Annotated in this window: 47 protein-coding genes; 24 read left to right on the forward strand and 23 right to left on the reverse strand. The window is 71.4% G+C overall.

From position 1 onward, the window contains the following. Positions 1-194 precede the first annotated feature (194 nt). Positions 195-1502, forward strand: a complete 1308-nt coding sequence (locus AB0M54_RS43140; RefSeq protein ID WP_364478321.1) for an IS110 family transposase — start codon at positions 195-197, stop codon at positions 1500-1502. A gap of 349 nt (positions 1503-1851) precedes the next feature. On the opposite strand, the gene AB0M54_RS43145 is transcribed toward AB0M54_RS43140, so the two are convergent. Together AB0M54_RS43145 and AB0M54_RS43150 are read right to left on the reverse strand one after the other, a co-directional pair. Next, positions 1852-2565 carry a carbon-nitrogen hydrolase family protein gene (locus AB0M54_RS43145; protein WP_364318671.1) on the reverse strand — a complete coding sequence of 238 codons (714 nt, stop codon included), beginning with the start codon at positions 2563-2565 and terminating at the stop codon, positions 1852-1854. A gap of 8 nt (positions 2566-2573) precedes the next feature. Further along, the gene (locus AB0M54_RS43150; protein WP_364478324.1) at positions 2574-3173 is read right to left on the reverse strand and encodes a TetR/AcrR family transcriptional regulator; all 600 of its coding nucleotides are present in this window, start codon (positions 3171-3173) and stop codon (positions 2574-2576) included. 81 nt (positions 3174-3254) lie between these two features. On the opposite strand from AB0M54_RS43150, the gene AB0M54_RS43155 reads away from it, so the two are divergent. Together AB0M54_RS43155 and AB0M54_RS43160 are read left to right on the forward strand one after the other, a co-directional pair. Then, complete coding sequence (locus tag AB0M54_RS43155; protein ID WP_364318675.1) at positions 3255-3998, forward strand: SDR family oxidoreductase; 744 nt, start codon at positions 3255-3257, stop codon at positions 3996-3998. A gap of 669 nt (positions 3999-4667) precedes the next feature. After that, positions 4668-5042: a VOC family protein gene (locus tag AB0M54_RS43160; RefSeq protein ID WP_364478327.1), complete on the forward strand. Its 375-nt coding sequence runs from the start codon at positions 4668-4670 to the stop codon at positions 5040-5042. A gap of 85 nt (positions 5043-5127) precedes the next feature. On the opposite strand, the gene galT is transcribed toward AB0M54_RS43160, so the two are convergent. From galT to AB0M54_RS43180, 4 genes are all read right to left on the reverse strand, one after another. Next, positions 5128-6216, reverse strand: a complete 1089-nt coding sequence (galT, locus tag AB0M54_RS43165) for a galactose-1-phosphate uridylyltransferase (RefSeq protein ID WP_364478330.1) — start codon at positions 6214-6216, stop codon at positions 5128-5130. Next, a complete protein-coding gene (locus tag AB0M54_RS43170) occupies positions 6213-6989 on the reverse strand; it encodes a DeoR/GlpR family DNA-binding transcription regulator (RefSeq protein ID WP_364319042.1) in 777 nt (258 codons plus the stop codon). The genes galT and AB0M54_RS43170 overlap by 4 nt, the downstream gene beginning before the upstream one ends. A gap of 91 nt (positions 6990-7080) precedes the next feature. Beyond that, entirely contained in the window at positions 7081-7995 is a 915-nt protein-coding gene (locus AB0M54_RS43175; RefSeq protein WP_364318681.1) for a glycosyltransferase family A protein, read from the reverse strand. Next, positions 7995-8924, reverse strand: a complete 930-nt coding sequence (locus AB0M54_RS43180) for a sulfotransferase (protein ID WP_364318683.1) — start codon at positions 8922-8924, stop codon at positions 7995-7997. The genes AB0M54_RS43175 and AB0M54_RS43180 overlap by 1 nt, the downstream gene beginning before the upstream one ends. A gap of 62 nt (positions 8925-8986) precedes the next feature. On the opposite strand from AB0M54_RS43180, the gene AB0M54_RS43185 reads away from it, so the two are divergent. Beyond that, positions 8987-9769: a WecB/TagA/CpsF family glycosyltransferase gene (locus AB0M54_RS43185; protein ID WP_364478333.1), complete on the forward strand. Its 783-nt coding sequence runs from the start codon at positions 8987-8989 to the stop codon at positions 9767-9769. Here AB0M54_RS43185 and AB0M54_RS43190 read toward each other — a convergent pair. The 8 genes from AB0M54_RS43190 to cysC form a co-directional block, all read right to left on the reverse strand. Then, positions 9740-10771, reverse strand: coding sequence for a glycosyl hydrolase (locus AB0M54_RS43190; protein ID WP_364478336.1), 1032 nt, complete (start codon positions 10769-10771; stop codon positions 9740-9742). The genes AB0M54_RS43185 and AB0M54_RS43190 overlap by 30 nt on opposite strands. After that, positions 10768-11496: a methyltransferase domain-containing protein gene (locus AB0M54_RS43195; protein ID WP_364478339.1), complete on the reverse strand. Its 729-nt coding sequence runs from the start codon at positions 11494-11496 to the stop codon at positions 10768-10770. Before AB0M54_RS43195 ends, AB0M54_RS43190 begins: the two co-directional genes overlap by 4 nt. Before the next feature lie 9 nt (positions 11497-11505). Next, positions 11506-13071, reverse strand: coding sequence for a polysaccharide biosynthesis C-terminal domain-containing protein (locus tag AB0M54_RS43200; RefSeq protein WP_364478342.1), 1566 nt, complete (start codon positions 13069-13071; stop codon positions 11506-11508). Next, a complete protein-coding gene (locus tag AB0M54_RS43205; RefSeq protein WP_364319044.1) occupies positions 13035-13913 on the reverse strand; it encodes a sulfotransferase domain-containing protein in 879 nt (292 codons plus the stop codon). Before AB0M54_RS43205 ends, AB0M54_RS43200 begins: the two co-directional genes overlap by 37 nt. Positions 13914-13916: 3 nt before the next feature. Next, positions 13917-15125, reverse strand: a complete 1209-nt coding sequence (locus tag AB0M54_RS43210; RefSeq protein ID WP_364318693.1) for a hypothetical protein — start codon at positions 15123-15125, stop codon at positions 13917-13919. Further along, positions 15122-16471, reverse strand: a complete 1350-nt coding sequence (locus AB0M54_RS43215; RefSeq protein WP_364478344.1) for a hypothetical protein — start codon at positions 16469-16471, stop codon at positions 15122-15124. The genes AB0M54_RS43210 and AB0M54_RS43215 overlap by 4 nt, the downstream gene beginning before the upstream one ends. Beyond that, positions 16468-18186, reverse strand: a complete 1719-nt coding sequence (locus tag AB0M54_RS43220; RefSeq protein ID WP_364318697.1) for a Wzz/FepE/Etk N-terminal domain-containing protein — start codon at positions 18184-18186, stop codon at positions 16468-16470. Before AB0M54_RS43220 ends, AB0M54_RS43215 begins: the two co-directional genes overlap by 4 nt. A gap of 282 nt (positions 18187-18468) precedes the next feature. Further along, the gene (cysC, locus tag AB0M54_RS43225; protein ID WP_364478404.1) at positions 18469-19977 is read right to left on the reverse strand and encodes an adenylyl-sulfate kinase; all 1509 of its coding nucleotides are present in this window, start codon (positions 19975-19977) and stop codon (positions 18469-18471) included. A 144-nt stretch (positions 19978-20121) separates the two neighbouring features. On the opposite strand from cysC, the gene AB0M54_RS43230 reads away from it, so the two are divergent. Next, the gene (locus tag AB0M54_RS43230) at positions 20122-21399 is read left to right on the forward strand and encodes a glycosyl hydrolase (protein ID WP_364478347.1); all 1278 of its coding nucleotides are present in this window, start codon (positions 20122-20124) and stop codon (positions 21397-21399) included. Here AB0M54_RS43230 and AB0M54_RS43235 read toward each other — a convergent pair. Then, entirely contained in the window at positions 21380-23128 is a 1749-nt protein-coding gene (locus tag AB0M54_RS43235; RefSeq protein ID WP_364478350.1) for an ATP-binding protein, read from the reverse strand. The genes AB0M54_RS43230 and AB0M54_RS43235 overlap by 20 nt on opposite strands. A 201-nt stretch (positions 23129-23329) precedes the next feature. On the opposite strand from AB0M54_RS43235, the gene AB0M54_RS43240 reads away from it, so the two are divergent. The 4 genes from AB0M54_RS43240 to AB0M54_RS43255 are packed head-to-tail and all read left to right on the forward strand — an operon-like array spanning position 23330 to position 26718. Next, positions 23330-24244 (forward strand): ABC transporter ATP-binding protein, encoded by a 915-nt coding sequence (locus tag AB0M54_RS43240; protein ID WP_364318703.1) that lies wholly within the window; start codon positions 23330-23332, stop codon positions 24242-24244. Then, positions 24237-25100: an ABC transporter permease gene (locus tag AB0M54_RS43245; RefSeq protein WP_364318705.1), complete on the forward strand. Its 864-nt coding sequence runs from the start codon at positions 24237-24239 to the stop codon at positions 25098-25100. Before AB0M54_RS43240 ends, AB0M54_RS43245 begins: the two co-directional genes overlap by 8 nt. Beyond that, the gene (locus tag AB0M54_RS43250) at positions 25097-26008 is read left to right on the forward strand and encodes an ABC transporter ATP-binding protein (RefSeq protein ID WP_364318707.1); all 912 of its coding nucleotides are present in this window, start codon (positions 25097-25099) and stop codon (positions 26006-26008) included. The genes AB0M54_RS43245 and AB0M54_RS43250 overlap by 4 nt, the downstream gene beginning before the upstream one ends. After that, a complete protein-coding gene (locus tag AB0M54_RS43255; protein ID WP_364318709.1) occupies positions 26008-26718 on the forward strand; it encodes an ABC transporter permease subunit in 711 nt (236 codons plus the stop codon). The genes AB0M54_RS43250 and AB0M54_RS43255 overlap by 1 nt, the downstream gene beginning before the upstream one ends. A gap of 159 nt (positions 26719-26877) precedes the next feature. Here AB0M54_RS43255 and AB0M54_RS43260 read toward each other — a convergent pair whose 3' ends face one another. Next, positions 26878-27288: a universal stress protein gene (locus AB0M54_RS43260; protein WP_364478353.1), complete on the reverse strand. Its 411-nt coding sequence runs from the start codon at positions 27286-27288 to the stop codon at positions 26878-26880. An 81-nt stretch (positions 27289-27369) separates the two neighbouring features. On the opposite strand from AB0M54_RS43260, the gene AB0M54_RS43265 reads away from it, so the two are divergent. The 3 genes from AB0M54_RS43265 to AB0M54_RS43275 all read left to right on the forward strand — a co-directional run bounded on the left by AB0M54_RS43265 (position 27370) and on the right by AB0M54_RS43275 (position 31791). Beyond that, positions 27370-28725, forward strand: coding sequence for an APC family permease (locus tag AB0M54_RS43265; RefSeq protein ID WP_364318713.1), 1356 nt, complete (start codon positions 27370-27372; stop codon positions 28723-28725). Positions 28726-28774: 49 nt separating this feature from the next. Beyond that, positions 28775-31399, forward strand: coding sequence for an EAL domain-containing protein (locus AB0M54_RS43270; protein WP_364478356.1), 2625 nt, complete (start codon positions 28775-28777; stop codon positions 31397-31399). 65 nt (positions 31400-31464) lie between these two features. Then, entirely contained in the window at positions 31465-31791 is a 327-nt protein-coding gene (locus AB0M54_RS43275) for a PspC domain-containing protein (protein WP_364478359.1), read from the forward strand. Positions 31792-31815: 24 nt separating this feature from the next. Here the strand turns inward: AB0M54_RS43275 and ppc are convergent, their stop codons facing one another. Then, positions 31816-34611, reverse strand: coding sequence for a phosphoenolpyruvate carboxylase (gene ppc, locus AB0M54_RS43280; RefSeq protein WP_364318719.1), 2796 nt, complete (start codon positions 34609-34611; stop codon positions 31816-31818). 185 nt (positions 34612-34796) lie between these two features. Here ppc and AB0M54_RS43285 point away from each other — a divergent pair, with 185 nt between their 5' ends. The 3 genes from AB0M54_RS43285 to AB0M54_RS43295 all read left to right on the forward strand — a co-directional run bounded on the left by AB0M54_RS43285 (position 34797) and on the right by AB0M54_RS43295 (position 38565). Continuing rightward, entirely contained in the window at positions 34797-36425 is a 1629-nt protein-coding gene (locus AB0M54_RS43285; RefSeq protein ID WP_364318721.1) for a lysyl oxidase family protein, read from the forward strand. Between the two features lie 100 nt (positions 36426-36525). Beyond that, positions 36526-38025, forward strand: a complete 1500-nt coding sequence (locus AB0M54_RS43290) for a lysyl oxidase family protein (protein WP_364478362.1) — start codon at positions 36526-36528, stop codon at positions 38023-38025. Positions 38026-38076: 51 nt separating this feature from the next. Continuing rightward, positions 38077-38565 carry a permease-like cell division protein FtsX gene (locus tag AB0M54_RS43295; protein ID WP_364478365.1) on the forward strand — a complete coding sequence of 163 codons (489 nt, stop codon included), beginning with the start codon at positions 38077-38079 and terminating at the stop codon, positions 38563-38565. A gap of 37 nt (positions 38566-38602) precedes the next feature. On the opposite strand, the gene AB0M54_RS43300 is transcribed toward AB0M54_RS43295, so the two are convergent. From AB0M54_RS43300 to AB0M54_RS43315, 4 genes are read right to left on the reverse strand one after another with little or no spacing between them, the layout of a single operon-like run. Further along, a complete protein-coding gene (locus AB0M54_RS43300; RefSeq protein WP_364318727.1) occupies positions 38603-39637 on the reverse strand; it encodes a glycoside hydrolase family 6 protein in 1035 nt (344 codons plus the stop codon). Beyond that, positions 39637-41574, reverse strand: coding sequence for a galactose oxidase-like domain-containing protein (locus tag AB0M54_RS43305; protein WP_364478368.1), 1938 nt, complete (start codon positions 41572-41574; stop codon positions 39637-39639). The genes AB0M54_RS43300 and AB0M54_RS43305 overlap by 1 nt, the downstream gene beginning before the upstream one ends. Beyond that, positions 41571-43295 carry a glycosyltransferase family 2 protein gene (locus AB0M54_RS43310; protein ID WP_364318731.1) on the reverse strand — a complete coding sequence of 575 codons (1725 nt, stop codon included), beginning with the start codon at positions 43293-43295 and terminating at the stop codon, positions 41571-41573. Before AB0M54_RS43310 ends, AB0M54_RS43305 begins: the two co-directional genes overlap by 4 nt. Continuing rightward, positions 43292-45061 (reverse strand): enoyl-CoA hydratase-related protein, encoded by a 1770-nt coding sequence (locus tag AB0M54_RS43315; RefSeq protein ID WP_364478371.1) that lies wholly within the window; start codon positions 45059-45061, stop codon positions 43292-43294. The genes AB0M54_RS43310 and AB0M54_RS43315 overlap by 4 nt, the downstream gene beginning before the upstream one ends. Before the next feature lie 208 nt (positions 45062-45269). Here AB0M54_RS43315 and mfd point away from each other — a divergent pair, with 208 nt between their 5' ends. Genes mfd through AB0M54_RS43335 form a run of 4 tightly spaced genes read left to right on the forward strand, consistent with a single transcriptional unit; the run spans position 45270 to position 52184 of the window. Continuing rightward, positions 45270-48899 (forward strand): transcription-repair coupling factor, encoded by a 3630-nt coding sequence (gene mfd / locus AB0M54_RS43320; protein ID WP_364478374.1) that lies wholly within the window; start codon positions 45270-45272, stop codon positions 48897-48899. A 22-nt stretch (positions 48900-48921) separates the two neighbouring features. Then, on the forward strand, positions 48922-49656 hold the full coding sequence (locus AB0M54_RS43325; RefSeq protein ID WP_364318737.1) for a hypothetical protein: 735 nt from the start codon (positions 48922-48924) through the stop codon (positions 49654-49656). Continuing rightward, a complete protein-coding gene (locus AB0M54_RS43330) occupies positions 49656-50588 on the forward strand; it encodes a MazG family protein (RefSeq protein ID WP_364318739.1) in 933 nt (310 codons plus the stop codon). The genes AB0M54_RS43325 and AB0M54_RS43330 overlap by 1 nt, the downstream gene beginning before the upstream one ends. Before the next feature lie 9 nt (positions 50589-50597). Beyond that, positions 50598-52184, forward strand: a complete 1587-nt coding sequence (locus AB0M54_RS43335; protein WP_364478380.1) for a DUF885 domain-containing protein — start codon at positions 50598-50600, stop codon at positions 52182-52184. Between the two features lie 73 nt (positions 52185-52257). Here the strand turns inward: AB0M54_RS43335 and AB0M54_RS43340 are convergent, their stop codons facing one another. After that, entirely contained in the window at positions 52258-52926 is a 669-nt protein-coding gene (locus AB0M54_RS43340; RefSeq protein ID WP_364318743.1) for a hypothetical protein, read from the reverse strand. Positions 52927-52966: 40 nt separating this feature from the next. After that, complete coding sequence (locus AB0M54_RS43345; protein WP_364318744.1) at positions 52967-53626, reverse strand: hypothetical protein; 660 nt, start codon at positions 53624-53626, stop codon at positions 52967-52969. A 168-nt stretch (positions 53627-53794) separates the two neighbouring features. Here AB0M54_RS43345 and eno point away from each other — a divergent pair, with 168 nt between their 5' ends. The 5 genes from eno (at position 53795) to AB0M54_RS43370 (ending at position 57638) form a co-directional block, all read left to right on the forward strand. Beyond that, positions 53795-55078, forward strand: coding sequence for a phosphopyruvate hydratase (gene eno / locus AB0M54_RS43350; protein ID WP_364318746.1), 1284 nt, complete (start codon positions 53795-53797; stop codon positions 55076-55078). A 96-nt stretch (positions 55079-55174) separates the two neighbouring features. After that, positions 55175-55756, forward strand: coding sequence for a septum formation initiator family protein (locus AB0M54_RS43355; RefSeq protein ID WP_364318748.1), 582 nt, complete (start codon positions 55175-55177; stop codon positions 55754-55756). After that, positions 55757-56242, forward strand: a complete 486-nt coding sequence (locus AB0M54_RS43360; RefSeq protein WP_364318749.1) for a DUF501 domain-containing protein — start codon at positions 55757-55759, stop codon at positions 56240-56242. Continuing rightward, positions 56239-56736, forward strand: coding sequence for an amino-acid N-acetyltransferase (locus AB0M54_RS43365; RefSeq protein WP_364318751.1), 498 nt, complete (start codon positions 56239-56241; stop codon positions 56734-56736). The genes AB0M54_RS43360 and AB0M54_RS43365 overlap by 4 nt, the downstream gene beginning before the upstream one ends. Continuing rightward, positions 56733-57638, forward strand: coding sequence for a Ppx/GppA phosphatase family protein (locus AB0M54_RS43370; protein WP_364478383.1), 906 nt, complete (start codon positions 56733-56735; stop codon positions 57636-57638). The genes AB0M54_RS43365 and AB0M54_RS43370 overlap by 4 nt, the downstream gene beginning before the upstream one ends. Positions 57639-57671: the final 33 nt, after the last annotated feature.

The following is a 57671-nucleotide window of genomic DNA, read 5'->3' on the forward strand; positions in this document are numbered from 1 at the left end:
CCGGTCCGGCGGCCGCACGCTTCGCTTCCGCGGCCGCCTCCCTGCGACGTGCGTAGGAAGACCTCGAAGGATTTGGGGGTTGAGATCAGGAACGTCCTCCCTGGTGGGATGTGCGGGCTTGGTGTCCCAGTACCCATCGAGGAGGACGTTCGTGGTTCAGCGTAGTGGGTTGACCCGGGGAGATCGTCGGCGTAATGCCCGGGATTGAGGGGTTGCGGCGGGTGGTGACCGCGGATCGGGCGGTCCTGGCGATCGATTTGGGTGAGGACAAGCAGGTCGCGGTGGTACTTGATCATGATGGGCGGGTTTTGGGCCGGCGGACGGTGCTGGTGAAAGCGCATGGGTTGGGCCGGTTGCTGGAGTGGGCGGCCGGTCGGGCCGCCCGTAGCGGGTTCGCCGGGGTGGTGCTCGGGTGTGAGCCGACTGGGCATCGGTGGCGGGCGGTGATGCAGCTCGCGGACGACGCGGGGATGGGGTTCGTGTGTGTGCAGTCGTTGCGGGTCCATCTGGCTCGGGAGGCCGATGACTACACCCGCGACAAGACTGATCACAAAGACGCGGTGCTGATCGGGAAACTCGTGGCCAGGCTGGAGTGTTATCTGCCGGAACGGGCTGAGGCCGAGTGGGCCCGGCTGCGGCATCTGGGGGTGCGGCGGCAGCGGCTGGTCACCGAGATCGGCGCGATCAAGCAGCAGATCACCGATCTGTTGTCATGTTGCTGGCCGGCGGTGCTGGGCTGCGCGGCGCAGCCGTTACGGTCGACGACCTGGCTGGCCTGTCTGGCCGCGGCCATCGCTGACTGCGACGGTGATCCGGCCCGGCTGGCAGGGCGCAGCCGCGACGAGTTCACCGCCGCTGTCCGTGTGCGGCTGGCCGGGATCGGGGTGCGGCGGCTGTCGCACCCGATCGTCGCGAAGGTGATGCAGGCGTTCACCGATCCGGCCGGGGTCCATGCGCAGCGGCCCGGCGGTCTGGAACGAGTCGGGTTCCTCTTGCGGGACTGGCAGGATCTGGCGCGGTCGCTGGCCGATACCGAACAGCGGATGACCGGCGTGCTCGACGCGGCCGGCTTGACCGCTCTGGTGTCCTCGATCCCCGGAGTGTCGGCGGTCGGCGTCGCGGTGATCCTGGCCGAGACCGGTGACCTGGCCCGGTTCGCCTCGGCGCGGAGCGTGGTCAAACACGCCGGGCTCAGCCCGGCCGAGAACACCTCGGCCGCCTTCCGCGGCCAGACCCGGATCAGTCGGCGTGGCCGGCCCGGACTACGGCTGGCCGCCTGGCGCGCCGTCTGGGGTGCCCTGCCCCACAACCCTGTCCTGCACGCCAAATACACCCACCTGACCCGCCGCGACCACGATCAGCTCGTCCCTAACCAGGCCCGCGCCGCGTGCGCCGCGGCCCTGCTGCGCTGGCTGCACGCCATCATCACCCGCCGGCAGCCGTTCCAGCCCACCCTCGCCGCCCCCGACACCCGCCGCGAACGGTCCGCTATCGCCGCCTGAGCAGCACCGACAACCGAACAGAGCATCACCCCGGGCGCGGGCCAGCCCGACTTTGCGTTGAGCCACCAAGCTCGCCATTCACCAAGGGCCGCCCCGCCACCCGCACAAGCTCGATTGCACACTGCCGGGACCCACCCACACGTGGACCAGCCCGTTTACCGACCTACGTAGAGACACCGGGCACACAGCGGGGCACCCACACCCCAGGGCGGACTCACCCCAGCCGACCAGCACCCCGGCCGGCTACCTCCCCATGCCCAACCACACCAAACCCACCACCAACAGGCCATTTGACCAAAACCACTTACGCTGGTGAGTGGTCCCGCCCGCCGCTGACGCGGCCCCGACCTCACGCCGCGGGAATGTCCGCGGTCACCATGCCGATCGTTCCCGCGGGGACCAGGGCGATCACGTTGCCGGTGGGGGTCATCACGGAGGTGGGGCCGAGTCCGATGTGGCTGTCGCCACGTTCGCCGGTGACGTCGGCCGACACCAACCACATGCCGGTCTCGCGGGCCCGTTCGGCGCGGATCTCGTGGTGCCGGTGCTGCCACCGGAACGCGTTCTCGCGGCGCATCATGTTCTGCGCCGGCACGAGTAGCACCTGGGCGCCCTGGCCGGCCACCGCGGCCGCCGCTTCCGGGAACTGGGTGTCGTAACAGATGTTGACCCCGAAGCGGGTGCCCGCACAGTCGAAGACCGGATACTCGCGGCCGGCCGTGAACACCTGTTCGCCGGCGGTCAGGAAGTTCTTGCGGTACCGCCCGATCACGCGCCCACCGGCCACGACCACCGCGGTGTTGTGGAAGCGGTCGCCGTCGCGCTCGATCATCCCGAGCACCAGCGTCGGCCCGGTCACGCCCAGCCGCTCGACGAACGCCGGCTCCACGGCGTGGCCACGGACATGATCGTCGGTGACGAGGTATCCCGGCAGGAAACACTCGGGGAACAGCAGCAGGTCGACGCCCTCGGCGTCGGCCCGTCCGGCGAAGTCCCGGACGACCCGGAGCGCGGCGTCCACGTCACCCAGGATCTCCGGCGTCTGACACGCACCGATCCGCATCGAGCCGGCTATTCGGCGGTGAAGGAGCGGACGTAGGCCAGAGCGGCCTTCATCGACGCCCGCATCGGCTCGGCGCTTCGCAGGGTCTGGCTCAGCAGGCTGCCGCCCTGAAGCGCCGTGAGCAGGGCCATCGCCAGTTCGTCGAGGTTGGCCTCGGGTCGTAGCTCGCCTCGGTCGCGCATCGCCCGCAGGCCGTCGTGCAGCATGGACTGCCAGCGCTGGAAGGCGTTGCACAGGTCTTCGCGGGTCTGGTCGTCGGCGGGGTTCAGCTCGCCGGCCAGCGAGGTCAGCGTGCATTCGCCGCGGCCGCTGTTGTGCTCCTGGTTCTCGACCGCGGCGTCGGCCCAGGCGCGGAGCGCGTCGAAGCTGTCCAGGGCGCCCATGATCGGCCGGCCGGGTATCAGCGGCGCCTCGGCCTGGCGGGTGATGACCGCCCTGATCAGGGCCTGCTTGCTGACGAAGTAGTGGTAGAGCTGCGACCCGCTGACGCCGGCCGCCTTGCGTACGTCTTCGGTGCTGGTGCCGGTCACGCCGCGCTGGGCGATCAGGTCGGTCGCCGCCTCGAGGATGCGTTCCCTGGTCGCCTGACCTTTGCGGGTCAATGTCACGCCCTCAGCCTAACGGACTGGGTTGCGCAATCCAAAAATTGCCGGTAGAAATTGGGTTCACCAACCCAGAAAGGGATCGACGTGACTGATCTAGCAGGAAAGACCGCCTTGGTGACCGGGGCCACGGCAGGCATCGGCCGGGCTGTGGCGATGCGGCTCGCGGAGAACGGGGCGGATGTTGTGGTGCACGGCCGCGACGAGCGCCGCGGCGCCGAGCTGGTGTCCGCGATCGCCGAGCGGGGCGGCCGGGCCCGCTTCGTCGCCGCCGACCTCACCGACGCCGCGGACGTCGAACGGCTGGCCGCCGACGCCGGCGAGGTGGACATCCTGGTCAACAACGCCGGCGTGTACGAGTTCACCGCGACCCCCGGCACCAGCGCCGACAGCTTCGACCGGCACCTCGCCATCAACACCCGGGCGCCGTTCCAGCTGGTCGGGGCCCTGGCCCCCGGCATGGCCGAACGCGGCCACGGCGCCATCGTCAACGTCAGCTCCACCGCGGCCACCTCGGTCGCACCGGTCGGGGCGGCCTACGGCGCGTCAAAGGCGGCCCTGGAAATCCTGACCCGCTACTGGGCCACCGAGTTCGGCGGCGCCGGCGTCCGCGTCAACGGCGTCGCCTCCGGTCCCGTGCGCACCCCCGGGACCGCACCCATGCTGGCCGCCTTCCCCGACGCCATGGACCAGGTGACCGCCCGGGGCCGGATCGGCGACCCCGACGAGATCGCCGACGTCGTCCTGTTCCTGGTCGGCGACCGCAGCAGCTACGTCAACGGCACCGTGGTAGCCGTCCACGGTGGAGAGCGCAGCCTCCTGCCCGGCTGAGACCTCCACGAACACGGCGGCCTGCCCCAGCACCCGCCGTGGGTCCACATCCTCCGAACGGAGCCGCGACCTCGAACCGCAGGACCCTTGATCTGACCGCCCAGCGCGAATCTGTGGTGGGACGGTTCCGGGGCCCCTTACCCCGGCCAGGTCGAGCCCCAGATTCCGTTCTTCGTCGCAACCCCGACGGCCCCGTGGACTTCCTCGGAACCCAGCGATCACCAGAAAGTCGCGTCCCGCCGTTGCGCCGGCTCGTCCTGGGCCGGCCGCTCCTGCGGTTGACCCCGACCCGATACCCGTGCGCCCGAAGGTCGCAAAATTTCGGGCGACGCGGGCGCCGCCACCTCCCCCACCCAGCCACTGGGTGGGCGTCAAGGTAGCCGGTTGGCTCAACGTTTTTCGGGTTCCGTCCACAGGGCCGCCGGAGCGTGGATAAGTCGGTCGGTAATCCCGCGGCAGAAGACCATGCGTCGTCGAGGCCACCGGGACGGCGAAGTTACCGCCCACCTCGGCCATGATCTGGGTTGCGCCCGGCCGAGGCCGATGGCGCAACTGTGTCGAGGTGGACCATCTCCACGGTCACCGGCCCGGTCCTCGACGCCGTGCAGGTGAGAATCCGCGACGGCAAACCGAGTTGCCTGGGCGGAGGTTGTGGGTAGGCAGGGGCGCATGACTAGTCGGATCGCGGTAGTGGCGATTGATGCGGTGGATGTCGGTCGGGTGGTGGAGTTCTGGGTGGCCGCGCTGGGCTGGCGGGTGGTCGAGGAGGACGACGACGGCGTGGTCAGCATCGGGCCGGGTGCGGGTGGCGGGCCGAGCATTGATGTGTGTCCGGTGCCGGAGCGGAAGGCCGGGAAGAACCGGCTGCATCTTGATCTTCGGGCGGACGGCAGCACGCAGCGGGAAGAGGTCGACCGGCTGGTGGCGCTGGGTGCGACGCCGGCTGATGTGGGTCAGCCGGCGGACGCCTCGTGGGTGGTGCTCGCTGACCCGGAAGGCAACGAGTTCTGTGTGCTGTCGCGGTCGGTGCAGGAAGTGGGGTGAGGCGCCGGTCACGCGAAAGGCGCGTTCACGGCCTTTCGCGTGACCGGGTCGCGGAGGGGGCGGGTGCTGTCGGAAACCCGTACCGCTAAAGGTTTTTGAGCAGTTGGGCGGCCTTCTCGGGGACGATGTCGTTGATGAAGGCGCCCATCGCCGACTCCGAGCCGGCCAGGTATTTGAGCTTGTCGGCGGCCCGGCGGATGCTGAACAGCTGCAGGTGCAGGTAGCCGAGGTCGCGGCCCTCGCCGGTGACGGCCTGGTGCCAGGCGCTGATGTACGGCATGGGCTTGTCGAACAGCGCGTCGAAGCGGCGCAGCACGTCGAGGTAGAGCGGGGCGAAGGCGTCGCGTTCGGGGCCGGACAACGCGGGGATGTCGGGCCGGCGGCGGTGGGGCGCCACGTGGACCTCGAAGGGCCAGCGGGCCGCGGCGGGGACGTAGGCCGTCCAGTGCTCGTTCGAGGCGATCACCCGGTCGCCGGACGCGCGCTCCGCGGCCAGGACGTCGGCGTAGAGGGAGTTGCCGGTCGCCCGGTGGTGCTTGGCCGCCGCGTTCAGCATCAGGCGGGTGCGGGGGGTGACCATGGGGTACGCGTAGATCTGGCCGTGCGGGTGGCTGAGCGTGACGCCGATCTCGATGCCGCGGTTCTCGAAGGGGAAGACCTGCTCGACGCCGGGCAGCTCGGACAACGATGCGGTGCGGTCGGCCAGGACGTCGACCACGGTGCGGACGCGGGCCGGCGTGAGGGCGCCGAAGCTGCTGTTGTGGTCGCTGGTGAAGCAGACCACCTCGCAGCGGCCGGTGCCGGGGCGCACGGGCACCAGGTCGGTCACCGACGCGATCTCGTCGGGGTGGACCCGGGCGCTGAACGACGGGAACTGGTTCTCGAAGGTCACCACGTCGTAGTCGGGGGCGGGGATCTCGGTGGAGAACTCCGGCGTCGACGGGCACAGCGGGCACTTGTCGCTGGGCGGCAGGAATGTGCGGGTCTGCCGGTGGGCGGCCACCGCCACCCATTCGTCGACCAGCGGGTCGTGGCGCAGCTGGGACGCGGCCGGCGGGGTGGGCAGGTCGCGCTTGTCCGGCCAGGCGTTGCGGTCGTGCCCGTCGGTCTCGTCGAAGTAGATCAGTTCGCGGCCGTCGGACAACCGGATCGTGGTGCGCTGGGCGATGGTCACGGCGCGCCCACCACCACGAGTTCGCCGACCTGCTCGACCAGGATGGCGCGGGCCTGGTCGTCCAGGCCCTCGTCGGTGATGACGATGTCGGCGCGGTCGAGGGAGACGATCGACGAGATGCCGACCGTGCCCCATTTGGTGTGATCGGCGAGGACGACCAGGCGTTCGGCCGCCTCGACCAGGGCCCTGTTGACGTCGGCCTCCATCAGGTTGGGAGTGGTGTAGCCGGCGCGCTCGCTCATGCCGTGCACGCCGAGGAAGAGCATGTCCAGGTGGAGCGTGCCGATCGCGGCGACGGCCACCGGGCCGACCAGCGCGTCGGACGGGGTGCGGGTGCCGCCGGTCAGCACGACCGTCTGGTCGGGGCGGCCGGCGCGGTAGAAGACGTCGGCGACCGGGATCGAGTTGGTCACCACGGTCAGCGACGGGACGTCGACCAGGCGCTGGGCCAGGCCGGCGGTGGTGGTGCCGGCCGACAGCGCGATCGCGTCGCCGGGGGAGACCAGGGCGGCCGCGCGCAGCGCCATCGCGGCCTTCTCGGCCTGTTGCCGCACCGATTTCGCGGCGAAGCCCGGCTCGTGCGCCGAACCGGGACTGACCGTGGTGGCTCCACCGTGCACTTTGGCCAGCAGCCCGCGGTCGGCGAGCGCTTCGAGGTCGCGGCGGATGGTCATGTCGGAGACGCCGTACTCGGAGGCGAGCTCACTGACCCGCACACCGCCGGCGGCGCGGACCCGATCGAGGATGGCAGCCTGTCGCTGCTGGGCCAGCATCAGCGACACACCGCGTTACGATACGGGAACCGAACTATTTCGCACACACCTGAACACTACCTGGCTGTCGGCTGTGTGGAAAAGAGTGACCTCAGATACCTCGTCCGCGCTTGTGCAGAGCCGACAGCACATTCTCCACCTTGACCGCGCCGGTCATCGCGGCCAGCGCGATCGCGGTGCGAGGTTCCTTCCAGTTGGCGCGGACCGCCTCCTTGCTGAACTGCCAGGCCGCGCTGCGGTTGCCGGAGGCGGCCGACCAGCAGGCCAGCTGGCCGTACACCCGGGCGGCGCCGGGGCGGCAGCCGCTGATCTCCGGGTGGCGTCGCATCATCCAGCGCAGCGAGGAGATCTTGGTGGCGTACTCGTAGGCGTAGTGGCTGGTCCGGCCCCACAGCACCCGGACCAGCGGCTCGTCCAGGTGCACGATCGGCCGCCGGCGGGCCGCCCGCAGCAGCAGGTCCCAGTCCTCGTTCTGGCTGCCCGGCGCGTCCTCGGCGACCATGCCGATGGCGTCCTCGGCCAGGGCCTCGCGGCGCATCAGGAACGACGACGAGTGCAGCATGGCCATCCGCGAGCGGGCCAGCTCGTCGACCGTGACCCGGCTGCGGCCGGCCAGGCGGGGTGTCACCCGGTCCTCGTACTCGACCTCGATCGCGCAGGTGGCGAACTCGGCCTCCGGCTCGGCCACCAGCGCGGCGACCTGCCGGCGCAGCTTGTCGGGGGCCCACCGGTCGTCGTCGTCACAGAACGCCACCAGCTCGGTGTCGAGCGACAGCAGCCCGGTGTTGCGGGCGCCGGCCAGGCCGGGTGTGCGCCAGTTGGTCAGCACCAGGACCTGGGTGTCCTCGGTGCGGGCGAGCAGGTAGTCGGGTTCGGTCTGGTCGTACACCACGACCACCTTGATCTCGCCCGGGTAGCGCTGTTCGCACACCCCGGCGATGGCCTTGCGGACCAGCTCGGGACGGTTCCGGGTGGGGATCACGACCCCGACGGACGGCCAGTTCATCACGCCTCCTCAGCGAAAACGGGGTAGCCGTAGGCCCGCAGCATCGGCCCGCACACCGCGCTGACCATCCGGCGTTGCGCGGGCGGCAGCGCGGACTGCCAGGCGTCGTCCCGGCGCAGCGACAGCCGGCCCACGGTGAACCGCATCGGGTTGCCGGCCGCGCTGTGCCCGACCCCCAGGTCGGCGTGGCCGGGACGAAGAAATTCCAGGTCATCGGGCACGAGCGTGAGCCCGGCGAAGTCGGCCAGCCGGATCAGGGCCGCCCGCGGGTCGGTGAGGAACTCCTCGTAGCGGACCCGGCGAACGGCCACCCCGCGCTTGGCCAGCAGGCCGAACGCGGCGTTGTGGGCGTTCCAGAGCAGCGCCGAGCGGCCGGGCGAGTAGCGGGTCATCTCCTCCTCGCCGTCGGTCTCGGGCCGGGCGACGGTCTTCGTCCACGAGTACGCCACCCCGCGCGCGTCCCGCACCACGTGCACGACCCGCAGGTCGAGCCCCTCGGCGTGCCGCAGCACGTGGGCCAGGGCGCTGTGCTTGGACGAGTCCACCACCACGGCGGCGCCGGACACCTCGGCCGCGGCGGCGTACACCTTGGCGTAGTACCCGGCGTACTCGCGCACCTCGGCCTTCGGCATCTGCCCGGCGGCCAGCCGCGGGATGTGCCGGGTGCGCTCGACCAGGTCGCGCAGGGCGTGCACGCGGGGCACGTCCACATTGCCCCAGCCGTTGAAGGCCTTCTCGCCGACCCGCTTCCAGAACGTGCAGGCGGCGAACCGGGCGCCGCATCCGCAGCGCTCGTTGTCGAGGATGTCGCGCTGCCACAGGTGGACGATCTCGCCGAGCGCGCAGACCGACGGAAGTTCGCCGAGCAGCCGTTCGACGAGCGTGGTCCCACTGCGACCCAACCCGCCGAGGTAGAGCACTCGTGCCACTTTGTCCGTCCTTCGCTCGTTTCGCTCATATAACGAGCGAAGGACACTGAAGGAGGCGTTGCGTGAGCGTTGAGGCTTTTGATCGAGTGCACCTCGACGGAACCGGGTTCGACCGGATCACCGAGGCCGAGGTGGTGGCCGTGGTGCGCGAGGCGATCGCGTCCGGCCGAGGTGGACGAATCATCACCCCGAACATCGACATCCTGCGGCAGGCGCAGGCGAACAAGCGGGTGCGTGGCTTCCTGGACGACGCCGACCTGATCGTCGCCGACGGCATGCCGCTGATCTGGGCCAGCCGGCTGAGCGGGATGCCGCTGCCCGAACGGGTGGCCGGCAGCAGCCTGATCTGGTCGCTGTCCGAAGGGCTGGGCCGGGACGGCCGGTCGGTCTTCGTGATCGGCGGCAACCCGGCCACGCCGGCCGCCGCGGACGGCGCGACCCGGGCCGCGCGGCGGCTCGCCGAGCGGTGCCCGGGACTGGAGATCGCCGGGACGCTGTGCCCGGAGCTCGGCTTCGAACGGGACCGCGCGGTCTACGCCGAGTTCCGCAACGCGGTCGCCGAGGCCAAGCCGGACCTGGTCTTCGTCGGTCTCGGCTTCCCCAAGCAGGAGAAGGTGATCACCCGGCTGCGCGAGGACCTGCCGGACGCCTGGTTCATCGGCTGCGGCGCGGCGGTCAACTTCGTCGCGGGCGACGTCGACCGCGCGCCGCGCTGGATGCAGCGCACCGGCCTGGAGTGGGCGCATCGGCTCACCACCGAGCCCCGCCGCCTGGCCGGTCGCTACCTCAAGCGCGACGCGCCCTACGCGCTGCGGCTACTCACCGCGGCGGCCGCCCGCCGCTGACCTCTTCCGCAGCGGCTTCGGGTTGAAGTAGCTGTCCTTGGTCATCCGCTTGAAGGCCCGGAACGCGGCCTTGTCGCCGGTGAGCTGGAACTGCTGCTTCGGCCCGTTGCCCTCGGGGTCGGACTCGAAGTAGGCGACGCCCTTGATCTGCGGGTTCGCCTTGAACGTCCGGGCGGCGTCGGCCAGCCACGCGGCCCGGGCCGACGAGCCCCACGCCTTGGCCACCCCGAACTCGCCGATGATGATCGGCTTGGGGCGTTGCGCGGCCCACTCGAGGAACGGGCCCATCAGCCGGCCGATCGGCTGGAACACCGAACCGGCGTAGACGTCCACGCAGGTCCAGTCCACCTGGTCGTCGCCGGGGTAGTACTCCGGCGCGTTGCCCCGGATGAACCCCTCGGCGGTCGGGCACCACACCCAGGACACGTTGGTCACGCGTTCCTCGGCGAAGATCTTCCGGACGTACCGCCAGGCCGCGATGTAGTCGGCGCCGGACCACATGGTGGCCCGCAGGTTGGGGCGGTCCATCTCCCAGCGCATCCGCAGCAGCACCGGCCGGTCCACCTTGCGGATCGCCTGGGCCTGCTGCCGGATCAGCCGGTCGTGCTCACCGGCCACGATGGACCGGTTGTCGCCGGTGGCCCAGCTGATCATCAGGTCGGCCCCGCCGGCCAGGAGCTCCTGGTCGCTCTCGGTGCCGACCATCTGCTCGAACCGGCGGTAGGTGTTCAGGATGTCCAGCCGCCGGCCGAGGTCGCCCTCGAGCCCGTCCACCGCCTCGACCCGGCCCGAGTGGGTGAGTTCGGCCGGTTTGATCCAGGCCCCGAGGTACGCGCCGTCGGCCGGCGCCCGGAACGGCCCGGCCTGGAACGGGCCGGGGTTCACGGCGACGCCGGACGGCGGGCGGGTGAGGTCGGGGGAGGGTGTCGGTTCGGGCGCCTCGCGATCCGGGGCCGTGCACCCGGCGAGCAGCAGCACCCCGGCCAGCAGGAGCTTTTTCATCCGACCCGCCGGGCGACGTAGAGCACGTTCACCGCGTACCGGTCGGAGCCGGGGAACCGCCGCGCCGCCGCGTCCGCCGCCCGGGCCAGCGAGAGCTCGTACAGCGACGGGGTGAGCATCGAGAAGCCGCGCCGCTCGACCACCTCGAAGCCGTGCCGGCCGAGCAACTCGCCGACCTGCTGGTGGGAGAGCTCGGCGAACCAGCGCTGCCCGCTGTGCCGCCGCGCCCGCAGGTGCCGCAGCGACCGGGCGTTGCCGTGGTTCTCCACCACCAGCATCCCGGCCCGCGGGGTGGGCAGCGCCTTGGCCGCGAAGGCGAGCGCCCGCTCCCGGACCGCCTCGTCCACATTGAGCAGCAGCCGGAACATGGTCACGATCGACGGCAGCCCGGCCGGCACCGGCTCGGGCACCGGCCCGTCCGGGGCGATCCGGTGGAACTCGGCCTGCGAGCCGACCTCGGCCGCCTTGGCCATCATCTCGGCCGAGGTGTCGTAGCCGTGCGCGGCGCGGACCAGCCCGTGCAGCGTCCGGATGGCCCGCCCGGTCCCGCAGGCGAAATCGTGCTGGACCGGCGGGCGGTCGAACTCGCGGGACACCAGCCCTCGCAGGTACGCACGCTGCCGCTCGTTGATGCGGGACGCGTACGTGTCCGGAGCGTAGGTCACGCTCTCGTACTTCTCGACGGCCTCAGTGTCCTGGAACACCTTGGTGTAGTCGGTGGTCACGGCTCCTCCTCAGGGACTACTCCGGCGGAATCGGAAGGCGTCCAGCGCCAGCCGCTCGCGGAGCAGCCAGGCGCCGAAGCAGAACGTGGGCACGGCGATCGCCAGCGCCAGGGAGAGGCCGGCCGGCCCGGTGCCGAGCACCGCGGTGACCAGCCGGGGCAGCACGCCGAAGCAGACGACCGAGAGGCCGCCGGCGGCCAGCGTGCCGACGCCGAACGGGTGCAGGCGGGCGTGCCGGGCCACCTGCGCCAGCGGCAGCAGGTTGTTGGCCAGCATCGCGCCGGCCAGGCCGAGCGCCGCGCCCATCGCGCCCAGGCGCGGGATCAGCAGCAGGTCGAGCCCGATGGTCAGGGCCAGGGCGACCAGCACGTTGGCGAGGTTCCACGAGGTACGCCCGGCCATCGCGAGCACCATGTCGACCATGCCGCACCCGGTCGCCACCAGCATCGCGCACGCCAGCACCACGACCACCGGCGCGCCGGCCCGGTACTGCTCGCCGAACAGGCCCAGGTAGACCGGCGCGAACAGGATGACCAGCAGGTTGATCGGCCAGGTGACCAGGACCAGCCAGCCGGTGGCGGTGCGGTAGAGGTGGTTGGCGGTGTCGGTGTCGCCGGTGGCCAGCGCCTCGGCCAGCCGCGGCTGCACCGACTGGGAGATGCCCTGGTTGGCGAACTGGATCAGCACCACGAAGCGGCCGGCCACCGCGTAGACGGCGGCCGGGGCGAGACCGCCGAGCGCGGCCACCAGCAGCACGTCCACCCGCTGCACGGCCAGCTGGGCGACGCTGGCCAGCGCGCGCGGCGCGGTGAAGCGCCAGAAGTCCCGGCGCAGGGCCCGGCGTTCGACCCGGCGGCTGGACGGCCCGGCCGGCTTGCCGGCCCGGTAGGTGTTGCGGAGCGCGTACGCGGCCAGGATCACCACCGGCAGGTACGGCGCGGCCCAGGCGAACGCGAACACCGGCAGCTCGACCGTCATCCGCAGGCTCGCGATCCCGGCCGCGCCCACCAGCAGCAACTGCAGCGTGCTGCGGAGGACCCGGTCGAGCATCACGGTCGGCTTCATCGCCCGGTAGCCGCGGGTGGCGGTGAGCAGGACGTCGGACAGCGCCCCGAGCGGCAGCAGCAGGGCCAGCACGCGCAGGCCGGTGACGTGCTCGGCGAAGACGTGCGGCGACTCGTCCGCGGTCAGCCGGGCCACCGCCGGCGCGCCCAGCCACAGCCCGGCGGCGAGCAGGCCGGCCAGCAGGATCACCGGGGTCAGGCCGGTACGCAGGCAGGAGCCGAGCAGATGCGTCCGGTCGGTGGCCCGCAGCCGGCTGAGCCAGAACACCAGGCCGGTCTGCGTACCCAGCTTGGCCAGGCCGCCGACCAGCGCGAAGGCGGCCGTGGCGGCGAAGAACGCGCCGGCCTGCTCGGCCCCGAGCGACCGGGCGACGATCCAGGTGACCACCACGCCGGTGCCGCCGGCCAGCGCCATGCCGGCCATGTTGGCCAGCCCGCCGCGGGCCGCGGCCCGGGTCCCGTCGAGCAGGCTGGTCACGAGTCGCGCCAGACCGGCATCCGGCCCAGCCACCTCGACAGGGCCTCGTCCTGCGGCGCGTAGTGGGCGGTCAGCTCGGCGCGGATGCCCGGCTCCATGTCGGACTGCCGCGGGCGGGCGTTGTGCCGTTCGAACTCCGGCCGGTCGAGGTGGGTGGGCAGGCCGAGGAAGGTCAGCACCTCGTCGTACACCTCGTCGGGGTGGGTGAAGAAGCGCTCGCTCTCGACCACGTGGATGCGGTCGCGGCCGACGTGCTGGGCCATCCCGCCGAGGTAGCGCGCGTACTCGCCGCGGGCGCGGTAGGCGTGGTGCTGGTGGGCGAAGCTGTAGTACCCCGGGTCCTGGGCCAGCCGCTCCTCCTGGCGGTGCAGCCGGGCCGGTTCCAGGGCCAGCGCGTTGCCGAAGTCGCGTTCCCGCTCGAACCCGCGCGCCACCTCGTGATGGTGCTGCGAGTACGCACGCTCCACCGGGTCCCGGACCAGCACCACCAGCTTGGTCCCGGGCAGGTCGTGGGCGATCCGGGCGGCCGCCTGCGGGTGGTACATGTAGTACGGGCTGGACTCGAAGGTCTGCGCCGGCACCCCGTACCGCTGAAGGATCTTCTCGGCGCTGCGCTGCATCGGGAAGTGCCCGCGGTACCAGGCCATGCCCCGGTGGTACGAGGTGTCGAAGTAGTGCACGCCCTTGTGCAGCACCGCTTTGAGGATCGCGGGGTGCGCGGCGAGGGCCCGGTACAACGACGTGGTGCCGCAGCGCTGGCCGCCGCAGATCAGGAAGGCCGGGGTCATCCGGCTCGGCGAGGTGAGCCGGCCGTACGACCGGGAACCCAGGTGGACCACGCGCTTGACCGGCATGGGCATCTTGCGGACGTCGATCATCTACAGTTCCTCCACCCGGCGGATCAGCACCGGAAGCAGCCAGGTGCCGAGCACGCCCAGGCGGGCGCCCGCCTCGGCCTGGCGATCGGTCAGATAACGGGCGGCCAGGTCGACCAGGTAGAGCAGCGCGGTCAGCTCGCGGGCCTCCGGCGCCACGTTGAACGGGGCGAGCAGCTCGGCGGCCTGGCGTACGGTCGCCTCCACCGCGCCCTTGGCGTCGCCGGTGGACTGGATGCGCCGCTGCAGCTCGTGGTGCACCGCGTCGAAGCCGACCGGCACGCCCTGGGCGAACCGTTCCCAGTCCCAGACCAGCAGCGCGTCGGTCAGGTTGGCCATGTTCCACGGGGCCCAGTCGCCGTGCCACGCCCCGTACCGGAAGGTCGTCGCCCCGGCTTGCCGCACCAGCAGCTCGGCCGCCGCGCTCAGCGCGACCCCCTCGGGCCGGTCCTGCACCGAGCCCAGCCGGGCCCGCAGTTCGGTCCAGTACGGGCTGCCGACCAGCTGCCCGGCCGTGTAGCCGCAGCAGCCGGCGATGTCGACCATGGCCGCGGCCAGCCGGCGCGGGGTCAGCGGGCTGCGCGGCAGCCACACCGGCAGCGCCGACTGCACCAGCACCTGCAGGCCGCGCCACTGCCCGGCGTGCAGCACGGTCGGCACGGTCAGCTTGGTCAGGCCGGAGCGCTGCAACGCGATCAGCGCGTTGGTCTCGGCCCGGACCAGGCGCTGGGTGAGCGGCCCGGTGCCCAGCTTGCCGAAGCCGAACGTCTCGCCCTCCGGGCTGATCAGCTGGAGCACCGGCTTGCGGTTGGCCCGGGCCGGTCCGATGTGGATGCTCACCGCCAGCTCGCGGCCGAGCGCCTCACTCAGGTGCCGGTCGATGCTCTCCGGGCCGGTCACCTTGATGCGGTCGCGGAGCAGCACCCCGGAGGCGCCGGTGCGCAGCGCGGCCACCACGGCGTCCCGCTTGAGCTTGGCCGCGCGGGACTGCGGTTCGGCATACCGGCGGACGGCCGCCGCGGCCACCTTGCGGGAGCCGGACGGCACGAGCAGCCGCGGGCGGCGGGCGTCCGGCACGACGTAGTACTCCGCGACCTGATCACCCTGGCCGTCGGTCGGGTAGAGGAGGCCGATGACCTCGGCCAGGTACTGCGCGCGGAGCGCGGCGTCGCCGGCGGTCAGCGCGGCCGGTGCGGTCTTGACTGGACTCATGCATCCCCCTCGAGATCGTTGCGCCAGAGCAGCGCGAAGGCCAGAACCATGAAGGCCAGGGGGGTGGCCAGCGAGTTGTACCAGAGCATGGCGGAGAACGAGGTGACGATCGCGGCGCTCGCGGCGATGCCGATCGGGCTGCGGTCGCGGCGGAACCGCCACAGGCCGTACGCGAAGAAACCCAGGTAGCCGAGCGTCCCGGCGGCGCCGTGCGCGAACATCAGCTGCCACAGCTGCCCGGTGCCGCCGACGGTGAAGTTGCCGCACCGCTCGCAGCCGGCGCTCTCCCCGACGGCGATCGAGTTGCGGCCGCCGATCGTGGTGCGGGTCGAGCCGTAGCCGATCACCGGCGACTCGAGGAAGCCGTCGATCGCCCGTTCCATCAGGAACGACCGCACGCCGTTGGACTTGCCGTTGTCCATCCGCGCGTTCACGGTGTCGCCCAGCGGGCTGGCCATCAGGGCCACCACCAGCGCGGTGCCGGCCACCACGACCGCGCCGATGATCCACAGCTTGCCCAGCAGCACATAGCGGAACGCGACGTAGAGGATGAGCACGCCGATCCCGATCCACAGGCCGCGGTTCAGCGAGACGACGGCCGGCGCGATCGAGATGCCGAGCACGACGATGCTCAAAAGACGCGCGCCGCGGCGGCGGGAAGCCCATGCGGCCACCACCAGCCAGCCGGCCAGCAGGCAGAAGTTGTTGCCCCAGGTGTTGGTGTAGCCCCACGGCGCGGCCGGGCGGGGTTTCTCGCCGCCGACGAGGTCCATGATCTGCGCCGCGTACGGGTGGACCATCGACTGCACAAAACCCTTGTCGCGTACGCCGGGCGGCAGCAGCATCTCCACCGGCGAGGTGAACTCGAACGTCCCCGCCACCATGCCGAGCAGCCCGCCGGCCACGGTCACCACGAACAGCCAGCCGAGCAGCTTCACCAGCCGGCGCCGGGGCAGTTCCAGCTCGGTCAGGTTGCCGGCGTAGAGCAGCAGCACGGTCATCGTCAGGTAGAGCCCGAGCCGGTAGCCGTACGAGATCAGCCGGTCCGAGGCGTGCTCGGCGACCGTGCCGGCCGGGTCGGCCCCCAGCGCCGCCGAGCTCACCACGACCGCCGCCAGGAACAGCCCCCACCAGGCGAACCCGGGCGGCAGCACCAGCGGTCGCCCGGCCGCGCGCCGCCGGAGCATCAGCACCAGCATCGGCGCGGCCATGATCGGGAAGATCAGCACGCCCAGCCCGAGCGCCCACCACAGTGGATACAGGGCCAGCAGGGCGGTGATCGGCCAGGCCGGGAGGGTCAGGTTCTTCTGCGCGGTATGGGCGGGGGGTGCGGCGAGGGCCGTCACTCGTCGTCTTTCTTGGCCGGCGGCGTCAGCTCGATGACCGCGGTCGGCGGGTCCTCGTGGGCGTCCTTGCCCTGCCGGGGCACCGTGGTGGTCGGGAAGCGCATGGTCCGCTCGGCGTCGAGGACCGCGGTCACCTCGGGCGACTGCCGTTCCATGGCCTTCTCCAGCGGTGTCAGGGCGACGGCCGGCGGCTGGATCTCATCGGCCCGCAGGCCCACCAGCCGCGGCAGCACCACCGCGCCCAGCAGCGGGGTGCCGACCCGGCGCAGCTGCTCGGCCGCGTCGGTGAGCATCGGCCGGCGCGACTTGCGCAGCTCGACCGCCAGGATCGCCGCGTCGGCCAGGCTGGCCAGGCTCTGCGCGTCGGCGCTGCTGCTGGTGGACGGCGCCTCGATGACCACGTACCCGGTCTGCCGGCGCAGCGCCTCCAGGGTGTCCCGTAGCCGCTGCGACTGCATCAGGCCGGCCGCGGTCGCCGCGCCGCCGGTGGTGATCACCCGCAGCGAGGGGATGCGCGGCATCCGCTGCATCGCCCGGCTCAACGTCACCCGGCCGGCCAGCAGGTCGGACAGGCCGGGCACCGCGTTGACGCCGAGCATCCGGGCCAGCGGGGCCGCGTCCACCACACTGTCCGGCAGGTGCGCGCCGATCAGCACGACGTCGCTGCCGGTCCGGGCCAGGGCCGCGGCCAGGTTCGCCGCGACCAGCGTGCTCGCCGACCCGCGGCTGGCCCCGGTGACCACGATGATCTTGTCGTCCGGGTCCAGGCTGGCCAGCACCTCGTTGCGCAGCCGGTTGAACACCCGCCCGCCCGGCCCGTACGGCTGGAGCACGTCGTCGAAGTGCGGCGTGGTGCGCTCGTCCAGCGCCGCCAGCACCGGCATCCGGGCCCGGTCGCGCACGTCGGCCGCGGTCCGCAGGCGACGGTCCAGCCGCTCCCGGGCGAAGGCCAGCATCAGCCCGGCGAGCAGGCCCAGCATCGCGCCGGCGGCGATGTTCAGCATCGTGTTCGGGCTGGTCGGCTCGGTCGGCACCCGGGCGTCGCTGATGATGCTGCCGGCCGCCACGGTCGTGGTGGTCAGCTCGTTCAGCCGCCCGGTCATCGAGTTGAGCTGGTTCTGCGAGTTGCTGCGCAGGCTCTCCAGGTTGCTGCGCTCGGAACTGCCCGCCTTGGCTTTGGCCAGCCGCGCGTTGATCGAGGTCAGGTTGGTGGTGAGCTGCCGGATCTTCAGCGACAGCGACTTGATCTGCGAGTCCAGGCCGCTGCGGGCGGTCTGCTCCCGGTTCCGCAGGTACGCCTCGGCGAACGCGTGCGATCCGGCCTGGGCCTTCTGTGGTGTGTCCGCCTCGAAGGTGATCACCAGCACCGTGGTGTTGGCGGGCACCTCGACCGAGACGGCGTGGGCCAGCTCGAGCGGGTTGCCGGTGCTCCGCAGCAGCGCCGCCGCCTTGACCGCCACCGCGCCGGAGCCGACCAGCTGCGCCTCGGTGTCCAGGTTGATCGAGCCCTTGGTGCGGCCGCCGGACTGGTTGGTGTCCTGCTCGACGGCGCTGACCAGCACCGACGTGCTCGACTCGTACACCCGGGGGAGCGTGCTGGTGAGCGCGGCGCCCAGGCCCAGGCCCGCTCCGGTCGCGGCGAGCACGACCCACCAGTGGCGGCGGAACATGCCGACGTAGTGCGAGAGGTCGGCGGATCCCGGGCGAGCTTCCATCTGTTCGGCGACCCTTTCAAGGGGTGAGGGTGAGCATTCGGGCGTTTCGCCCACGAGGGGTAAACGGCCGTCCTGCGTTCACGTAACTCACTGAGCCGAACTCGTCTTTGAAGAGCAGATCGAAAGCAGATCGATGTCGTAGCCGGGTGGGTGGTGCCGACCGTCGCTCCCGCCGAGGGTCGCTCCGCTCCACGTGCGTAAGTGGTCACCCTCGGCGCTGCGCGCCCAAAACGCCCGTGGCGGCATCCGCGCTGCGGATGCCGCCACGAACCAACACTTTGCCTACGGCAGTTTTGGCTCGACCCAGCCGTTCTCGACGAGGTAGGCCAGGACGGTGTCGATGGCCTCGGGGACGGTGATCGTGGTGGTGTCGATCGTCAGCTCGGCGTCGGCCGGGTCCTCGTACGGGTCGTCGACGCCGGTCAGGCCGCGGAGCTGGCCGGCCCGGGCGCGGGCGTACAGGCCCTTGCGGTCGCGTTGTTCGCACACCTCGAGCGGGGTGTTGACGTGCACCAGGACGAAGCCGGCGCCGGCGTCCAGGGCCAGCCGGCGCGACTCGGCCCGGGCCGACTCGTACGGCGCGATCGGGCAGGCGATGGCCATCCCGTGATGGCGGCCCACCTCGGCCGCCACCCAGCCGATCCGGCGTACGTTGCGGTCTCGGTCGGCCTTGCTGAAGCCCAGGCCGGCCGAGAGCTCGCGGCGCACCACGTCGCCGTCCAGCAGCGTGATGGTCCGCTCACCGGCCTCGCGCAGCCGGTCGGCCAGACCCCGGGCGATCGTCGACTTGCCCGATCCGGAGAAGCCGGTGAAGAACACCACCAGGCCGCGGAAGCGCCGGGCCGGGCGGACCCGGGCCAGCTCCTTGGCCACCGCGGGCGGGGTGTGCCACTCGGGCAGCGGGAAGCCGCGGTCGAGGGTGTCGTTGATCTCGCCGATGGTCATGGCCAGCCGGCGGTTGCGCGGCGGGATGTCGTCGCGCCAGCGCCACTGGCCGTCGCGGTTGTCGTAGGCCAGTTCCCGTGGCACCAGCACCCGCAGCCCGCCGCCGGACAGCATCTCGCCGGTGGAGAGCACGTGGGTCACGCCGTACGACTGGGCCACCCGGGCCCGCAGCAGGGCGTCGCGCATCTCGTCGCCGCGCGGCATCAGCGGCACCGCGACGATCGTCGCCGGGGGCATCCGGTCGCGGGCCGCGAAGATCGCCCGGACCAGTGACTCGGGCGGCAACCCGTCCGGGCCCGGGCCGGTGACCGGGATGAAGATCAGGAGATGGGCCGCCAGGGTACGCGCGGCGTGCGCGATCTGGGCCAGCTGCGGCCGGTGCAGCGGCCGGTCGGCGATCACCCCGAGCACCCGCCCCGGTGGCAGCAGCGCCTTGACCTCCTCGGGGGTGCGCCGGAGCCGCTGGAACGGGCCGTGCCCGCCGTCACCCATCCGGCGGGCCGAACCGCCGATCGCGGAGAGGCCGTCGGTGGTGGGCCACGCGTCGGTCACCTCGACCGCGGCCACCGGCGCGCCCTCGGGGTCGGTGAGCACCACCGTGCGGCGTTGCGGGTCGGCCAGGTCGAGCCCGGCGGCCATCTCGGCCGGGATCTCGCAGGTGACCGCGACCGGCCACTTCGTACCGTCGGCGAGCCGGCCGGTGCGGCGCAGCGCGGTCAGATCGGACCGGCCCAGAAAGCCGGTGAGCGGCGCATACGCGCCAGAGAGCAACAGCTCGAGATCCGCCAGCTCGTGAGGCCGTGGCGTGTACGCCGGAGCGTCGCGCACGACATCCTCGGGCAGCATCGAACCGTTCACCGTGACATCCCCCTGCAGCCGACTGGAGGACAGTTTCGCAGCACCTGCGCAACGGGTCGAGCCGGGCTCGATCGTCACCTTACCGGGTCACATATTAGACAAAACAGACAATAGGTCGAATACTGGGCGATCGTGCGACGTCTCAGGCTTGTGCATCTGGCTGCGGTGACCACCGCGTTCACGCTTTCCGTGGTCGCCACCCTCTCCTGGGCGTGGACCGGCGGCGTCGATCAACTCGGCCTGCCGTTCCCCGCCGACAACTCCTCCCAGGCCGGCAACCCGACCGTGCACGTGGCCCCGAGCAACGGCTGGGTCGATCCCGCTGTGCCCGAGCCCGGTGTGCCCGTCGTACCCGATCAGGGTCTTCCGGGCCCGCCGACGGCGTCGCCGCCGGTCACGGCCGCACCCCTCGCCGGGCCCGGTTCGCTGCCGAAGCACCGCCCCCAGCCGGCCCGCTGCCGCACCGGCGAGAAACTGGTGCCCACCTGCGGCATCCTCTGGGGCGTGGCGCCCGGCGCCTTCACCGATCAGCCCGGCGCGGTGGCGCTCGCCGCGTTCGAGCGCAAGACCGAGCGCCACCAGGACATCTACCACGCCTACCACCGCGGCGAACGGCAGCTCTTCCCGACCAGGGAGGAGATCGGGATCGCCCGCGAGCGGGGCCGGAAGCGCCTGCTGTTCCTGAACTGGAAGCCGGCCGGCGCGTCCTGGGCCGAGATCGCCGAGGGAGACAAGGCGACCGACGCGTTCCTCGACCGGCTCGCCGTACACATCAGGAAGAACTTCCCCGAGCAGTTCTTCTTCACCGTGCACCACGAGGCCGAGGACAACGTCCGCGAGAAGGCCGGTTCCGGCTACACCGCCGAGGACTACTCGAAGATGTACCGCCACGTGGTGAAGCGGCTGCGCGCGCACGGCGTCGACAACCTGGTCACCGTGCTGGTGCACATGGCCTACGTCCCGCACACCACGCAGAGCTGGTTCGAGCGCATGTACCCCGGCGACGACGTGGTCGACTGGATCGGCTTCGACACCTACGCCTACAGCGACCCCGGCTACGGCCACGGCGACCTGACCGAGCTGCTGAACCGCAAAATGACCAGCAAGCCGTCCTGGCCCGGCTTCTACGACTGGGCGGTCACCCGGCACCGCTCCAAGCCGCTGATGGTGGCCGAGTGGGGGGTGTGGAGCTCGACGAAGAACCCCGGCCACAAGGCCGACTTCTACCGCGAGATGGCCCGCCAGATCCCCCACTTCACCAACATCCGCGCCATGGTGCACTTCGACACCCCGCACAACCAGAAGGGCCAGGACTCCCGCGTCGACGCCACCCGGGAGTCCCTCGCCGCCTACCGCCGCCTGGGCCGCCTCCCGGTCTTCCAGGTCGAGGTCACCAACGGCCTTTCCTGACGGTCCAGCGAACGTTCGGCGACCGCGGCTTACCGATCGTCTCGATGTATCCCTTCTGGCGGAGCGTGTTCAAGGCGTGGAGCACCTGATGCATCGCCAGTCCGGCGCGCTTCTCGATCTCGGCTCGTGACAGGGAACCGTCAGCGAGCAGCTCGAGAATCCGAGCCTCGTTGTCGCGCAGCGAGCCCTCGGATTCCCGATCAGACCTGTCCTCGATGGTGAGTTGCTCAGCACGGTCGGAGGTCAGTCGATAGGTGGTCCCGCCCCTGCTCCCGAACTGTTCGACGATGCCGCGGTCGACAAGATCCTTGAGCTCGCGGCTGGCCGTGCGGCTGTCCTGAACGCCCGTCGATGAGCGATAGCTGCTGTTGGTCAGTTCCATACCGCTGCGCATCAGCGCGAGCGCGGTGGTCTGAGAGCGTGTGAACGGGCCGGCCCCGAGTTCCGTGAGCCAAGCAATCGTCTCCTCGGTCAGCAGCGCGTGGTTCGGGAACTCGACCGAGAAGACGGAGATGTCGTCGGAGAACCTCGGGGGTTCCATGCCGGCCTCGGACAGCACCAATGCCATCCGAGCGATGCCCGTGCCTCTGTTCTCGCACACCATGTGTCCATCACCCAGGGGCATGTCCTCGAGGATCTTGAGGAGCGTCCGATTGCGCGACGACGTCACGGTGTTGGTCCCGAGCGTGCCGACGTCCACGGGTCCATACAATCCTCCCGCGTTGCGCACGAGCAGACGGTCGGGATACATCTCCACCTGAACCTGCATGCCGCGCGCGAACTCGGAATAGTCGCGATGAACGAGTGCGTTGACCAGCGCCTCGCGGAGAACCTCCTCGGGGTACTCCCACTCGTCGATGCGATAGATGCCCGAGACGATGCTGCGTCTCCGCATGTTCCGTTTCAGGACTCGGATGCACTCGGACACGACCATCGGGATCGGTCCGTCGATGGACCGGTTCTCGATGAACCGCTCACCGACTTTTCCGAGGACTCCGGGTTCCGTGCCCGGATAGGCCACGAATGTCACATTGAGTTGAGGCTCGAAGCTCTGTGGATAGATTCCGAAGGTAAGCAGGCCGGCCAAGGTCGGGACGAGACTGCCGTCGTGCTCGGTCAGCACCTTCAACATGCGCAGAGCTTGCTGGTCGTCCAGGCGGCGGAAGATCTGCCCCTTGATGTCGCGAATCCGTTCCAGAAAGTCCCTGATCAGAATGGGATCGAGATCCTCGATCGAGGCCGATGCGATCGGTCGCAGGTCGTGTCGCTGTTCCTCCCGGTTGGACAGCAGCACCGTGACCTCGTAGTCGGTGAGCTTCCGGTCGCCGTCCGCGACGCGGAGGCGGGAACCCGCCCAGGGGCCGAGCGAGCGTTTGTGGCAAGGTCGGCGATCCCGCGCGAGGGGTGGCACGGCGCAGACCACCACGCTCTTGCCGTTGAGGCGAACCGTCGTGATCTCCGGCCGGACCGGTGGCTCGAGGACGTCTGAGCAGAGTGAGGCGAGATGGGCCTCGGTCGCGCCCGCATCGTCGACGCCGGTGATCGCGAAGTCGCTCGCTTCGTCCACGCCGAGGATCAGGCAGCCGCCATCCGCGTTGGCGAAGGCGCTGACCGTCTCCCAGGTGGTGGCCGGTAGCCCGCCTTTTGCGCGCTTCGCCTCGCACGTCAAGTCGTCGCTGCCCATGGCGCGCAGCCGGGCAATCATGTCGCGGAGCTCGTTTGCTTCCATCGATCCTCCTTGCGGGGTCGAGCGAGTTTTCCACGAGCTCATGCTTTCGTACAAAAGTTTCCCTCTTCAGGGTGAAAGCTAGTTGATCTTGTATAAGCTGAGTCATCAACAGGTGAACCTGAGAGCGTCCTGAGAAACCTGAGAGGGTTCTCGGGGTTCCACCTGATCCCCTGGTGTGACGAGGGTTTCTAGGCTGTCGCCGTGAGCCTCATCGCAACGGAAGCGTTGACCAAGACATATGGGGGGCGGGTGACCGCGCTCTCCGACCTCACCGTCGACGTCGAGCCCGGCGTCATCGGCCTGGTCGGGGCGAACGGCGCCGGCAAGTCCACCTTCATCAAGATTCTGCTCGGGCTGCTGGCGCCGACCAGTGGCACCGCGCGGGTCTTCGACATCGACCCGGCGAACGAGCCGGACAAGGTGCGCAACCGGGTCGGGTACATGCCCGAGCACGACTGCCTGCCACCGGACGTGTCCGCCGCCGAGTTCGTCACGCACCTCGGCCGGATCAGCGGGCTGCCCCGCTCCGCCGCGCGGGAGCGTGCCTCCGAGGCGCTCCGGCACGTCGGCCTCTACGAGGAGCGGTACCGGCAGATCGGCGGCTACTCGACCGGCATGAAGCAGCGGGTCAAGCTGGCCCAGGCGCTCGTGCACGACCCCGACCTGCTGCTGCTCGACGAGCCCACCAACGGCCTCGACCCGGCCGGGCGGGACGCCATGCTCGCGCTGATCCACCGGATCGGCACCGAGTTCGGCATCTCCGTGGTGGTCTGCTCGCACCTGCTCGGCGAGGTCGAGCGGATCTGCGACTCGCTCATCGCGATCGAGGGCGGCCGGCTGTTGCGGGCCGACCGGATCTCGGCGATGACCGAGGTGTCCGACGTGCTGGCCGTCGAGGTCGCCGAGGGCGTCGACGAGCTGGCCGGCGCGCTCGGGAGGCTGGACATGAAGGTCACCCGGGACGGGCGGCTCCTGCTGGTCGAGCTGACCGCGGACGACGCGTACGACCGGATTCTCCGCGCCGTGGCCGACCTGGACCTGCCGCTGCACCGCCTGGACCTGCGACGGCATCGCGTCGCCGAGCTCTTCACCCCGAGGGAGATGGCCGATGTCTGAGGCCAGCGTCATCCATGACATCGGGTACCAGCGGTACGACGGCCCGCGCCTGGGCCGTGGCGCGGTGCTCCGGGCGATCTACGGGCACGGGCTGCGCGCCGCCTTCGGGCTCGGCCGCAGCGCCAAGTCGAAGATCTTCCCCTGGCTCGTCTTCGGCATCACGATCCTGGTCGGGGTCATCCTGGCCGCGGTCCGCGCGTACGCCGGGGTCGTCCCGCTCAACTACGTCCAGTACGCGGACGCGATGAGCTGGCTGGTCATCCTGTTCGTGGCCGTGGTCGCGCCCGAGCTGGTGTCCCGGGACATGCGCTCCGGGGTGCTGCCGCTCTACTTCAGCCGGCCGCTGCGGGCCGCCGACTACCTCGGCGCCAAGTGGGTCGCGCTGGTCACGGCGGTGTGGCTGCTGCTCGGGGTGCCGCAGTTCATCATGTTCCTGGGCGCCGCGTTCACCACCAAGACCGGCATGTCCGGGGTGTGGAACGAGTTGGGTGATCTCGCGCCGGCCTGGGCGTACACCCTGATCTGGGCCGTTGTCTTCGCCTCGATCAGCCTGCTGGTGGCGTCGATGACCGGCAAGCGGGCGTTCGCGGCCGGCGGCATCGTGGCGGTCTTCCTGGTCACCACCCCGATCTTCGGCGTGCTGATGAGCCTGCCGTCGCGCACCGCCCAGGAACTGTCCGGCCTGGCCAGCCCGATGATGCTGATCAGCGGCGTCGGCACCTGGCTGTTCAAGGCGGGTAACACCGGGCTGCCGGTCGGCCGGTTCGGGCCGGTCTACGCCATCGAGGTGGTCACCCTGGTCGCCGCCTGCCTCCTCCTGCTCCTGGCTCGATACCGGAAGGTGGCCTCGCTGTGAGCGTCCTCGAGCTGCAGAACGTCTCCCGCTGGTACGGCAACGTGGTCGCGGTCAACGACATCAGCATGACCCTCGGTTCCGGTGTCACCGGCCTGCTCGGCCCGAACGGCGCCGGCAAGACGACCGTGCTGCACATGATGGCCGGCTTCCTGTCGGCGTCGAAGGGCCGGGTGACCCTGGACGGCGAGCCGACCTGGCGGCACCCGGCCGCGTACAAGAAGCTCGGCCTGGTCAGCGAGCGCGAAGCGGTGCACACGTTCCTCACCGCGTACGAGTTCGTCCGGGCCAGCGCCAAGATGCACAAGCTGCCCGACCCGGACGCCGCCGCCCGCCGCGCCCTCGACCTGGTCGAGATGACCGACGCGCAGGACCGGCGGATCGGCACCTACTCCAAGGGCATGCGGCAGCGCACCCGGGTCGCCGCCGCGCTGGTCCACGACCCGCAGGTGCTGCTGCTGGACGAGCCGTTCAACGGCATGGACCCGCGGCAGCGGATGCACATGATGGACCTGCTGCACAAGCTGGGCGAACGCGGCCACACCATCCTGTTCAGCTCGCACATCCTGGAGGAGGTCGAGCAGGTCTCCGGCACCGTGCAGGTGATCGTGGCCGGCCGCCTGGCCGCGTCCGGCGACTACCGCGAGATCCGCCGGCTGATGACCACCCGCCCGCACGTGTTCGCCCTGCAGTCGTCCGACGACCGCAAGCTGGCCGTCGCCCTGATCGGCGAGAAGTCGGTCAGCGGCGTCGAGATCGATCACAGCGGCCTGACCGTCCGCGCGTCGGACTACGGCAGCTTCACCCGGGCGTTGCCCCGGATCGCCCTGGGTGAGGGGATCCGGCTGCGCAAGCTGTTGCCCTCCGACGAGTCCCTGGAGAGCGTCTTCTCCTACCTGCTGGAGGCATGATGTCCACGGTCGCCTACATCACCGCGCGCGGCCTGTTCGGCCGGCGCCGGGCCCTGCTCCTGCTGCCGTTGCCACTTCTGCTGGTCGGTCTGGCCGCTCTCTGTGTCGCGTACGACGTGAACCCGCAGAACTGGGGCCCGACGGTCCTGGTCGGACTGGGCCTGGCCGTGGTCCTGCCCGTGGTGACGCTGATCGTCGGCACCGGCGTCCTCGGCTCCGAGGTGGACGACGGCACGATCGTGCACATCCTCACCAAGCCCATGCCGCGCCGCGACATCATCCTGGCCAAGCTGGGCGTGGCCATCCTGGTCTCGGCGGTCACCTCGGCCGTCCCGCTGTTCATCGCCGGCTGGCTGGCCGACTCACCGAAGCTGGGCCTGGCCCTGGCCGTCGGCGCGGCCGTCGGCGCCGTCGCGTACTCGGCGTTCTTCCTGCTTCTGAGCCTGCTGACCCGCCGCCCGGTGCTCCTCGGCCTGGTCTACATCCTGGTCTGGGAGGGCCTGCTGGCCCGCTTCGTCAGCGGCACCCGGGTCCTGTCGATCGAGCAGTACGTCATCGCCATCGCCGACCGGATCGCCCCGACCAACCTGCTGACCGGCCAGGTCGGCGCCCCCCTGGCGATCATCATGACCGTGATCGTGACCCTGGGCTGCACCATCTTCGCCATCGACCGCCTGCGCAGCTTCTCGGTCGCCGGCGAGACGAGCTGAGGTATTACTTCCGACCGGGCGACAAAGAAGAAGATCGATGTCGTAGCCGGGTGGGTGGCCCAGACCGTCGCTCCCGCCGAGGGTCGCTCCGCTCCACCTGCGTGCGTGGTGCGCTCAAAAAGAGCGCACCACCCCGCACGCGTAAGGGGAGGCGGGCCGTCAGCTCGGGTGGGTGACCACCACGACCGGGCGGGAGGAACGCTTGACCAGGTCGAGGGGGACGCTGCCGAGGAGGCGCTCGGCCACCGCCGGCCGGGTTGTCGCGCCGACAACGATCAGGTCGGCGTTGTGGCGGTCGGCGGCGTCGAGGATGCCGTCGACCGGGCGGCCGGACAGCACCGCGTGGGTCACCGGGACGCCGGCCTCGGCGAGGCGCCGGGACATCGTGGCGGCGGCCAGCTCGGCCGCCTGGGTGAAGACGCTGCGGGGGACGGCGGCCAGCCGTTCCAGCTCGACCGCGTCGACCGCGACGACCATGACCTCGGCCCCGGTCTGTTTGGCCAGGCCGATCGCGGCGTCGGCGACCCACGGTTGATCGGCGTCAGGTTTCGCGGCCACCACGATGCGCATGTCACAGATTTCTACCGGCTCGACTGCGATCCGTCGATAGTTGGGCTCGACATATCCGGAGGTTTGTACCACCCTCCGTATATGGCGGACGCTGTCACAACCGAGGAGCCCACCCTCAAGCGGGTCATGGGGCCGGGCCTGCTCCTGTTGTTCGTGGTCGGTGACATCCTCGGCACCGGCGTGTACGCGCTCACCGGCCGGGTCGCCAAGGAGGTCGGCGGGGCGGTGTGGCTGCCGTTCCTGTGCGCGTTCGTGGTCGCGCTGCTCACCGCGTTCAGCTATCTCGAACTGGTGACGAAGTACCCGCGGGCGGCCGGCGCCGCGCTCTACACGCACAAGGCGTTCGGGATCCACTTCCTCACCTTCCTGGTCACCTTCGCGGTGATGTGCTCGGGCCTGACCTCGGCGTCCTCCGCGTCCAAGGCGTTCGCGGCGAACTTCGCCGACGCGTTCGACCTGTCGCTGGGCGAGGGCGCGGGACTGATCGCGGTCGCGCTGGGCTTCATGACGCTGATCGCGCTGGTCAACTTCCGGGGCGTCGGCGAGAGCGTCAAGCTCAACGTCCTGCTGACCTGCGTCGAGCTGACCGGTCTGCTGATCATCATCTGCATCGGCGCGTGGGCGCTGGGCGGCGGCGACGGCGACCTGTCCCGGCTCACCGACTTCCAGGCCGCCGAGGGGGAGAGCGCCTTCTTCTCGGTGACCGCGGCGACCGCGCTGGCGTTCTTCGCGATGGTCGGCTTCGAGGACTCGGTCAACATGGCCGAGGAGACCAAGGATCCGGTCCGCATCTTCCCCAAGGTGATGCTGACCGGCCTGATCATCACCGGCGTGATCTACGTGCTGGTCTCCATCTCGTCGGTGGCCCTGGTCTCGCCGGCCGACCTCGGCGAGGGTGACGCGCCGCTGCTCAAGGTGGTCGAGGCGGGCGCGCCGGGCTTCCCGCTGTGGATCTTCGCGTTCATCACCATGTTCGCGGTGGCCAACTCCGCCCTGATCAACATGCTGATGGCGTCCAGGCTGCTCTACGGCATGGCCAACGAGCGCGTGCTGCCCAGGGTCCTCGGCAAGGTGCACCCGGGCCGGCGTACGCCCTGGGTCGGGATCGTCTTCACGACGGTGATCGCCTTCGGGCTGATCTGGTTCGCCGACCTGACCGCGCTGGGCGGCACCACCTCGCTGCTGCTGCTCTGCGTCTTCACCGTGGTGAACGTGGCGGTGCTGGTGCTGCGCCGCGACCCGGTGGAGCACAAGCACTTCAAGGCCCCGACGGCGATCCCGGTGATCGGCGCCGTCGTCTGCGCGTACCTGGCCAGCCCGCTGTCCGGCCGGGACGCCGCCGACTACCGGGTGGCCGGCATCCTGCTGGTGATCGGCCTGGTGCTGTGGCTGATCACCTGGTTGTCGAACAAATCCCTCGAACGTCGCGCACAGTGACCCGGGGGTTCCATCCGGTGATCGATTGTGGACGAGTACGGTGCCAGACGTGAAAGCGGCCCGGCCGATGCGGCTCGTCCTCCCCGCCGTGATCGGCTCCGCGATCGCGGTGACCGCGTTCGTCCTGCTTCCGCTGCCCGCCGCGGCCGGCCTGCTGACCGCCGGGTCGGCCGGCTTCGGCGTGGCGTTGCTGCGCTCGGCCGCCCGCGACCGCACGGCCGGCACCCGCCTCCGCGCGATCGGCCTGGGCGGCGGCGCGCTGCTCGCCGGCCTGGCCGGGGTGGCGAGCGGTGTCTCGGTGGTGATCGCGCCGGGCGTCGAGGTCGACGGTGTGCCGTTGCCGGCCGAGATCCCGCTGGTCTGCCTGTTCCTGGCGGCCGCGCTCGCCCTGCCGGCCCTGCTGAGGCCGCCGCAGGGCCGCGAGCCGCTGGCCCGGCTGCGGGTCGGCCTGGACACCGTCGGGGTGGCCGCGTGCCTGCTGTTCCCGACCTGGCTGATGCTGATGAGCGGCCCGGAACGGCGCGGCGCCACGGTCACCGCGATCCTGTTCGGCACCACCGCGACCGCCGTGGCCGCGGTCACCGGTGTGCACGCGATCCGGCACCGCGCGGCGCTCCAGTGGTGCGGCCCCGGCGCGGCGCTGTCGCTGCTCGGGCTGACCGCCCTCACCGTCGGCATGGACCACCCGGACAACTCGAACGCCGCCATCGCCACGGTCGCGGCCGCCGCCGCCCTCGACGCGGCCGCCGCGATGCAATGGTGGGGCGCGACCCGGGTCCGCCCGGACGCCGGCCCGCTCCCGCCGGTGGGCAGCGAGCCCGCCGCCGGCTTCCCGCTCTTCGCGCTGCCCGTGCTCGGCTCCGGCGTGCTGGTCGCCTACCACCTGGTCAACGGCGGCCGGCTCGACCCGACGTCGATCATCCTGGCCACCGTCGCGCTGCTGGCCGTGGCCGCCCGCGAGTTCGTCTCGGCGATCGTGCTGCGCCGCCAGGCCGACCACCTCGCCGACCAGGGCAACCGGTTGCGCAGCCTGATGTTCGGGTCGTCCGACGTGGCCATGGTGATCGACACGGCACACGCGGTCCGCTGGCAGTCGCCGGCCGCCGCCCGGCATTTCGGGCTGTCCGATCAGGACGTGCTGGGCCGCCCGGTGACCGCCCTGGTCGACCCGGATCAGGCCGAGGCGGTACACGACTATCTGTCCGACCGGATCAGCGACCCGACGGAGCACACCGCCGGGTCGCCGCTCGCGGTGCGGCTGCGGGACGGCTTCGGCCGCTGGCGCGAGACCGAGTGGACGGCCGGTGGCGCCGACCCGGCCGAGCCCGGCCGCACGCTGGTCGTGCACGTCCGGGACATCAGCGAGCAGCTCGAGCTGGAGCAGGCGTTGCGGCAGTCGGCCCACGTCGACCCGCACACCGGCCTGGCCAACCGGCAGGGCCTGGTGCAGGCCGGCGAGCCGATGCCCGAGGCGGGCGCGCTGATCGTGCTGGAGCTGGGCGGGCTGACCGCGATCGCCGACGTGCACGGCACCGAGGTGGTCGAGCTGGTGCTGGCCGAGGTGGCGAAGCGGTTGCGGACCCGGGTCGAGGGCGCGGACGTGCCGGCCCGGATCGGCGAGGCCCGGTTCGCGGTGCTCACCCACGGCGGCGCGGTACGCGCCCACGTGCTCGCGAGCCAGCTGGTGACCGTGCTGACCACGCCCTATTCCGCGGCCGGCACCGACGCGCACCTGTCGGTCTGGGGCGGCATGACCGACCTGGCCCCCGAGGCCGGCATGGACGAGGTGATCCGGCGGGCCGCCCTGGCCCTGCGCGCGGTCCGCACCGCCCCGCCGGGCGCCGTCGAGTGGTACGACGAGGAGATGGAGCAGCGGCTGGTCCGCCGGTCCACGTTGGAGCAAGATCTGCCCGGCGCGCTCGCCCGCAGCGAGCTCGAGGTGCGCTACCAGCCGATCGTCGAGCTGTCCGGCCGCCGACCGGTCGGCGTGGAGGCGGTGCTGGGCTGGCGCCACCCGACGCTGGGCCGGGTGCCCGCCGCCGAGCTGCTGCCGCTGGCCGAGGAGCTGGGTTATCTCGGCGACGTCCGGCACTGGATGCTGCACCGGGCGGCCCGGCAGCTCGCGGGCTGGCGCCACCACCACGAAGACCTGTGGCTCTCGGTGAACGTGCGTCCGCGTGAGCTTGCCGACCCGGTGTTCCAGGCCGCGCTGGAGACGGCGATGGCCACCCACCTGGTGCCCGAGTCGGCCATGGTGATCGAGATCGCCGAGCACGACCTGCAGGACGACAACGGCCACGACCTGGCCGGCCTGCTCGGCAAGCTGCGCGCGCAGGGCATGCGGACCGCGGTCGGCAACTTCGGCACCGGCCCGACGTCGCTGAGCCGGCTGCGGATCCTCCCGGTCGACCTGCTGCGCGTCGACCGCGAGGTCTTCGGCCAGCCGGCCGACGCGTCCCGCCGGCTCGGCGCGATCATGGACGTCACGGTGACGCTGGGCCGCCGGCTCGGCATGGAGATCGTCGCCCAGGGCCTGCAGACCGCCGACGACCTCGACACCGTCCAGGCCGCCGGGTGCCGCCTCGGCCAGGGCGACCTGCTCGGCCGCCCGCTCCCGGCCGAGCATTTCGAGGCCCTGCTGGAACAGCACCGCGACCGCTCACACCGCGGCTGAGCTCCGGGACGAGCCAGGGTCGATCCCTGATGCCGGTCGGGTGGGTGCGGCCCCACCATGGAGTCATGACCGAGAACGAGAGCAAGCGCCCGATCGACATGAACGCCGTCCGTGAGACCGTGGCCCGCGGCGTCGACGCCGTGCACGGCACGATGGCCCGGAACGGGCTGACCCGGCCGAACGACGGTCGGCTCGTCGGCGGGGTGTTCTCCGGCATCGGCCGCCGCTTCGGCCTCGACCCCTGGACCTCCCGGGTCGCGATCGGCGCGGCCCTGCTGGTGATCCCCGGCACCCAGGTCCTCGCCGCGTATCCGCTGCTCTGGGCCATGATGCCGACCGAGGAGAAAGCCACCGAGCCGGCTCCCGACCCGGTTCCCGCCCCCACCGCCTAACGGCGGGAGCGGGACCGAAGCTGGTCAGCCCGTGTTGCGCATGCCCGCGGCGATGCCGTTGACCGTGGTCAGCAGGGCCCGTTCGAGGGCGGTCGACTCGGACGCGGCCCGGCGGCCGCCGGGGGCGGTGGCGAGCTGGCGCTGGTTCTCGCCGAGTTCGCGGTACTGCCGCAGCAGCGCCACCTGAAGGTGGTGCAGCGGCTCCAGGTAGGTGTCGCGGACGCTCAGCGTGCGGTGCAGTTCGGGCTGGCTGGCCAGCGGGTGGTCGCCACCGGTGATGGCCAGCACCTCGCGGACGGTCAGGTCGTACTCCGCCTGGATCCGCTCGAAGATCGGGTGCAGGCCCTCGGGGACCAGCGTCTCGACGTACCGCCGGGCGATGGTCAGGTCGGTCTTGGCCAGCATCATCCCGACGTTGCTGATGAAGGTCTGGAAGAACTGCCAGTTCTCCTTCATCTCGGTGACGGTGTCGGTCAGCCCGGCCTCGCGTACCGCCTTGAGCCCGGTGCCGACGCCGTACCAGCCAGGCACGATCTGCCGGGTCTGGGTCCAGCCGAAGACCCATGGGATGGCGCGCAGGCCGCCCAGGCCGGCGTCGGTGTTCGGCCGCTTCGCGGGCCGGGAGCCGATGTTCAGCGCGCCGAGCAGCTCGGTCGGGGTCGCCGCCCAGAAGTAGGCCGGCAGGTCGGGGTCTTCAACCAGTTTCCGGTACGCCGCGAACGCCGCCGCCGAGGCGGTGTCCATGGCCGCGTCCCAGTGCGCGAGCCGTTCCAGGTCGACCGCGGGCGTGTTGTGCAGCAGCGTCGCCTGGAGCACCGCGGCCACCGTGAGCTCGAGGTTCTCGCGGGCCAGGGCCGGCAGCGTGTACTTGTCGGAGATGACCTCCCCCTGCTCGGTCACCTTGATCGCGCCGTCCAGGGTGCCGTACGGCTGGGCCAGGATCGCCTCGTGGGTGGGCCCGCCGCCGCGCCCGACCGTGCCGCCCCGGCCGTGGAAGAGCCGCAGCCGTACGCCGTGCCGGGCGGCCACGTCACGCAGCGCCCGCTGCGCCTTGTGGATCGACCACTGGCTGGTGGTGATGCCGCCCTCCTTGTTCGAGTCGGAGTAGCCGAGCATCACCTCCTGCAGGTCGCCGCGGCCCCGCACGATCTCCCGGTAGGCCGGCACGGAGAGCATCTCGTCGAGCAGGTCGCCGCCCGCGTCGAGCTCGGCCGGCGTCTCCAGCAGCGGCACGATGCCGACCCGGGCCCGCCCGGAGTGGATGTCGACCAGGCCGGCCTCGCGGGCCAGGACCGCGGCGGCCAGCACGTCGTCGACGCCGAGGGTCATCGAGATGATGTACGACTCGACGACCTCGGAGCCGAACCGGTCCTGCGCGTCGCGGATGGTGAAGAACACGTCGAACGTCTTGCGCGCCGACTCGGTGAGCGGGGTGTCGGCCGACGACAGCGGCCGCCGCCCGGTCAGCTCGGAGGCGAGGAGCTTGGTCCGCTCGGCGCGGTCGAGCGTGAGGTAGTCGTCCACCTCGCCGACCTGCTCGTACATCTGGGCCAGCACCTCGTGGTGCTTCTCGGCGTGTTCGCGCACGTCGAGCGTGGCGAGCTGTAGCCCGAACGCGGACACCGTGCGGATCGCCGAGGCGACCACCCCGACCGCGGTGAGCTGGCCGGAGTTGCGGGCCAGGGAGGCGCGCATCAGCTCGAGGTCGCCGATCAGCTCGTCGGCGCCCAGGTAGTCGCGGCCGGGCACGTGCTGGGTGCCGTTGCGCAGCCGGGTGCGGGTGTTGGCCAGCTTCGCCTTGATCGCCCGCACCTTGAGCCGGTAGGGCTCCTCGGCGTTGGTCCGCCGGAAGCGGGGCGCCACCTCGGGCAGGTTGTCGAGGTCTTTGGCCAGGCTGGCGGACAGGTCGAGGGAGACGCCGCGCAGCCGGCGGGACACCGAGAGCTCGTCGATCAGCGCGTCCATGGCCCGTTCGGTGGCCTGGATGCCGTGTTCGTGCTGGATCATCAGCACGTCGCGGGTGACGGCCGGGGTGACGAACGGGTTGCCGTCCCGGTCGCCGCCGATCCATGAGCCGAAGGTCAGCGGCCGGGCCGACGGCGCGGTCTCCACGCCCAGCTGGCGCAGGGTCTCGGCCAGGTCGTCGAGGACCCGCGGCGCCGCGTCGGCGTAGAGGTCCTTGAGGTAGTAGACCGCGTTGCGCGCCTCGTCGGTCGGGTCGGGCCGGTCGAGCCGCAGCTCGTCGGTCTGCCAGAGCAGGTCGATCAGCTCGGCGAAGCGCTTGGTCGAGGCGGTGGTGTCGGTGGCGCCGTAGAGCACCGCGGCCGCCGCCTCCTCGTCCAGCGTGTCGGCCAGGCCGCGCAGCTTGGACAGGATCGAGCGGCGGGCCGCCTCGGTCGGGTGCGCGGTGAAGACCGGGCGGACGGCGAGCCGGCGGGCGGCGGCGGCGATCTCGTCGGCCGGGACGCCCTGCTCGGCGATCCGCTTGGCCGCCTGGTCGAGCCAGCCACCGTCGCGGGCCCGGCGCCGGCGCAGGTCGCGGGCGCGGTGCACCTGCTCGGTGATGTTGGCCAGGTGGAAGTAGGTGGAGAAGGCCCGGGCCAGCTTGGTCCCGGTGGTCACGTCCATCGCGGTCAGTCGCTCGGCGGCCGCGAGCGGGTCCTGCCGGACCAGCGCGCGGACCTCTTCGACGAGGTCGAGGAGCGGCGGGCCCTCCTGCCGGGCCAGGGTCTGGCCGAGCAGTTTGCCGATGCGGCGGATGTCGGCGCGGAGAGCCGCGTCGGGGCCCTCTGGATCGATGTGCCCCTGCTGGTCGGTCACCTCAGCGCTCCTTAAAGACGGCGTACGAAAGACGGCGTACGGCGGACAGCGCTGTCCCGACTCCCGCGATGGTATCGGCACGGGTCCCGGGCTGGGTGCTTTGAGGCAAGTCTCATACGACCTCACCGCCACCTCACATCCCATCCGATTACCTGTGCGCTCCACCAACGAATCGAAGGGGACCCATGTCCACTCGAAAGAACCGCACCCGGGTGCTGACCGCCGGCGCGGTGACCGCCGCGTTGGCTCTCGCCGGAGCCGGGTACGGCATCGCGAGCGCGGCGGAGGACCTGCCCGCCCTGGCGTTCCGCGCCGCCACGCACGACGTGACCGTCACGCGGTACGTCGAGGACGGCACCCCCTGGATGGACTTCGACCTCGGCGTCAACCTGATCGCCGGCAAGCAGCCGTTCGAGATCCGGGCCAAGCGGAACTCCTACTCGCAGCCCATCGTGGCCACCCAGGAGGTGACCGGCGCCGACGGCAAGAAGGCGTCGGTGGCGCTGCCGGACGGGCTGTTCACCACGTTCGACGGCTTCCAGGACTTCACCGCGGTCACGATCAAGGACACCGCGGGCGCCACGGTCCGGGAGTACAGCACCGACTGGTGCCCGAACACCTGGAACTCGCTGCGGACCCGGCCCGACGCGCCGTCGTCGACGCCGTACCCGCAGTCCTGCGCCGGCGGGAACCCCTTCATCCTCGGGTCGGTCTGGGGTGTGCAGGCCGGCTACAACGCGGCGATCGAGGCCACGCCCCGCTTCGACTGGCAGGACCCGGACGCCGAGCAGTTCGACCTGCCCGCGGGCAAGTACCAGATCACGATCAAGCTGAACGAGAAGTTCCGTTCGTGGCTGGCCGTGCCGGCCGAGAGCGCCACGGTCGACCTGAACGTGACCGTCGTGGACTCCGTGGTCGACCGGGGCGGCGAGCCGGAGGGCGCGATCCGGGCCAAGGCGGCGGTCAAGGCCGCGGCCGTCGGTGACGAGCTGCCCCCGGGCAAGGCGGCGCTGCGCGGCGAGCACAGCGAGCACGACGGTCAGGGCGACGCGTCGGTGCAGGTGTCGGCGTTCGACCCGAACTTCCGCCCGCCGGCCAAGGCGCCGAAGACGCTGGCCGCCACCCCGAAGGCCGGCCCGAAGCCGGACCTGCGGTCGCTGCCGGCCTGGGGCATCGACCTGTCGAACGAGGACGGCAAGACGTACGTCAACTTCGGCGCCACCGTCTGGAACGCCGGATCGTCGCCGCTGGTCGTGGATGGTTTCCGGCGTACCGGAACCGATCTGATGGACGCGTACCAGTATTTCTTCGACAAGAACGGCAAAGAGGTCGGCTCGGTCGGGGCCGGGACGATGGAGTGGGACCCGCGGGAGGGCCACTTCCACTGGCACTTCACCGACTTCGCGCAGTACAACCTGCTGAACTCCGACCAGAGCCTGGCCGTGCGGTCCGGCAAGGAGGCGTTCTGCCTGGCCAACACCGACGCGGTCGACTACACCATCCCGAACGCCAAGTGGCGCCCGGAGAACACCGACCTGTCCACCTCCTGTGGTGCGAACACCGCGGTGGCGGTGCGTGAGGTGCTCGACATCGGCAACGGCGACACCTACTCGCAGTCCCGGCCGGGTCAGTCGTTCGAGATCACCGACCTGCCGAACGGCACCTACTACATCCAGACGCTGGCCAACCCGGAGAACAAGCTGGCCGAGACGAAGACGACCAACAACTCGTCGCTTCGCAAGATCGTTCTCGGGGGTACGGTCGGCGGCGAGCGCACCCTGAAGGTGCCCGCGGTCCACGGCATCGAGGGCTGAGACGCCCGATCTGTTGCCTGAGTGACAGGTAGTTGTCACTGGGCAGTGATCAACGATCTGGATTGATATGGTCACCCTCCGAATTCATCGGGGGGTGTCCATGTCTTCCATTCCGAAACTCCTGGCCGTCGGGCTTTTGGCCGTCACCGGCGCCGCTCAGGCGCCGGCCGCCGAGCCACCCGCGATCTCCTTCACCGTCTCCGGGCACGACGTCATCGCCCAGCGCTACGAATGGGCTCCGGGTCAGGTCGACCTGCAGATGGACTTCGGCATCAACCTGATCGCCGGACGACAGGCCTTCGAGATCCAGGCCCACCGCGACACCTACGCCGAACCGATCGAGGTGGAGCAGGTGGTCGGCGGGGTCCGCACGCCGCTGCCGGACGGGTTGTTCACCTCATGGACCGGCTTCAAGGACTTCCTCGACATCACGATCGCCGACCCGGCCGGCGCGGTGGTCAAGCAGTACACGTCGACCTGGTGCCCGAACTCGTACACGTCGGTGCGGACCCGGCCGGACGCGCCGGCGACCACGCCCTACCCGTTCGCCTGCGCCTGGCTCGAGAACCCGTTCGTGCTCGGCTCGATCTGGGGCATCCAGGCCGGGTACAACTCGCCGGTCGAGAGCTTCCCGTATTACGAGCCGGACGGCACGCAGTTCGACCTGGCGCCCGGCTCCTACCGGGTCACCGCCCGGCTGGCCGAGAAATATCGCGCCTGGCTGGGGGTGTCACCCGCCGACGCCACCGTCGACCTCAATCTGACCGTGGTCGACCGGAACGCCGGGCTCCGGAAGAAACCCGTTCCCGCCGGCAGCGAGCACGCGAACGAGGGTGACGCGTCGAAGCAGCTCTCGGCGTACCACCCGTTCCTGCGGCCACCGGCCAAGATTCCGACGCCGTTGGCCTCGGCGCCGGCCGCCGGACCGCGCCCCGACCTGCGATCGCTGCCCGCCTGGAACATCGCCCTCGACACCGTCGAGGGCCGCACCAACGTGGTGTTCGCCGCCACGGTCTGGAACGCCGGCACGTCGCCGCTGCTGGTGGACGGCTTCCGGCGGAGCGGAACCGACCTGATGGACGCCTACCAGTACTTCTACGACGCGGCCGGCAACGAGGTCGGAGTCCGGCCGGCCGGGACGATGGAGTGGGACCCGCGCGACGGCCACCTGCACTGGCACTTCACCGACTTCGCGCAGTACAACCTGCTGACCGCCGACCGGAGCCTGGCCGTGCGCTCCGGCAAGGAAGCCTTCTGCCTGGCCAACACCGACCCGGTCGACTACCTGCGGCCGAACGCGGCCTGGCGGCCCCCGAACAACGACCTGGCCAGCTCGTGCGGCCAGAACACCGCGGTCGCGGTGCGTGAGCGCCTCGACATCGGCAACGGCGACACCTACTTCCAGTACCTGCCCGGCCAGTCCTTCGACGTGACCGACCTGCCCAACGGCACGTACTGGGTCGAGGTCAAGGCCAACCCGGACGGCAAGCTGGCCGAGCTCCGCACCACCAACAACGCGTCCCTGCGCAAGATCGTCCTGGGCGGCACGCCGGGCGGCGAGCGCACCCTGCGCGTGCCACCCCTGCACGGCCTGGACTGAACGCCGGCGCACACGGGGCGGCGGCCGGCCTCTGCTGCTAACCTCCGCCCCGTGTTTCGCCGAACCATGGTCGTCGTCCTGCTCGCGCTCGTGAGCCTCTCCGGTTGCGGTCTTCTCGACCGTGACGAGAAGAAGGAGGAGATCGAACGCCTCATCGAGGAGAACGCCCAGTTCTCGGTCTTCCTGCGGGACGACAACCCCGCGGAGCGGAAGGCGGCCGTCGAGGCGCGCCTCCGGACGCTGCCGGATGTCACCACGGTCACCTTCGAGGGGCATGACGTGGCGTACGCGAAGATGAAGAAGGTGTTCGCCGAGCAGAACCAGGAGATGCCGGAGAACTTCGAGCCGGAGAACCTGCCGGAGACCTTCGTGGTGAAGATGAAGGACCAGGCCGCGGTTCGCAACGTCCGGGACACCCCGCTCCAGGCCGAGCTCAAGGCCCTGCCCGGCGTCCAGGACCTGGTGTTCACGTGCACCACGTTCGAGGAGTGCAAGGCCGACTCCATCCGCCGGAGGTCCCCGGCCCCGGCCGCGAGCTGAACGAATCAGCGGGCCGGTTCCTCAGCGGGCCGGTTCCTCAGCGGGCCAGGTCGAGGGCGTACTCCGGCCACCACACGCCGGCCGGCGGGGCGTCCGGGCCGCAGGCGCCGTCGGACTCGCCGGGGCGTTTGATCCACAGGTAGGCGTCGACCAGGGCGTGACCCGTGCGCCGGGTCGGCGCCTCGCCCAGCTTGCGGCCGGGCGGATTGCACCAGTGCTGGTCGCCCGCGCCGGGCCGGGCCGGGCCGTTGCCGTTGCGGCTGGTGTCGATGACGAAGTGGGCGCCGCCGAGGATGCGGGACAGGGCCGTGCCGTAGCGGACGTTGGCCGTGGTGGTCTCGAAGTTGGCCACGTTCAGGGCGAAGCCGTGCGACCGCGCGATGCCGGCCTTGCGCAGGCCGGCCGTCATCTTCGCCGGTGACCTGATCCAGGACGGGTTGCCCGCGTCCAGGTAGACCGTCACGCCGGACACCGCCCGCAGGGTGTCGACCGCGTGTGCCAGCAACGCGTAGCGCTCGGCCGTCCGGGTGTCGGACAGGCACCCCTGCACGGCCTGCGCCACCGCGTCCGGCTCCAGGACCACCACCGCGCGATGCCCGTCCAGGGCGGTGGCCAGGGCCGCGATCCAGTCGCGGTACGCCGGGCCGTCCGGCGCCCCGCCCGCCGACTGGCCGCCGCAGTCCCGGTGCGGGATGTGGTAGAGCGTCAGCACCGGCAGCCGGCCGGCCCGGGCGGCGTCACCGACCAGGGTCTGGGCGCGCACCGCGAACCCGGGCTCGGCGTCGGCGAACCAGGTGGCGACCGGCCGGTCCGCGATCTTCCGCAGCAGCGCCGCGTCGGCCGTACGCCCGGTCTGCTCCCAGGCCCGCACCTGCTCGGCGGCCGCACCCGCCGGGTCCACATAGAACTCCGAGGCGGGCACGGTGTGTGAGGGCATGGGAGACGCGGGCGATGAGTAGACCGGCGGTTCGGGCGAGCTGGCCACCACGAGGGAGGCGCCCACGGCCACGGCGGCGAGGGCGACCGAAACCGCGAGCCACGCCCGCCGCCCCACCCGGGCGTGGGTCGCCATCAGCGCACCTTCACCCAGCGGCCGGCCGACGGCACACCGCGATCGTCGACCAGGAACACCATGTACCAGCCGGACGGCACCAGCCCGCGGCCGGACGGGACGGTGAGGGTGACGCCGCCGGGCGCCGCGGCCACGGACGCTGCGACCGAACGCTGGTCGACGTCGGTGACATGGGTGACCGCGCTGGGCCGCATCAGCCGCGCCCCGACGATCCGGCGCGGGGACGGCGTTCCGAAGAAGGCCTTGCCGCCGCGGCTGATCGACGCCGGGCCGCTGGTCAGAGCGGGCCGCGCGCCGCGGAACAGGTAGGGCGGGCTGAACACCTCGACGCGCTGCTCGAAGGTGCCGGGATTGCGGCCGGTGCGGTCGTAGAGCGGGTCGCTGCCCATGGTGATCACCCGGCCGTCGGGCAGCAGGATCGCCTCGGAGTGGTAGTTGCGCCCGACGGTCGAGTCGGCCAGCCGCTCGAAGCGGTTCGTGGTCGGCCGGTAGAGCTGGGCGTTGAACAGGTCGCTGCGCGCCCGGCCCTGGTAGGCGCCGCCCCGGTAGCCGGACGAGCCGCCGGTGGTGAGCACCGAGTCGTCCGGCAGCAGGACGGTGCTGAGGTAGCGCGCGGGGGCCGGCAGGTCGGGTCCCGGGCGGTAGCGCGGCCGGTTCTGGGTGAGGTCGATGACGTCGGTCCGCGCGGTCGACACCGGCGACTCGCCCACCTCGCCGCCGCCGAGGATCATCACCTTCTGCTTCTGGGCCGGCGCCAGCAGCACCGACGAGCTGGTCTCGGTCATCTGCGGTTGCCGCAGGCCGGCCACGTCGGAGAAGCGGTTGGTGCGCACGTTCCAGATGCCGGGGGTACGCCCGACGGTGTCCGAGCCGTACCCGGAGTTGGAGCCCGAGTAGAACAGCCGCCCGTCGGCCATCAGATGCAGTGACGGGTACGTCGGGAACACCCGCTTCAGCTCCGGCGCCGCGGTCCAGCGCCGGGTGGCCGGGTCGTACTTCTCGTTGTCGCCGGGCAGGATCCTGCCGAACTCGTCCAGACCGGACACGGCCAGCACGTTGCCGCCGGGCAGTTCGGTCAGCGTCGGATACCAGCGGTGCTTCACCAGGTCGCCGACCCGGACGTAGCGCTCGGTGCGCGGGTCGAACTCGTACGACGTCTTGTCGCCGCCGTACTCCTGCTTCTCCCGGGTGATCTTGTCGGCCAGCCCGTAGACATCGCCGCTCAGGTCGGCGACCCGGTACTGGGCCGGCCGCCGGACGATCGGCGCGTTGCCGGCCAGCTCGGCGTCGACCCACACCTCGGCCTGGCCGGCGTGCACCATCCACTGCCGGCCGTGCTGCATCTTGGTCGCCGCGGGCACGGTCACGTCGGCGCGGGTGAGGTAGACGTACCCGGTCGGAGAGGTGACCCGGGTGCCCTTGGGGAAGAACCGCGGCCCCTGGTCGGGCGACTCATTCTTGATCTTGAGTACGCCGGCCGCGTGCTTGATGTCGGTTTCCAGCACCTCGTACGACTTGGTGCCGCCGGCGATCAGCAGGTTGCCGTTGGGCAGGAAAGTGTGTCCGGCGCAGAAGACGTCGGTCGGCGTCGGCACGTCGGTGAACGTGTCGGTGGCCGGGTCGAACAGGATCGTCCGGAAGGTGCCGGCCTGGAACGCCTCCCGGTTGTTGCCGCTGCCCGCGATGATCAGCACCTTCCCGGTGTTGAGCAGCGCGGCGTGGATGGCGTTGACCCGGAACTCGGGGGGCACGGGCAGCCGGGCCCAGTGGCCGTAACGCTCCTTGTAGGACTGCCGGTTGATGCTGAACTCGTGGAACGCCTCGCTTCCGGCGGCGACCATCGGGCGGTTCACCACGGCGACGACGCCGAGTACCGCGAGCGCGACCAGGCCGCTCGCCAGCCGGCGGGCGAGAGTGGGGCGGGGGCGGGGCTTCACGCTGTTCCTCCCTTTCGCAAGGCCCAGACGATCGTGGGCGTGAGACAGATGACGATGTTGACCGCGGGCCACACCCACATGGCGCCGTCCACGTGCCCGGCCAGCGGCGCGATCAGCAGCAGAGCGGCGTAGAAGGCGGCCCAGACCAGGCCGTGGCGGAAGGTGGCGAGCCGGTCCGGGCTGGCCGAGTCGCCCTTGGGCGTGACCACAAAACCGGCCTTGCGGCGCAGCAGCGCGCCGGCGTACGACGCCACGTAGATCGGCGCGCACAGGGTGGAGACCAGCATCCCGGACAGCCCGGACGAGCCGGCCTCCTCGTGCGGGCTGATGTTGTGCCGCCGGTTGAAGACGTACAGGCCGACCTGGAACAGCGCCGCGTCGACGTACAGCATCAGCCACACCTGATGCGGAACCTGCACCCCCTCGGCGCCCAGCACCAGGTAGCAGGCGGCGTTGGCCGCACCGAGGAGCCAGGCCAGCGCGGTCAGCGGGTAGTACGACATCAGCAGGCCGTAGTGCAGCGCCCGGCCCAGGCCGAGCCGCGGGATCATCCGCGCGAACTGCCGGACCACCACCTCGTCGGTGCCGCGCGACCAGCGGTGCTGCTGGCTGAAGTAGTCGGTCCAGGTGGACGGGCCCTCGCCGACGGCCAGCACGTCCGGGGTGTAGACCGAGCGCCAGCGCCGGCCGGTGGCCGGGTTCCGGGTCGCGTGCACGACCAGGCTGGTGGCCATGTCCTCGGTGATCGAGTCCTGCAGGCCGCCGATCGAGGTGAGGGCCTTGATCCGGACAGCGTTGTTGGTGCCGACCAGCATGGCGATGCCGCGCCGGTTGCCGGCCCGCTGGAGCAGGGAGTGGAACAGGTACTGCTGCGACTCGGCCCAGCGGGTCACCACGTTGTCGTAGTTGCCGTAGATCTGCGGGCCCACCACGAACGCCACGTCCGGGTCGCGGAAGTAGCCGAGCAGCCGCTCGCAGAAGTTCGGTTGCGGCACGTGGTCCGGGTCGACCGACACGAAGACGTCGTACGCGTCGCCGTGCTCGCGTACCCAGGAGTTGTAGTTGCCGTGCTTGGTCCGGGCCTTGAACTCGCCCGCGGCGGTGTTGCGATCGGGCCGGCCCTTGCGGGTGAAGTGCCGCACGCCGAGGCGCCCGCACATCGCCTTCACCTCGGCGTCGTCGCCCTCGTCAAGCAGCCACACCTCGTACGGCCCGGCGTGCCGGACGTCGATCGCGGCCCGCAACGTGCGCTCGACCATTTCGACCGGTTCCTTGCCCGGCACGATCGTGGTCAGGAAGGCCACCCGCAGCGTCGCGTCCGGCACGATCGGCCGCGGATCCCGCGCCCACAGCGTGGACAGGCACAACGTCACGACGTTGACCAGCCGGAACAGCTCGATCAGGGCGGTCGCCGCGATCATGAAGACGGTCGCGGCGTAGAGCATCGGGCGCAGGTCGTGGTCGGGCACCTCGATCTTGAGCAGCAGCCAGCCGAAGAACGTGCTCTCGAAGGCGAACGCGAACACGGTGATCAGCAGGGTGAGGAACGGGCGGCGGCGGGACAGCCGGCGCATCTCCACCCGGCCGCCCGCCTCCTCGGCGGTGGCGGCCGGGCCGGCCAGCACGCTGTACGCGCTGTAGCCGTAGCGCTGGGGCAGCTTGACGGTCTTGGCGGTGAGCGCCCGTACGGCGGCCGGGTCCAGGGGTGGTTTGAGGCTCACGCGGACACGGGCACGGCCGGGCGGACCGCGGGCCGGCCGTCGCCGTCGTCGGTGATCCGGGGCCGGGCGATCGGCCTACCCGGGCCGGCCGGCGTCATCAGCAGCCGGTCCGGCGTGGAGGCCGGCCGCTGCTTGCTCACGAACGCGCGGCGGGCGGCGGCGAACCCGGACCGGTCGGCCCACATGTCCCGGCTCATCTCGGCCAGCTCGCGGGCCTCGTACACGTCCAGCGGCACCCGCTCACCGGACAGCCGCCGGGCCTTGGCCGCGCGCCTCGCCTTGGCGGCCCGCGGCTCGGCCAGCTCGGCGGCCAGCTCGGCCAGCCACTCCGTGTACGCCTCGGGGTGCCGCGGGCCGACCTCGTCGACCAGCCCCAGCGACGCCGCCTGTCCGGCGCTGACCGGCAGTTTGTCGTCGATCAGCCGCTGGGCCGTCTCCGCGCCGACCCGGCGGGGGAGTGAGTACGTGTGCAGCTCCGACCCGTACAGGCCGATGTCGTAGTAGGGGTTGAGGACGATCCCGGAGCGGGCCGCGACCACGTCGGCGCCGAGCCCGAGCATCACCCCGCCGGCGCCGGCGCTGCCCGCGTACCCGGCGATCACCACCTGCCGCGTGCACGTGATGATCTCCCGGCACACCTCGTTGACGGCCCGGATGGTGGCCCACGCGGCGGCAGCCGGGTCCGGGGCGGCGTCGATGACGTTCAGGTGGATGCCGTTGCTGAACGAGTCGGTGCCGCCGCGCAGCACCAGCACGTCGGTGCTCTGCGCGGCGGCGTGCCGGAGGGCCGCGAGTAATCGCCGGCAGTGCCCGGCCGACATCGCGCCGTTGTAGAAGTCGAACGTCAGCCAGCCCACCCGGCCGGCCCGCCGGTAGCGGATCTGCCGGTACGCGGCCGGCGACTCCGGCTCGACGCCCGGGGGCAGGGGAGCGTCCGGCACGTCGCGCAGCCGTTTGCCGAGCAGCCGCGCGGCGGGCAGCTTGACGCCGTCCGGCACGCGCAGGTGGCCCAGCCAGAGGCTGCCGTCGCCGGTGCCGACCAGCACCGCGCCCTGCCGGCGGCGCAGCAGCGTGCCGGGCGGGCCGGTGCGGGCCGGGCCGCGGTGCGCGTCGTAGGCGAAGACATCGAGCCCGGCCACCGAGGTCCGCACACCGGGTGCGCCGTCGGCCGCGCGGATCCGCCGCAGAATGTCCTCCGTCGGGTCGGCCCAGTCGAACGCGCGGTCCTCCTGGCGCATCGCCGGGCGCAGCCGGGTGCCGGGCACCTCGGTCGGCATGTCGTCGGTGGGCACCGGCTGGAAGTCCGGGTCGGCCGCCTTGGCCAGGACCTCGGCCACGCACTCCAGGGCGGCGTCGGCCACCGGGCCGGTGTAGAGCGACGACTTGCGCGGCGGGGCCGCGGGAAGGGGGAACGTGCGGGTGGCCCAGATCGGCCCGGCGTCCATCTCCTCGACCGCCTGGAGCGCGGTCACGCCCCAGCGGCGCGCGCCGTCGGCGATCGCCCAGTCCAGTGAGGACGGGCCGCGGTCGCCGACCGGGCCGGGATGGATGATCACGGTGCGCCAGTTCTGCCACACCTCGGCCGGCACCCGTTCCTTGAGGAACGGGCACAGGATGAGGTCGGGACGCGCGGCGCGTACCCCCTCGATCATGTCTTTCGGACTCGTGGCGAGCAGGACACCGACGTCATGATCGGCCTCGCGCAGCGTGCACCACACACGTTGGCTCAGGCCGTTGAAAGCTGAGACGAGCAATAAGATGCGCAAAGCTCGATTCGTCATCAGCACTGTCCTCCCCGGAAATTGGCAACAGTGATCGGGGAGTCTTGGTTACGTATAGACGGCCATGTCGGACATGTTGTCCGATAGCGGTGACTCACGTTTCCTGCTCGCGGGGCGGACTAAGCTGGGTGGCGTACCCCCCGTCCTTCCTGGGCGTGGGGCTGCTCGCCGTGCCTGCTTAGGAGTTCCTTCCGTGCAACTGTCCGGTCTGATCCCGGCCGCCCTGCGCGACCGTGGGCTCGCCCGCTCCCGTGACCTCGCTCGTAAGGGCGGGGTCGACTCCGACGCCCTCGACCTCACCGCGCCCGCCTCGCTGCGCCCGTTCGTGGTCGCCGCCGTCGCCTCGCCGGCCGACAGTGGCGGCGCCTCGCGGCCGGTGCTCGCGGTCACCGCCACCAGCCGCGAGGCCGACGACCTGGCCGACGCGCTCGGCTGCCTGATCGACCCGGCCGCGGTGGCGGTCTACCCGTCGTGGGAGACGCTGCCGCACGAGCGGTTGTCGCCACGCTCCGACACCGTCGGCCGGCGGCTGGCCGTGCTGCGACGGCTGGCCCACCCGGCGCCCGGCGAGGCGTTGCGGGTCATCGTGGCGCCGGTCCGCAGCCTGCTTCAGCCGCAGCTCAAGGGCCTCGGCGACCTCGAGCCGGTGGAGCTGACGACCGGCGGCGAGGCCGAGCTCGAGGCGATCGCGCGGCGGCTCACCGACATGGCGTACGCCCGGGTCGACCTGGTCACCAAGCGTGGCGAGTTCGCGGTCCGGGGCGGCATCCTGGACGTCTTCCCGCCGACCGACGAACACCCGTCCCGGGTCGAGTTCTGGGGCGACGAGATCGAGGAGATCCGCACCTTCGCGGTGGCCGACCAGCGGACCATCGACCCGGTGCGGCGGCTGTGGGCGCCGCCCTGCCGCGAGCTGCTGCTGACGCCCGAGGTGCGGACCCGGGCCTTCGAGCTGGCCGTGGAACACCCGGAGCTGGGCGAGATCCTCGACAAGCTGTCCGACGGCATCCCGGTCGAGGGGATGGAGTCGCTGGCGCCGGCCCTGCTCCAGGGGACGGACAGCATGGAGCTTCTGATCGACTGCATGCCACCGGGAACGCATGTGCTGCTCTGCGACCCGGAGCGGATCCGGACCCGGGCGCACGACCTGACGCGTACCTCGGCCGAGTTCCTCGAAGCCTCCTGGGCCGCGGCCGCCGTGGGTGGGCAGGCGCCGATCGACGTGGGGGCGGCGGCGTTCCGGACCCTGGCCGACGTGCGGTCGCACGCCACCACGTTGCACCAGCCATGGTGGACGGTGTCGCCGTTCGGCCTGGCCTCCGAAGAACCTGACCGATCCGACGAAACGCCGTGGCTCGCAACCGAGACCGTCGAAGTCTCGCCGGATCTGGGCGATGCGATCGCTCTGTCGGCCCAGCCGGTGCCGCTCTATCACGGTGACACCGCGCGTCTCGCTGCCGATCTGTCCGGATGGGTGACCGACGGCTGGGCGATCGCGCTGGTCTTCGAGGGGCACGGCACCGCCCAGCGCGCCACCGAGCTGCTGCGCGACGCCGGCCTCGGCGTCACCCCGGTGGACAGCATCCCGGCCGCGATCGAGCCGGGCCAGCTGCTGATCACCTGCGGCGGGCTCAACCACGGCTTCGTCGACGAGCCGGCCCGGCTCGCGATCATCACCGGCAACGACATCTCCGGCGGGCGCGGCGCCAGCACCAAGGACATGCGCAAGATGCCGTCCCGGCGGCGCAACACGATCGACCCGCTCGAGCTCAAGATGGGCGACCACGTCGTGCACGAACAGCACGGCATCGGCCGCTACATCGAGCTCGTCCAGCGGGTGGTCAACGGCGCCGAGCGGGAGTACCTGGTCATCGAGTACGCGCCGTCCAAGCGGGGCCAGCCCGGCGATCGGCTGTTCGTGCCCACCGACCAGCTCGACCAGCTCTCCCGCTACGTCGGTGGCGAGTCGCCGACGCTGCACAAGATGGGCGGCTCGGAGTGGCAGAAGAGCAAGGCGCGGGCGCGGAAGGCGGTGCGCGAGATCGCCGCCCAGCTCATCCAGCTGTACGCCGCCCGGCAGGCGTCCCAGGGCCACGCGTTCGGGCCGGACACGCCGTGGCAGCGCGAGCTGGAGGACGCGTTCCCCTACACCGAGACGCCGGACCAGCTCTCGGCGATCCACGAGGTCAAGGACGACATGGAGAAGGCGGTCCCGATGGACCGGCTGATCTGCGGCGACGTCGGTTACGGCAAGACCGAGATCGCGGTCCGGGCGGCGTTCAAGGCGGTGCAGGACGGCAAGCAGGTGGCCATCCTGGTGCCCACCACCCTGCTGGCCCAGCAGCACTTCAACACGTTCACCGAGCGGATGAACCAGTTCCCGGTGGAGATCCGGCAGCTGTCCCGGTTCCAGACCCCGACCGAGGCCAAGCACACCCTGGAGAAGGCGGCCGACGGCACCGCCGACATCCTGATCGGCACCCACCGGCTGCTGGCCAACTCGACCCGGTTCAAGAACCTCGGCCTGATCATCGTGGACGAGGAGCAGCGGTTCGGCGTCGAGCACAAGGAACAGCTCAAGGCGCTGCGCGCGTCGGTCGACGTGCTGACCATGTCGGCCACCCCGATCCCGCGGACGCTGGAGATGGCGATCACCGGCATCCGGGAGATGTCCACGATCGCCACCCCGCCGGAGGAACGGCACCCGGTGCTCACCTTCGTCGGCGGGTACGACGACAAGCAGGTCGCCGCGGCCATCCATCGCGAGCTGCTCCGTGACGGCCAGGTGTTCTTCCTGCACAACCGGGTCGAGTCGATCGACCGGGCGGCCCGCCGGCTGCGCGAGCTGGTGCCCGAGGCGCGAATCGCGGTGGCGCACGGGCAGATGGGTGAGGACGCCCTGGAGAAGGTCATGGTCGGCTTCTGGGAGAAGGAGTTCGACGTGCTCGTCTCCACCACCATCGTGGAGTCCGGCATCGACATCCCGAACGCCAACACGCTCATCGTCGAGCGCGCCGACCTGCTCGGCCTCTCCCAGCTGCACCAGATCCGCGGCCGGGTCGGCCGGGGCCGCGAGCGGGCGTACGCCTACTTCCTCTACCCGCGTGAGAAGCCGCTGACCGAGCAGGCGCACGAGCGGCTGGCCACCATCGCCCAGCACACCGAACTGGGCGCCGGCATGTACGTGGCGATGAAGGACCTGGAGATCCGCGGCGCCGGCAACCTGCTCGGCGGCGAGCAGTCCGGGCACATCGAGGGCGTCGGCTTCGACCTCTACGTGCGGATGGTCGGCGAGGCGGTGCAGCAGTTCAAGGGGGAGCGGCCGGAGGAGGAGACCGAGGTCAAGATCGACCTGCCGGTGGACGCGCACCTGCCGACCGAATACATCAACGTGGAACGGCTGCGGCTGGAGATGTACCGGAAGCTGGCCGAGGCACGGGACACCGCCCGCCTCGACGAGGTGGTCGCCGAGATGACCGACCGGTACGGCGAGCCGCCCGAGCCGGTCGCGAACCTGATCGCGGTGGCCCGGTTCCGGCAGCTCGCCCGCACCTACGGCCTGACCGATGTCTCCGTACAGGGGAAGCACCTGCGTTTCTCGCCCCTGCCGCTGCTCGACTCGAAGCAGATGCGGTTGAAGCGGTACCACCCCGACTCCGTCTACAAGTCGGTCAACGACCAGGTCAGCGTGCCCCGGCCGATGACCCGGCGGGTCGGCGGCGAACCGCTGCGCGACCAGGCGCTGCTCCAGTGGTGTGCGCAGCTGCTGAAGGACGTGCTCGGGGAGCCCGCCACTTCCGGGGGTCGCCAGCATGCCTCCTGAGGGACGTGAGAGAGTCATCGGCATGCAGCGTGCCCGCCGTCTCGCGTCCGTCGCCGTCGCCGCCGCCCTGGCCATCGGCGGGCTGTCCGCCTGCCGGTCCGAGCCCGACGTGGCCGCCTACATCGGCGACCGGACGATCTCGGTGGCCGACGCGCAGCACGTCTTCGACGACCTGACGGCCAAGAAGGCCGCCCAGCCGGCCGCCGCGGGCGCCTCCGGGGCACCCGCCCCGGCGCCGGTGAGCATGCCCGAGGTGGTCAGCGCGATGGTCACCCACGACCTGGTCACCCGGGTCGCGAAGGCGAAGAACGTGCGGCTCCCGGCCGACGTGCCGCTTCAAGAGATCGGCGCCAGCATCGGCGTGCCCGGCAACGCGGAATACGTCCGCCTCTACGGCGAGAGCCGCCTGCTGCTGAACAGCCTGCTCCAGGCCGCACAGCCGGGCACCCCGCCGGACGCCGACGTCAAGCACGTGTTCGAGGTCTTCGAGGAGACCGGTCAGATGAAGCCCGGCCTGACCTATCAAGAGTTCAAGTCCAGCGTGTCGGCCGAGGCGCTGCAGACGCTGGGCCGCGCGCTGAACGTCAAGAAAGACCTGCAGACCGAGTGGGACAAGGCCGACCTGAAGATCAACCCGCGGTTCGCGAGCGGCGAGATCCCGGTGTACGCCGAGAACGGCCCCGACAACAAGCCGCTCAACCTGGTGTCCATCCCGCTGGTCGACCAGGACGACGCGACGGTGCTGAACAAGTCCTGATGCCCGGTCGCATCGTCCTGCTGGTCACGTCGCCGCGGCTACCGACCGGCCTGCTGACCGCGGCGGCCTGGGACCTGGTCCGGGCCCATCCGGTGTACTCGGCCGCCGCCGGCGACGCCTGGGTTGCGGCCGGTGTGCCGGTGACCGTCCTGGGCCCGGATGTCGAGGCGCTGGTCGGCGAGCTCGCGACCCACGAGACCGTGGTCTGGCTGGCCGGCCCGACCGGCGACCAGGACTTCGCCCGGCAGCTCGGTCTCCGGCTGGCCCGCGAGCCTCAGCTCGCCGAGATGGAGCTGATGTACGGCTCCTGGGACCCGCCCGGCGCCCGCCTGCTCGACGCCGTCGCCGTGATGGACCGACTGGCCTCGCCCGGCGGCGACCCGTGGAAACTGCAGCAGACCCATCAGAGCCTGGCCCAGTACCTGCTCGAGGAGGCCTACGAGGCCTACGACGCGATCGCCGAGAACGACCTCGACGCCCTGCGCGAGGAGCTCGGCGACGTGCTGCTCCAGGTCGTGCTGCACGCCCGCCTGGCCGAGAACCTGCCGGGCGAGTCGGCCTGGAACGTCGACGACGTGGCCGGCACCCTGGTCGACAAGATGATCCGCCGCAACCCGCACGTCTTCGCCGGCGAGCAGGTCGACTCGGTCGAGAACATCATCGACAACTGGGAACGCATCAAGAAGCAGGAGAAGGCGCGCGACTCGGCCCTGGACGGCGTGGCCCTGTCCCAGCCGGCGCTGGCCCTGGCGGCCAAGATCCTGCAGCGCACGTCCCGCGCCGGCCTGTCCGTGCCGCTGCCGGCCGACGACTCGCTGGGTTCGACGCTGCTCCGGCTGGTGGCCGAGGCGCGCGAGGCCGGCGGCGATCCCGAGCAGGCGCTGCGCGAGGCCACCCTGGCCTACGCCGCGCGGGTGCGCGCCGCCGAGTAGGTTGCTGACATGCCGGACTTCGTGGACACCGCCGAGCGGATCGTTGACGCGCTCCTGGAGAGCGACCCGCGCCTGGCCTCCTACGTCGGGGACCACCGCTACGACGATCGGTTGCCCGACCTGTCGCCGGGGGCCGTGGCCGAGCGGGTCACCATGCTCCGTGAGGCCGCCGACGCGCTGGCCGGCATCGACCCGGACGCGTTCGACGCCGAGGAGCAGGTCGACCACGCGATCCTCTCGGCCCGGGTCGAGCGGGGGCTGTTCGAGCTGACCGACGTGCGCGAGCACGAGTGGAACCCGCTGCTGCACAACCCCGGCGGACTGCTCCACGGGCTGATCGCCCGGCCCTTCGCGCCGCTGCCCGAGCGGCTGGCCAGCCTCGGGGGCCGGCTCGCGGCGATCCCCGACGCGCTGGCCACCGCCCGCGCGGTGCTGCGGGACATGCCGCGGATCCACGTGGAGACGGCGATCGGCCAGTTCGCCGGGGTCGCCCGGCTGATCGAGGGCCAGGTGCCCGGCCTGCTCGACCGGGAGCCGGCGTTGCGGGCCGCGGTCGAACCGGCCGCCGCCGCCGCGACCGCCGCCCTGGCCGAGTTCGGCGACTGGCTGCGCACCCGGCTGGACGTGCCCGGCCGCGACCCTCGCCTGGGCCGCCGGCTGTGGGAGGCGCGGCTGTGGCACACGCTCGACACCGAGCTGCCCGCGGCCGAGGTGCTGTCCCGGGCCCGGCGCAACGTGGAGGCGGCCGGGGCCGAGCTTCGGGAGCTGGCCGCCGGCGGGTCGGTGCGCGAGGCGCTCGCCCGGCTCGCCGACGATCACCCGGACGGCGACACGATCGTCGGCCTGGCCCGGATCAGCCTGGACGAGGCGACCGCGTTCGTCCGCGACCACGACCTGCTGACGCTGGTCGACGACCCGCTGGTGATCGAGGAGATGCCGGAGTTCGCCCGCGGGGTGGCCGTCGCCTACTGCGACTCACCCGGGGCGTTCGAGCCGGCCGGGCTGCCCACGTTCTACTGCATCGCGCCCGCGCCCGGTGACTGGTCGCCGGAGCGGGCCGAGTCGCTCTACCGCGAGTACAACGACCACATGGTCCGCAACCTGACCGTGCACGAGGCCATGCCGGGCCACTTCCTGCAGATCGCGCATGCGCGCCGGTTCCGCGGCCGCACCCGGGTCCGGGCCATCGGCGGTTCCGGTCCGTTCGTCGAGGGCTGGGCCGTGTACGCCGAGGAGCTGATGGCCGGCCTCGGCTTCGGCGGCCTGCCGGTGCGCATGCAACAACTCAAGATGCAGCTGCGCACCAGCCTCAACGCCGTCCTCGACCAGTTGGTCCACTGCGAGGACCTGTCCGAGGCCGAGGCGATGGCCCTGATGACGGACGTCGGCTTCCAGGAGGCGGGGGAGGCGGCCGGCAAGTGGCGGCGGGCCCTGCTCACCTCGACCCAGCTCTCCACCTACTTCGTCGGCTACACCGAGATCGCGGCCATCGCCGCCGGCCGCCCGTTCGGCGCGACGCCCAAGGCCTGGCACGACGCGATGCTCGCGCACGGCTCCCCGCCGCCGCGCCACCTGCGCACGCTGCTGGGCGTCTGACCGCCCCCGAAGTGGCTGGGCCGTGTTTCATAACCCGGCCACGCCGCAGCCCTGGCCGGGTTATGAACACCGCCTAGGGGAAGCGGGCGCCCGGCGGCGGGGTGAAGGCCGTGTATCGGGCCGTGGGGTCGTACTCGGTCATGGTCATGTCGGCCTGCCGGCCGGCGATCATGCCCTTGAAGCTGCCCAGCACGCCGTCGTTGGTGACGCAGACGCCGAGGTCACGGGCGGCCGCGTTGTCGATGCCGGTCAGGTCGAGGCAGGTGGCGTGGTGACCGGCGATGGTGGTGTCGCGAGGGGCGATCGTGACGTTCTGGTCGAGGGCCGCCGTGTTCAGCAGCTTGATCACCACGGGCGGCGGGACGAGGCCGGTGGACTGGACCGCGGACAGCGCCGGCGGCAGCGAGCCGGTCGCGGGCGGGCTGGTCAGCGTGCAGGCCGGCCGGGAGGCGCCGCGGCAGTCGGTGACCTCGGACGAGCTGACGACGAGGCGGCCGCCCGGATAGTCGTACCCCTGCCGCAGGGGTTTCTGCGCCTGGGTGAACGTGGCCGTGGTGCCGCCGGCCAGGTGGTAGCCGGCCGTGTAGGTGAGGCCGGCCGAGGCGGTGAGCTGGGTCACCATCGCGCCGACCAGGTCGTTCCCGGCCAGGCCCTGGGCCGACGCGGCCGGCAGGTCGCCGCAGCCGGTGAGCAGCAGCCAGCCGGCGAGGAGCGCGGGGAGGGCGCGGCGGATGGCTGGCACGTGCAACACCTAAGCGGATCGGGCACCACGGTGCAAACCGCTATCCCGCGCTCCGGGCGCGCGTCAGCACCTGCTGCCGCATGACGTACCGGCGGATCTGCTGGGCCTGGTGCTCGTCCGGCTGGAGGGTGGCGACGACCTCCACGCTCATCGGGCCGTGGACCGGGACGGTCTGCCGCAGCGACGCGATCTTGCCGGTCAGGGCGGCGACGTCGACCAGTTCGTCGTCGAGCTGCACGCGCAGCCGGATCTCCTCCCGCTCGGCCAGGATGATGTCCTCGAAGTGGGCACGGACGCCCTGCTCGCTGATGTCGCGGATCCAGCCGTACACGTCGGGCAGGCCCGGCCGGCGCAGCATCACCTGTTCCCCGCCGCCGCCGCGGACGAAGTTGCGCTGCTGCTCGATCTCGGCCCGGCCGATCGGGCGGACCTGGATCCGGTTCTCGTCGACCTGGGCGACGTGCACCGGCAGGGAGTAGCGGCCGCGGATGCCGGCCGGCCACCGGAGGGTGACGTTCGAGCCGGCCTGGGGCACGGCCGCCAGGGCGAGCGACAGGGTGAGCAGGCCGGACTCGGTCGCGACCACGCGGACGCCGGGCACCGGGTCGCAGCACGCCGCGGTGAGTTCGACGTCGGCGCCGGCCTCGGGAAGCACGTGTTCGCTCATGCTGGCCGACATCGGCCGCCCGGCCACCGGCATGAGGGAAATCCGTGCCGCATATCGGACAAAAAACAGCCGCTGACATGGCGGGCCCGCGGGCTCGATACCCTTCCGGTGACGAAGTAGCCATGATGCCCCGGCGACGCGACGAAGGGCCCCGGGAGCGCGACACAGGCAACCGTACGAGCACAAGGAGCCACACGACAGATGGCCACCATCGAAGTGATCGTCGCCCGGGAGATCCTCGACTCGCGAGGCAACCCCACCGTCGAGGTCGAGGTCGGGCTGGACGACGGCTCGATCGGCCGCGCCGCGGTTCCGTCCGGCGCGTCCACCGGCGCGTTCGAGGCGATCGAGCTGCGCGACGGCGACAAGGGCCGCTACCTGGGCAAGGGTGTGACCAAGGCGGTCGAGAACGTCGAGGAGCAGATCGCCGAGCAGCTGATCGGCTACGAGGCCGACGAGCAGCGCCTGATCGACGCCAAGATGCTCGAGCTGGACGGCACCCCGGACAAGTCGGAGCTGGGCGCCAACGCGATCCTCGGCGTGTCGCTGGCCGTGGCCAAGGCCGCCGCCCTCTCGGCGCAGCTGCCGCTCTACCGCTACCTGGGTGGCCCGAACGCTCACCTGCTGCCGGTCCCGATGATGAACATCCTCAACGGCGGCGCCCACGCCGACTCGAACGTCGACGTGCAGGAGTTCATGGTCGCGCCGATCGGCGCCGCCACGTTCTCCGAGGCGCTCCGCACCGGCGCCGAGGTCTACCACGCGCTGAAGTCGGTGCTGAAGAAGAAGGGTCTGTCCACCGGGCTGGGCGACGAGGGCGGCTTCGCGCCGAGCCTGCCGACCAACGCGGCCGCGCTCGACCTGATCGCCGAGGCCGTGCAGGCCGCCGGCTTCACCCTGGGCACCGACATCGTGCTGGCCATGGACGTGGCCGCGACGGAGTTCTACAAGGACGGTTCGTACGTCTTCGAGGGCGCTCCCAAGTCGTCCGAGGAGATGATCAACTACTACGCCAAGCTGGCCGAGACGTACCCGATCGTCTCCATCGAGGACCCGCTGTCCGAGGAGGACTGGGCCGGCTGGAGCGCGATGACCGCGCAGCTCGGCGACAAGATCCAGATCGTCGGCGACGACCTGTTCGTCACCAACCCGACCCGGATCGGCCGCGGCATCGCCGAGAAGGCCGCCAACGCCGTGCTGGTCAAGGTGAACCAGATCGGCTCGCTGACCGAGACGGTGGACGCGGTCGACCTGGCCCACCGCAACGGCCTCAAGACGATGATGAGCCACCGGTCCGGTGAGACCGAAGACGTCACCATCGCCGACCTCGCCGTCGCGGTCGGCTCCGGCCAGATCAAGACCGGCGCGCCGGCCCGGTCCGACCGGGTCGCCAAGTACAACCAGCTCCTGCGCATCGAGGAGCAGCTGGGCGACGCGGCCCGGTACGCCGGAGCGGGCGCGTTCCCGCGTTACCGCACCGCGTAGTCCCGCATCGTCGGATCATGGAGTTGTGGCATCGACGCGCCGGGGCATAGGTTCGCGGTGGCAGGTGCCGCAACTCCATGACGGGGGAGGGCAGGGATGACGCAGCGCCGCACGCCGAGCGGCCAGGGTCCGGCGCGCCGCCCCGGCCGCGCGTCCCGCCCCACGCAGCGTGTTCGCGTGCGCGACACGTCGTCCACCCGGGTCGAGCCGCGGGTGGCCCGGCAGGCCCGCCCGATGGCCGCGAAACGCACCGCGGCGACCAAGGGCGCGGCCGCCAAACGCACCGTCGCGCCCCGGCCCCGGGCGATCACCGGCCGGGCCACGGTCATGATCGCGGTGCTGGTGGCGCTGGTGCTGGCCTACACGTACCCGCTGCGGGTCTATCTCGCCCAGGAATCGCAGATCGCCAAGATGGAGCAGGCGCAGGAGATCCAGCGCCGGCTCATCGCCGAGAAGGCGGACGAGGTCGCGCTCTGGTCGGACGAGGAGTACGTGGTGGCCCAGGCGCGCGAGCGTTTCTACTACGTACGCCCCGGTGAGACCCCGCTGATCGTGCTGAACGACCCGGCCGGCGCCGCCCGGGACGCCGGTCGCGCACCCGCCGCCGCCGCACCCGACCGCTGGTACGACACCCTGTGGTCCAGCGTGCAAGCAGCCAATTCGGAGCCTCGAAACTAGATGGAATCCCCCCAGCCGGCCGACCTGGACGTTGTCGAGTCGCAGCTCGGCCGCCGCCCCCGTGGCACCCGAGCGATCGCCCACCGCTGCCCGTGCGGCAATCCCGACGTGGTGGAGACCTCGCCGCGGCTGGCCGACGGCACGCCGTTCCCGACGCTGTACTACCTGACCTGTCCGCACGCGACGGCGGCGTGCAGCCGGCTGGAGTCGGCCGGGGTGATGCGTGACATGCAGGAACGGCTCGCCACCGATCCGGAGCTGGCCGCCCGCTACGCCAAGGCGCACGAGGACTATCTGGCCCGGCGGACCGAGATCGAGGACGTGCCCGAGATCGCCCGGGTGTCGGCCGGCGGGATGCCCGACCGGGTGAAGTGCCTGCACGTGCACCTCGCGCACGCGCTGGCGGCGGGACCGGGTGTGAACCCGTTCGGCGACGAGGTGCGCGACGCGATCGGCGAGTTCTGGTCCGAGGGCAAGTGCCGATGATCACCGTACGACGGGCGCGGACCAGCGACGTGAAGGCGATCCGCACGCTGGTCGACACCTACACCACCGATCGGCGGCTGCTCAGCAAGGCCACGGTCACGCTGTACGAGAGCGTCCAGGAGTTCTGGGTCGCCGCCGACCAGGACGACACCGTGGTCGGCTGCGGCGCGCTGCACGTGATGTGGGAAGACCTGGCCGAGATCCGTACGGTCGCGGTCGACCCCTTGCACCGCGGTGCCAAGATCGGCCACAAGATCGTCACCGAGCTGCTCGGGGTGGCGCGTGAGCTCGGGGTGGCCCGGGTCTTCTGCCTCACCTTCGAGACCCGGTTCTTCGGCTCCTTCGGGTTCACCGAGATCGACGGGGCGCCGGTGCCACACCCGGTCTACGAGCAGCTGCTGCGCTCGTACGACGAGGGTGTCGCCGAGTTCCTCGACCTGGAGCGGGTCAAGCCGAACACGTTGGGGAACACGCGAATGTTGTTGCATCTATGAGGGTCGCGGCGATCGACTGCGGCACCAACTCGATCCGTCTGCTGATCGCGGACGTGGACGGCGAGCGGCTGTCCGACGTGTCCCGCCGGATGGAGATCGTCCGGCTGGGCGAGGGCGTCGACCGCACCGGCCGGCTGGCTCCGGAGGCGATCGAGCGTACCCGTCAGGCCCTGCTCGGTTATGCCGCCGAGATCGCCGAGCTGGGCATCGACCGGGTGCGGATGGTCGCCACCTCGGCGTCACGAGACGCCAAGAACGCGGGCGAGTTCCGCGACATGGTGCGGTCGGTGCTGCGCGTCGACCCCGAGGTGATCACCGGCAACGAGGAAGCGGCGCTCTCCTTCGTCGGGGCGGTGCACGGGCTCACCGAGGACCCACCCTTCCTGGCGGTGGACATCGGCGGCGGCTCGACCGAGTTCGTCACCGGGGTGGCGGCGGTCGAGGCGGCGAGCTCGGTGAACATCGGCTGCGTGCGGATGACCGAGCGGCACAAGTTCGCCGACCCGCCGACGGCCAAGCAGATCGCGGCGGCCGAGAAGGACATCACCGCCCAGGTCGACAAGGCGCTCGCGGCCGTGCCGGGCCGGCTCGCGCACACGATGGTCGGGCTGGCCGGTTCGGTCACGACGGTGGCGGCTCTCGCTCTCGACCTGCCCGGGTACGACGCCGGCCGGATCCACCACGCCACGATCTCGTACGACCAGGTCGCCAAGGTCACCGCGAACCTGCTGGCGGCCACGGTGGCCGAGCGCCGCGCGCTGCCGGTGATGCATCCCGGCCGGGCCGACGTGATCGGCGCCGGCGCCCTGATCCTCCGCACGATCATGGAGCGGGCCGAGAAGCACGACGTGGTGGCCAGCGAGCACGACATCCTCGACGGCATCGCCTACGGCCTCGTCTGACCCCTCCAGCGGTAGCCCGGCGCGCCGTTTCGG

The sequence above is a fragment of the Actinoplanes sp. NPDC051470 genome (assembly GCF_040682035.1).
In the GTDB taxonomy this organism is placed as follows: Bacteria; Actinomycetota; Actinomycetes; order Mycobacteriales; family Micromonosporaceae; genus Actinoplanes.

Excerpts from the sequence above, each read along its gene's own strand:
- AB0M54_RS43160 (WP_364478327.1), top strand. The coding sequence starts at position 4,668 with ATGACTAGTCGGATCGCGGTAGTGGCGATTGATGCGGTGGATGTCGGT.
- AB0M54_RS43255 (WP_364318709.1), top strand. The coding sequence starts at position 26,008 with ATGTCCACGGTCGCCTACATCACCGCGCGCGGCCTGTTCGGCCGGCGC.
- AB0M54_RS43370 (WP_364478383.1), top strand. The coding sequence starts at position 56,733 with ATGAGGGTCGCGGCGATCGACTGCGGCACCAACTCGATCCGTCTGCTG.
- AB0M54_RS43345 (WP_364318744.1), bottom strand. The coding sequence starts at position 53,626 with ATGCCGGTGGCCGGGCGGCCGATGTCGGCCAGCATGAGCGAACACGTG.
- AB0M54_RS43360 (WP_364318749.1), top strand. The coding sequence starts at position 55,757 with ATGGAATCCCCCCAGCCGGCCGACCTGGACGTTGTCGAGTCGCAGCTC.
- AB0M54_RS43220 (WP_364318697.1), bottom strand. The coding sequence starts at position 18,186 with ATGGAAGCTCGCCCGGGATCCGCCGACCTCTCGCACTACGTCGGCATG.
- AB0M54_RS43140 (WP_364478321.1), top strand. The coding sequence starts at position 195 with ATGCCCGGGATTGAGGGGTTGCGGCGGGTGGTGACCGCGGATCGGGCG.
- AB0M54_RS43275 (WP_364478359.1), top strand. The coding sequence starts at position 31,465 with ATGACCGAGAACGAGAGCAAGCGCCCGATCGACATGAACGCCGTCCGT.
- AB0M54_RS43210 (WP_364318693.1), bottom strand. The coding sequence starts at position 15,125 with ATGAGTCCAGTCAAGACCGCACCGGCCGCGCTGACCGCCGGCGACGCC.
- AB0M54_RS43335 (WP_364478380.1), top strand. The coding sequence starts at position 50,598 with ATGCCGGACTTCGTGGACACCGCCGAGCGGATCGTTGACGCGCTCCTG.
- AB0M54_RS43355 (WP_364318748.1), top strand. The coding sequence starts at position 55,175 with ATGACGCAGCGCCGCACGCCGAGCGGCCAGGGTCCGGCGCGCCGCCCC.
- cysC (WP_364478404.1), bottom strand. The coding sequence starts at position 19,977 with ATGCTGCCCGAGGATGTCGTGCGCGACGCTCCGGCGTACACGCCACGG.
- AB0M54_RS43260 (WP_364478353.1), bottom strand. The coding sequence starts at position 27,288 with ATGCGCATCGTGGTGGCCGCGAAACCTGACGCCGATCAACCGTGGGTC.
- AB0M54_RS43330 (WP_364318739.1), top strand. The coding sequence starts at position 49,656 with ATGCCCGGTCGCATCGTCCTGCTGGTCACGTCGCCGCGGCTACCGACC.
- AB0M54_RS43190 (WP_364478336.1), bottom strand. The coding sequence starts at position 10,771 with ATGAAAAAGCTCCTGCTGGCCGGGGTGCTGCTGCTCGCCGGGTGCACG.
- AB0M54_RS43265 (WP_364318713.1), top strand. The coding sequence starts at position 27,370 with ATGGCGGACGCTGTCACAACCGAGGAGCCCACCCTCAAGCGGGTCATG.
- AB0M54_RS43290 (WP_364478362.1), top strand. The coding sequence starts at position 36,526 with ATGTCTTCCATTCCGAAACTCCTGGCCGTCGGGCTTTTGGCCGTCACC.
- AB0M54_RS43245 (WP_364318705.1), top strand. The coding sequence starts at position 24,237 with ATGTCTGAGGCCAGCGTCATCCATGACATCGGGTACCAGCGGTACGAC.
- AB0M54_RS43365 (WP_364318751.1), top strand. The coding sequence starts at position 56,239 with ATGATCACCGTACGACGGGCGCGGACCAGCGACGTGAAGGCGATCCGC.
- AB0M54_RS43285 (WP_364318721.1), top strand. The coding sequence starts at position 34,797 with ATGTCCACTCGAAAGAACCGCACCCGGGTGCTGACCGCCGGCGCGGTG.
- AB0M54_RS43170 (WP_364319042.1), bottom strand. The coding sequence starts at position 6,989 with ATGCTGGCCCAGCAGCGACAGGCTGCCATCCTCGATCGGGTCCGCGCC.
- AB0M54_RS43235 (WP_364478350.1), bottom strand. The coding sequence starts at position 23,128 with ATGGAAGCAAACGAGCTCCGCGACATGATTGCCCGGCTGCGCGCCATG.
- AB0M54_RS43325 (WP_364318737.1), top strand. The coding sequence starts at position 48,922 with ATGCAGCGTGCCCGCCGTCTCGCGTCCGTCGCCGTCGCCGCCGCCCTG.
- eno (WP_364318746.1), top strand. The coding sequence starts at position 53,795 with ATGGCCACCATCGAAGTGATCGTCGCCCGGGAGATCCTCGACTCGCGA.
- AB0M54_RS43175 (WP_364318681.1), bottom strand. The coding sequence starts at position 7,995 with ATGAACTGGCCGTCCGTCGGGGTCGTGATCCCCACCCGGAACCGTCCC.
- AB0M54_RS43300 (WP_364318727.1), bottom strand. The coding sequence starts at position 39,637 with ATGGCGACCCACGCCCGGGTGGGGCGGCGGGCGTGGCTCGCGGTTTCG.
- AB0M54_RS43145 (WP_364318671.1), bottom strand. The coding sequence starts at position 2,565 with ATGCGGATCGGTGCGTGTCAGACGCCGGAGATCCTGGGTGACGTGGAC.